The sequence below is a fragment of the Salinivibrio sp. ML323 genome (genome assembly GCF_001995745.1).
GTDB classification, from domain to species: Bacteria; Pseudomonadota; Gammaproteobacteria; order Enterobacterales; family Vibrionaceae; genus Salinivibrio; species Salinivibrio kushneri.
This window is the reverse complement of the sequence record NZ_MUES01000003.1, coordinates 57,672-115,342: the sequence shown is the minus strand read 5'-3', so window position 1 is coordinate 115,342 and position 57,671 is coordinate 57,672. Positions and strand designations below refer to the sequence as shown.

The 57,671-nt window shown below is 49.6% G+C and carries 46 protein-coding genes and 1 riboswitch (2 of these 47 cut by a window edge); of the genes, 19 read left to right on the top strand and 27 right to left on the bottom strand.

The window, feature by feature from the left end:
* Both BZG13_RS03520 and BZG13_RS03515 read right to left on the bottom strand, forming a co-directional pair.
* Window positions 1-317, bottom strand: partial view of a 6-phospho-alpha-glucosidase gene (locus tag BZG13_RS03520; RefSeq protein ID WP_206744307.1) — the start only. 1,024 nt of this gene lie to the left of the window's left edge; 317 of the gene's 1,341 nt are visible here — the first part of the coding sequence; its start codon is at window positions 315-317; its stop codon lies off the left edge, out of view.
* 70 nt (window positions 318-387) lie between these two features.
* Window positions 388-2,028, bottom strand: a complete 1,641-nt coding sequence (locus tag BZG13_RS03515; protein ID WP_077485073.1) for an alpha-glucoside-specific PTS transporter subunit IIBC — start codon at window positions 2,026-2,028, stop codon at window positions 388-390.
* A gap of 266 nt (window positions 2,029-2,294) precedes the next feature.
* Here BZG13_RS03515 and BZG13_RS03510 point away from each other — a divergent pair, with 266 nt between their 5' ends.
* The gene (locus BZG13_RS03510; RefSeq protein ID WP_077485071.1) at window positions 2,295-2,999 is read left to right on the top strand and encodes a GntR family transcriptional regulator; all 705 of its coding nucleotides are present in this window, start codon (window positions 2,295-2,297) and stop codon (window positions 2,997-2,999) included.
* 146 nt (window positions 3,000-3,145) lie between these two features.
* On the opposite strand, the gene BZG13_RS03505 is transcribed toward BZG13_RS03510, so the two are convergent.
* Complete coding sequence (locus tag BZG13_RS03505) at window positions 3,146-4,048, bottom strand: homocysteine S-methyltransferase family protein (protein WP_077485069.1); 903 nt, start codon at window positions 4,046-4,048, stop codon at window positions 3,146-3,148.
* Window positions 4,049-4,128: 80 nt separating this feature from the next.
* Window positions 4,129-5,229 (bottom strand): methyl-accepting chemotaxis protein, encoded by a 1,101-nt coding sequence (locus tag BZG13_RS15565; RefSeq protein WP_077485067.1) that lies wholly within the window; start codon window positions 5,227-5,229, stop codon window positions 4,129-4,131.
* 166 nt (window positions 5,230-5,395) lie between these two features.
* Here BZG13_RS15565 and BZG13_RS03495 point away from each other — a divergent pair, with 166 nt between their 5' ends.
* Window positions 5,396-6,421, top strand: a complete 1,026-nt coding sequence (locus tag BZG13_RS03495; protein ID WP_077485065.1) for a potassium channel family protein — start codon at window positions 5,396-5,398, stop codon at window positions 6,419-6,421.
* A gap of 114 nt (window positions 6,422-6,535) precedes the next feature.
* On the opposite strand, the gene thiD is transcribed toward BZG13_RS03495, so the two are convergent.
* The 5 genes from thiD to BZG13_RS03470 all read right to left on the bottom strand — a co-directional run bounded on the left by thiD (window position 6,536) and on the right by BZG13_RS03470 (window position 12,407).
* A complete protein-coding gene (gene thiD / locus BZG13_RS03490; RefSeq protein WP_077485063.1) occupies window positions 6,536-7,387 on the bottom strand; it encodes a bifunctional hydroxymethylpyrimidine kinase/phosphomethylpyrimidine kinase in 852 nt (283 codons plus the stop codon).
* Window positions 7,388-7,449: 62 nt separating this feature from the next.
* Window positions 7,450-7,550, bottom strand: a riboswitch (TPP riboswitch).
* 54 nt (window positions 7,551-7,604) lie between these two features.
* Window positions 7,605-9,398 carry a putative bifunctional diguanylate cyclase/phosphodiesterase gene (locus BZG13_RS03485; protein WP_077457040.1) on the bottom strand — a complete coding sequence of 598 codons (1,794 nt, stop codon included), beginning with the start codon at window positions 9,396-9,398 and terminating at the stop codon, window positions 7,605-7,607.
* Window positions 9,395-11,266, bottom strand: a complete 1,872-nt coding sequence (locus BZG13_RS03480; protein WP_158074862.1) for a sensor histidine kinase — start codon at window positions 11,264-11,266, stop codon at window positions 9,395-9,397. The genes BZG13_RS03485 and BZG13_RS03480 overlap by 4 nt, the downstream gene beginning before the upstream one ends.
* Window positions 11,267-11,342: 76 nt before the next feature.
* Complete coding sequence (locus tag BZG13_RS03475; RefSeq protein WP_077457036.1) at window positions 11,343-11,606, bottom strand: DUF3081 domain-containing protein; 264 nt, start codon at window positions 11,604-11,606, stop codon at window positions 11,343-11,345.
* Window positions 11,607-11,624: 18 nt separating this feature from the next.
* Entirely contained in the window at window positions 11,625-12,407 is a 783-nt protein-coding gene (locus BZG13_RS03470; protein ID WP_077485058.1) for an HAD-IA family hydrolase, read from the bottom strand.
* A gap of 457 nt (window positions 12,408-12,864) precedes the next feature.
* On the opposite strand from BZG13_RS03470, the gene BZG13_RS03465 reads away from it, so the two are divergent.
* Window positions 12,865-15,123: a bifunctional diguanylate cyclase/phosphodiesterase gene (locus BZG13_RS03465; protein WP_158074861.1), complete on the top strand. Its 2,259-nt coding sequence runs from the start codon at window positions 12,865-12,867 to the stop codon at window positions 15,121-15,123.
* Here BZG13_RS03465 and BZG13_RS03460 read toward each other — a convergent pair.
* From BZG13_RS03460 to BZG13_RS03450, 3 genes are all read right to left on the bottom strand, one after another.
* The gene (locus tag BZG13_RS03460) at window positions 15,091-15,720 is read right to left on the bottom strand and encodes a GNAT family N-acetyltransferase (protein WP_077485053.1); all 630 of its coding nucleotides are present in this window, start codon (window positions 15,718-15,720) and stop codon (window positions 15,091-15,093) included. The genes BZG13_RS03465 and BZG13_RS03460 overlap by 33 nt on opposite strands.
* A gap of 160 nt (window positions 15,721-15,880) precedes the next feature.
* Complete coding sequence (locus tag BZG13_RS03455) at window positions 15,881-16,753, bottom strand: DMT family transporter (protein WP_077485051.1); 873 nt, start codon at window positions 16,751-16,753, stop codon at window positions 15,881-15,883.
* A 280-nt stretch (window positions 16,754-17,033) separates the two neighbouring features.
* On the bottom strand, window positions 17,034-19,013 hold the full coding sequence (locus tag BZG13_RS03450) for a replication initiator protein RctB domain-containing protein (protein WP_077485049.1): 1,980 nt from the start codon (window positions 19,011-19,013) through the stop codon (window positions 17,034-17,036).
* 1,354 nt (window positions 19,014-20,367) lie between these two features.
* Between BZG13_RS03450 and BZG13_RS03445 the strand changes: the two genes are divergently transcribed.
* The 4 genes from BZG13_RS03445 (at window position 20,368) to BZG13_RS03430 (ending at window position 26,717) form a co-directional block, all read left to right on the top strand.
* Window positions 20,368-21,576 carry a ParA family protein gene (locus tag BZG13_RS03445; protein ID WP_046076018.1) on the top strand — a complete coding sequence of 403 codons (1,209 nt, stop codon included), beginning with the start codon at window positions 20,368-20,370 and terminating at the stop codon, window positions 21,574-21,576.
* A 9-nt stretch (window positions 21,577-21,585) separates the two neighbouring features.
* Window positions 21,586-22,557 (top strand): ParB/RepB/Spo0J family partition protein, encoded by a 972-nt coding sequence (locus BZG13_RS03440; RefSeq protein WP_077485047.1) that lies wholly within the window; start codon window positions 21,586-21,588, stop codon window positions 22,555-22,557.
* Between the two features lie 103 nt (window positions 22,558-22,660).
* On the top strand, window positions 22,661-24,688 hold the full coding sequence (locus tag BZG13_RS03435; protein WP_077485045.1) for a GNAT family N-acetyltransferase: 2,028 nt from the start codon (window positions 22,661-22,663) through the stop codon (window positions 24,686-24,688).
* A 364-nt stretch (window positions 24,689-25,052) separates the two neighbouring features.
* Window positions 25,053-26,717: a DUF342 domain-containing protein gene (locus BZG13_RS03430; RefSeq protein WP_069360880.1), complete on the top strand. Its 1,665-nt coding sequence runs from the start codon at window positions 25,053-25,055 to the stop codon at window positions 26,715-26,717.
* A 211-nt stretch (window positions 26,718-26,928) separates the two neighbouring features.
* Here BZG13_RS03430 and BZG13_RS03420 read toward each other — a convergent pair whose 3' ends face one another.
* Together BZG13_RS03420 and BZG13_RS03415 are read right to left on the bottom strand one after the other, a co-directional pair.
* A complete protein-coding gene (locus tag BZG13_RS03420) occupies window positions 26,929-28,863 on the bottom strand; it encodes a bifunctional diguanylate cyclase/phosphodiesterase (protein WP_077485039.1) in 1,935 nt (644 codons plus the stop codon).
* A gap of 6 nt (window positions 28,864-28,869) precedes the next feature.
* Window positions 28,870-29,535: a transglutaminase-like cysteine peptidase gene (locus BZG13_RS03415; protein WP_077485037.1), complete on the bottom strand. Its 666-nt coding sequence runs from the start codon at window positions 29,533-29,535 to the stop codon at window positions 28,870-28,872.
* A 459-nt stretch (window positions 29,536-29,994) separates the two neighbouring features.
* Here BZG13_RS03415 and pdxH point away from each other — a divergent pair, with 459 nt between their 5' ends.
* Window positions 29,995-30,633, top strand: a complete 639-nt coding sequence (gene pdxH / locus BZG13_RS03410) for a pyridoxamine 5'-phosphate oxidase (protein ID WP_069360872.1) — start codon at window positions 29,995-29,997, stop codon at window positions 30,631-30,633.
* Between the two features lie 99 nt (window positions 30,634-30,732).
* On the opposite strand, the gene BZG13_RS03405 is transcribed toward pdxH, so the two are convergent.
* On the bottom strand, window positions 30,733-31,431 hold the full coding sequence (locus BZG13_RS03405; protein ID WP_108743510.1) for a helix-turn-helix transcriptional regulator: 699 nt from the start codon (window positions 31,429-31,431) through the stop codon (window positions 30,733-30,735).
* 437 nt (window positions 31,432-31,868) lie between these two features.
* Window positions 31,869-33,722, bottom strand: coding sequence for an SUMF1/EgtB/PvdO family nonheme iron enzyme (locus tag BZG13_RS03400; protein ID WP_077485033.1), 1,854 nt, complete (start codon window positions 33,720-33,722; stop codon window positions 31,869-31,871).
* A gap of 584 nt (window positions 33,723-34,306) precedes the next feature.
* On the opposite strand from BZG13_RS03400, the gene BZG13_RS03395 reads away from it, so the two are divergent.
* From BZG13_RS03395 to putP, 4 genes are all read left to right on the top strand, one after another.
* Window positions 34,307-35,083: a helix-turn-helix transcriptional regulator gene (locus tag BZG13_RS03395; RefSeq protein ID WP_069360869.1), complete on the top strand. Its 777-nt coding sequence runs from the start codon at window positions 34,307-34,309 to the stop codon at window positions 35,081-35,083.
* Between the two features lie 231 nt (window positions 35,084-35,314).
* A complete protein-coding gene (gene putA / locus BZG13_RS03390) occupies window positions 35,315-38,428 on the top strand; it encodes a bifunctional proline dehydrogenase/L-glutamate gamma-semialdehyde dehydrogenase PutA (RefSeq protein ID WP_077485031.1) in 3,114 nt (1,037 codons plus the stop codon).
* A 30-nt stretch (window positions 38,429-38,458) separates the two neighbouring features.
* Entirely contained in the window at window positions 38,459-39,169 is a 711-nt protein-coding gene (locus tag BZG13_RS03385) for an aldehyde dehydrogenase family protein (protein WP_077485029.1), read from the top strand.
* 47 nt (window positions 39,170-39,216) lie between these two features.
* A complete protein-coding gene (gene putP / locus BZG13_RS03380; protein WP_069360866.1) occupies window positions 39,217-40,713 on the top strand; it encodes a sodium/proline symporter PutP in 1,497 nt (498 codons plus the stop codon).
* 75 nt (window positions 40,714-40,788) lie between these two features.
* Here putP and BZG13_RS03375 read toward each other — a convergent pair whose 3' ends face one another.
* Window positions 40,789-43,680 carry a ligand-binding sensor domain-containing protein gene (locus BZG13_RS03375; RefSeq protein WP_241824769.1) on the bottom strand — a complete coding sequence of 964 codons (2,892 nt, stop codon included), beginning with the start codon at window positions 43,678-43,680 and terminating at the stop codon, window positions 40,789-40,791.
* Between the two features lie 227 nt (window positions 43,681-43,907).
* On the opposite strand from BZG13_RS03375, the gene BZG13_RS03370 reads away from it, so the two are divergent.
* Window positions 43,908-44,627, top strand: coding sequence for a GntR family transcriptional regulator (locus BZG13_RS03370; RefSeq protein WP_077485025.1), 720 nt, complete (start codon window positions 43,908-43,910; stop codon window positions 44,625-44,627).
* Here BZG13_RS03370 and BZG13_RS03365 read toward each other — a convergent pair.
* The gene (locus tag BZG13_RS03365) at window positions 44,583-45,275 is read right to left on the bottom strand and encodes an HAD-IA family hydrolase (RefSeq protein ID WP_077485023.1); all 693 of its coding nucleotides are present in this window, start codon (window positions 45,273-45,275) and stop codon (window positions 44,583-44,585) included. The genes BZG13_RS03370 and BZG13_RS03365 overlap by 45 nt on opposite strands.
* A 154-nt stretch (window positions 45,276-45,429) precedes the next feature.
* Between BZG13_RS03365 and BZG13_RS03360 the strand changes: the two genes are divergently transcribed.
* Window positions 45,430-46,125, top strand: coding sequence for a fumarylacetoacetate hydrolase family protein (locus BZG13_RS03360; protein ID WP_077485021.1), 696 nt, complete (start codon window positions 45,430-45,432; stop codon window positions 46,123-46,125).
* Here BZG13_RS03360 and BZG13_RS03355 read toward each other — a convergent pair.
* The 4 genes from BZG13_RS03355 to BZG13_RS03340 all read right to left on the bottom strand — a co-directional run bounded on the left by BZG13_RS03355 (window position 46,086) and on the right by BZG13_RS03340 (window position 48,390).
* On the bottom strand, window positions 46,086-46,640 hold the full coding sequence (locus BZG13_RS03355) for a DUF1415 domain-containing protein (protein ID WP_077485019.1): 555 nt from the start codon (window positions 46,638-46,640) through the stop codon (window positions 46,086-46,088). The genes BZG13_RS03360 and BZG13_RS03355 overlap by 40 nt on opposite strands.
* A gap of 40 nt (window positions 46,641-46,680) precedes the next feature.
* Window positions 46,681-47,145: a CreA family protein gene (locus BZG13_RS03350; RefSeq protein ID WP_077485017.1), complete on the bottom strand. Its 465-nt coding sequence runs from the start codon at window positions 47,143-47,145 to the stop codon at window positions 46,681-46,683.
* A 134-nt stretch (window positions 47,146-47,279) separates the two neighbouring features.
* The gene (locus BZG13_RS03345) at window positions 47,280-47,612 is read right to left on the bottom strand and encodes a hypothetical protein (protein ID WP_077485015.1); all 333 of its coding nucleotides are present in this window, start codon (window positions 47,610-47,612) and stop codon (window positions 47,280-47,282) included.
* Window positions 47,613-47,712: 100 nt separating this feature from the next.
* Window positions 47,713-48,390, bottom strand: coding sequence for a hypothetical protein (locus BZG13_RS03340; RefSeq protein ID WP_077485013.1), 678 nt, complete (start codon window positions 48,388-48,390; stop codon window positions 47,713-47,715).
* A 370-nt stretch (window positions 48,391-48,760) separates the two neighbouring features.
* Between BZG13_RS03340 and BZG13_RS03335 the strand changes: the two genes are divergently transcribed.
* The 4 genes from BZG13_RS03335 (at window position 48,761) to BZG13_RS03320 (ending at window position 50,499) form a co-directional block, all read left to right on the top strand.
* Window positions 48,761-49,162: a GFA family protein gene (locus BZG13_RS03335; RefSeq protein ID WP_077485011.1), complete on the top strand. Its 402-nt coding sequence runs from the start codon at window positions 48,761-48,763 to the stop codon at window positions 49,160-49,162.
* A gap of 12 nt (window positions 49,163-49,174) precedes the next feature.
* The gene (locus tag BZG13_RS03330; RefSeq protein ID WP_077485009.1) at window positions 49,175-49,693 is read left to right on the top strand and encodes a GNAT family N-acetyltransferase; all 519 of its coding nucleotides are present in this window, start codon (window positions 49,175-49,177) and stop codon (window positions 49,691-49,693) included.
* Window positions 49,694-49,878: 185 nt separating this feature from the next.
* Window positions 49,879-50,136 carry a glutathione S-transferase N-terminal domain-containing protein gene (locus BZG13_RS03325; RefSeq protein ID WP_077485007.1) on the top strand — a complete coding sequence of 86 codons (258 nt, stop codon included), beginning with the start codon at window positions 49,879-49,881 and terminating at the stop codon, window positions 50,134-50,136.
* 18 nt (window positions 50,137-50,154) lie between these two features.
* On the top strand, window positions 50,155-50,499 hold the full coding sequence (locus tag BZG13_RS03320) for a hypothetical protein (RefSeq protein WP_198532053.1): 345 nt from the start codon (window positions 50,155-50,157) through the stop codon (window positions 50,497-50,499).
* Window position 50,500: 1 nt separating this feature from the next.
* On the opposite strand, the gene BZG13_RS03315 is transcribed toward BZG13_RS03320, so the two are convergent.
* A complete protein-coding gene (locus tag BZG13_RS03315) occupies window positions 50,501-51,895 on the bottom strand; it encodes a sensor domain-containing diguanylate cyclase (protein ID WP_077485005.1) in 1,395 nt (464 codons plus the stop codon).
* 92 nt (window positions 51,896-51,987) lie between these two features.
* Complete coding sequence (locus tag BZG13_RS03310; protein WP_077485003.1) at window positions 51,988-52,872, bottom strand: aspartoacylase; 885 nt, start codon at window positions 52,870-52,872, stop codon at window positions 51,988-51,990.
* Window positions 52,873-53,095: 223 nt separating this feature from the next.
* Between BZG13_RS03310 and BZG13_RS03305 the strand changes: the two genes are divergently transcribed.
* Window positions 53,096-54,526, top strand: coding sequence for a 6-phospho-beta-glucosidase (locus BZG13_RS03305; RefSeq protein ID WP_077485001.1), 1,431 nt, complete (start codon window positions 53,096-53,098; stop codon window positions 54,524-54,526).
* A gap of 139 nt (window positions 54,527-54,665) precedes the next feature.
* On the opposite strand, the gene BZG13_RS03300 is transcribed toward BZG13_RS03305, so the two are convergent.
* The 3 genes from BZG13_RS03300 to BZG13_RS03290 all read right to left on the bottom strand — a co-directional run.
* The gene (locus BZG13_RS03300; protein ID WP_069360852.1) at window positions 54,666-55,205 is read right to left on the bottom strand and encodes a histidine phosphatase family protein; all 540 of its coding nucleotides are present in this window, start codon (window positions 55,203-55,205) and stop codon (window positions 54,666-54,668) included.
* Window positions 55,206-55,396: 191 nt separating this feature from the next.
* Window positions 55,397-57,232: a GGDEF domain-containing protein gene (locus BZG13_RS03295; RefSeq protein ID WP_077484999.1), complete on the bottom strand. Its 1,836-nt coding sequence runs from the start codon at window positions 57,230-57,232 to the stop codon at window positions 55,397-55,399.
* On the bottom strand, window positions 57,233-57,671 hold the 3' portion of the coding sequence (locus BZG13_RS03290; RefSeq protein ID WP_158074860.1) for an ABC transporter substrate-binding protein. Its footprint extends 584 nt past the window's final position; only the last 439 of its 1,023 coding nucleotides appear in the window; the start codon falls outside the window, past its right edge; it ends in the stop codon at window positions 57,233-57,235.

The following is a 57,671-nucleotide window of genomic DNA, read 5'->3' as shown; positions in this document are numbered from 1 at the left end:
CCATGACGAAGCGGGATTTTTTCATCTTGCTCTCGCATGGCGTAAAGACCAGCGCGAATATGCGCCATGCAAAAATCAACATCCGTAAAGGCTTCTTCTGGGTCGGTGGTATAAGAGAACTCGATTTGAGGCGCTCGCTCTTGTAGTAAGATCTTGCATGCTTCAGCCACGGTTTCCTGCCGAGATGCAAAGTTGTCGTAGAATTTCAGTTTACGGATCGGAAAACGATCTTGGTTTTCCAGTAGCATCATGACAATACCCGGGGTGAAGGTTGAGCCGCCGCCTGCGATAACAACTGAGAATTCTTTTTTCATCATTTCCTCTCTTATTTGGCTTGAATCATTTGCCAATAAATAGCTTGTTTATAAGTATTTGATAGATATATTTTTAAATGGCTGGGTTTGGCGCAACCTCTGCGTCCTCTTCCCTTTTTGCTTGTTTTTCACCTCGGTACACAGCGACGATTTTTTCGCATTCCTCCCGAAGCTGGGGAACGTTGAGACCAATAATGACCTGTACAGCTTGGCCATTCGTCACCACATTGACCGCACCGGTATTCATAAAGAACTCGGGAGAGGCAACCTTACTTGGGTCGGCAACCGTTACGCGTAAACGTGTTGCACAGTTACTCAGCTCAACAATGTTTTCTGTTCCACCTAGACCATCCAAGGTTTCAGCCGCTTGTACTTGCAGTGGGCTGACCGCATGACCACCTTTGCCAGTAATTCCGTGTTTTTTATTGAAGTCATCTTTAGTGTGAAGTTTGAGATCGGCATCGCCTCGCCCCGCAATTTGCACATCAAATTTCTCAATCAAGAACTTAAAGGTGACGAAGTAGATAAGCGTGAATGCCAGACCAATCAGAATTTGGGTCACGACCATACTGGTGTGATTGCCAAGTAGCGGTATCCAGTTCCCTGTAACAAACTCGATTAACCCTCCTCCCATGTTTCCAACCACGCCGAAGCTATACATCATCATCGCCATGGTGCCAGCAAGGAGCGCATGAATGGCGAACAGCCAAGGTGCAATGAAAAGGAACGTAAATTCGAGTGGTTCAGTGATACCCACCAGCATCGCCGTGAGCGTCGCGGGAATGAGAAGCGCAGCAACCTTTTTACGATTCTCGGTTTTGGCAGTGGCATACATCGCCATCGCAATCCCAACACAACCAAAGACTTTCGAGTTGCCGTGTAAGGCAAAGCCTCCCGCGGGAAAGAGATCTTTCATCGCAGTTGACGATTGAGTGAAACTCTCGAGATTCATAAACCAATCAGCGGTGATGCCATTTGGTGTCGCGATGTTACCGAAGACAAACGGCGTATAGATGAAGTGATGCAGACCAGTTGGGATTAAAATGCGTTCGAGAAAGGTGTATAACCATACGCCAAACGACCCTGACTCCAACATGAATGTTTGCAGACTAAGGATGCCCTGCTGAATGGAAGGCCAAATATAAAGAGTGAGCCAAGCTGCTGGGATCATCGCGAAGAATGACAACATGGCGACAAAAGACGCACCTTGAAAGATACCTAAATAGGCCGGCAATGTTTTTTCAAACGTGCGATTGTGGATCCAGGTGATCAGAGACGAGATAATGATGGCGCCAAAAATCCCGGTATCGAGCGTTTTGATACCAGCCACTTCTGTAAGTCCTGATGTGCCGCCGATAGCCTGTGAGAAATCAACACCAAAAAACTCGCCCCAAAAGCCTCCCATTGCATTAACGAAGTAGTTAAACGTCAGGTAGGACACAAGCACAACCATCACTGCTCGAGCATGTGCTGTTTTGGCAAGACCTATGGGTAAACCGATAGCAAAAAGCAGCGCCATGTTACGGAAGATGGTCCATCCTCCTTCTTCGATGACTTTTAGTATTTGGTAATAAAGGCCCTCTTTATCTGCAAGATCGCCGACAAACACTGGGTTTTTCAGAACAATACTTAACCCAATCAGTATCCCAACAAACGGGAATAGCAGTACAGGGGTGAACATTGCTCCGCCTAATCGTTGTATTGCACTTAACATAAGCAGCTTCCTTGGTAATGTTTTTTTAGGCTTTGTTGTCTTCTGACAACTACAACCTATACTCGCCCCAAAAACAATACAAATAAAATATAAGAAAATCGTGATAAGATACAAATAAATACAAAAAAGCTAAAAACAGGGCAAAAAACGTACTAAACATTGATCTCGTTGCTTGATAAACAGACAAGCCAGTGTTTTAGGGTCGGAGGGTCGCTTAATTTGTCTTTTTTTTGTATTATCTGGCAGGTGTACTAGAGAGGTGAAAGATGCTGTATAAAAAAGTGATGCAAGATTTACGCTCACGCATCAATTCAGACGAGTTCGAGGTTGGTGATACCCTCCCCACAGAAAAAGCACTCAGCGAACATTATGGCGTTAGCCGAGTGACTATACGTAATGCTATCGATGAGTTGGTTGAACTAGGCTTAGTTGCAAAGCGTCAAGGCGCTGGCACAAGCATCATCGGTAAAACGGTCGTTGGCTCGTTGCTGACACTGAAAAGCACCAATGAGTACTTCTCAAGTACCAACACGACGCTTGAATACAAGATTGATGAGTTCTCTCTCATTGATCCAGACGAAGAGCTGGTGCGGCTTTTAAAGGTCGAGAAAACCGAAAAAGTCTATTTTATTCGAAGATTCAAGCTATTAAACGGAAAGCCATCCGTATACGAAGAGTCTTACATGCCTGCCTCACTCTATCCACGAATGAATGTGATGTCTTTAGAAGGCTCAAAATATCGCTACCTGGAAGAGGAACTAGGTCTTGATATCGACGGCGCGTCTCAAGATTTCGAAGCCATCCTTCCGAGCGAGTCAATGTGTCGGATCCTCGATATCGATCCATCAACGCCATTACTTCAAGTACTGTCCATCGGTTTGCTAAAAGACGGCCGTGTCTTTGAATACACAAAGCTGGTATCACTACCTGGCACTATGTCTTACAAGCATTACCTTAAACGGGGTGAGTAGTTAGTTTAGCTCTTTTTGGCCAATAGTAGAGGATAAGTCTTATCTTAATGCGCATAAAAATGTAAATGATGACACTTTTATGCGCGTAAACTGTTTGCGGATTCGCTTTCACGGATGAGCTGTTCTAATTGCTTCGACTCATGCCCCTAACGCCCCAGTTCCGAAAACTTGATGATCTCGTGGGACTGCTCAAGGGTTTGTGCGAGGTGTTGGATATGGGCGGGGGTGATTTCGCAGCAGCCGCCGACGACGAAGGCGCCGTCGGCAATCCATTGTTGTACGCGTTCGGTGTGGACTAAGGGTGAGAGATCTTCCCGCGCTTGCAGGGCATCGGCTTTGCTGCCTTTGGCCATGTCTTCTACCGATTTAAACGCATTGGCATAGCCACCGACAATGTCGGCCTGGGTCGTCATTTTTGGCATCGCCGTAGTAAGCACTTCTGGGTCGCAGCAATTGAGCATCACTGCTGTCGGCGCGTAGTCAGTGACCGCGTGCATGGCTTGTTCTAGCGACTCGCCAGAGCGGAGTGCGCCATTAGGCTCTAGCCGAAACGCCACCCCAAACGGTTTGCCTTGCTCACGGGCGGCAGCGCACGCTGCACGCGCTTCTAGGGTGTTGGTCATGGTTTCGATTAAAAACACATCCACATGAGGCTGTAGGCGGGCGACATGAGAAAACTCGGCTTTCATATCGTCAAAGCTGCGCTGCGGCTGGCCGAGATAGCTGCCCACCAGCGGCGGCAAACAGCCGGCAATATCGACATCGGCGCCTGTCTCATCCACCGCTTGCTGCAGCGCTTCGAAGGCTTTTTGATAAATGGTGTCTATTTTATCGCTCAGGCCGGCTTTGGCGAGGCGCGTGGGCGTCGCTGGGTAGGTATTCAGGGTATGCGTTTTTGCGCCGGCGCGAATAAAATCTTTATGCACGTCTTTGACAATGTTGGCATGTTTTAACATCACCGCGACCGACCAAAGCTTCGAGCTCACATCCGGACCACGTTGATAAATTTCCTGTCCTAGGCCGCCATCGAGTAATGCAATCGACGTCATGGTTACTTCAGCCTCCTTCGGCCATCTTTCCTTAGTTTGACTTGAGATTACCATGCGCTCGTCGATTTAACACCCCGTTGTTATGCCACCTCTTCACTGCCTTCTATTGCGAGATGTTCAAGCTTATCGATGACCGTCATGCTGGCGTTTTCCATCTCTTTTAATGCGGTGACCATTTGCTCGGGTTGTTGAGCATGAAACGCTGCCACCGCAGCCTTGGCGTGGGTGTGCACTTGCTCGTGAGGCCCGGAAATGGCTTTAAACGTTTGCAACTGCCCAAAATATTGCTGCCCTTCACCATGGTTATACCACTGGCCGAGTCGGCATTGGGTGTGATCGGTGACATCGTCCGCCATCATGCTGTCTTCGCCTAATACCACGCGGTATATCGCAAATTTAAAGCTGATGTGATCAAGTTTTGCCAGTTCACAAAAGGCGCGCAGTGCAGAGGCTTTAATGGTGGTGCGGCTGTGCTGTGCTTGCTCACTTTGGGTGGCCATGGCATCGGCAACCTGTTGGCCTTGTTCGCTGTATTGAATGGCTTCAGTGGCAAGGGTATCGGTGAGCGTGCACGCATGGCTGCTGCCCGCACGAATTTTTTCCACCAGCTGGGTAATATCTTGCGTGGCGGTGGACGTGCGCTCGGCAAGGTTGCGTACTTCATCAGCGACCACCGCAAACCCTCGGCCCTGCTCGCCGGCGCGTGCCGCTTCAATGGCTGCGTTTAACGCCAGCAGGTTGGTTTGATCGGCGACATCACGAATCAAATTGACAATGCCACTCACCTCTTGGGCATGTTGATCGAGCGAGCGAATCGCTTCCGACGATTGCTGACATTGCGAAGATAACGACTGCACATGGCGCGCAAGGTCATTGACTTGCTCGGCACATGATGCCGCTTGGTGGCTCACTTCGGTCACACGCTCTTTTTCACCGTTAATGGTGTCCGCCAAGGTGGCCAGAGAGGATTGGGTGGCGTTAATCGAATCACCAAAGTGGCATAAGTTGGCGTCGATCGCTTTGCCGGTTTGGCGTTTTTTCTCTGCGGTGTCTAGCTCTTCCTGCAATTCAGCTTTCTCTGCATTCAGCGCGTCGATGGTATGATTAATCTGTTCAATTTTTTGCTGTTGAGCGACTTGTTTTTGCTGTTCTTGTTCAAGTTGACGACGGGATATAAACACGCTGACTCCTAATTAAGCTTTTTATAATATTTTAACGCTTAATATTGGTTTTGTATGATAAACGGAGCGAAATGTGATCCATTTTACGCCAATCATTTGATTTACACTGTAAACCGATAAAAAATCCCGCCATACTGACGTCTCTGCGGCGAATGAGCGAAACATTATGACCTTTTGGTTGCTTTTTAAACGTTGGATTATCAGTCACTTCGCCCATTTAAATGGGCGTATTTTGGGCTTGGTGGTCCTTGCTTACGGCATCATCGGCTGGCTGCTTTTGTACTGGGCGGGCGAAACCGAGATGACCCAGTCACTCGGTCGCTATATTTATTACTTAATGGTCACCGCGTCCACCGTTGGCTATGGCGACTATTCGCCAGCGACAGAAGCAGGACAGTGGATTACCGCCTTTTGGATTATTCCCGGCGGGCTGGGGTTATTTGCCGTTGTAATTGGCCATGTAACCAGTGCGTTGGTCGATTATTGGCGACGTGGATTACAAGGAAAACGGAGTCTTACAGTGAAAAATCATATTCTGGTGTTAGGGTGGAATGGTCAACGCACTATCCAGCTTATTCGCCTACTACAAAGCGGTGTGCATGGCGATCGTCCTATTGTGCTTTGTGTGCGTCCCGAAATGGAAAACCCGCTCCCTGGCGAGGTGGAATTTGTGCGCGTCACCAGCTTTACCGACGCCGAGGGCATTGCCCGTGCGGGTATTGATAGTGCCGCGAGCATTATTATCGATAACCCCGAAGACGATATTACCCTGTCAGCGGCCCTGTTCTGCGCGCATAAAAACCCCTCAGCGCATCTGCTCGCCTACTTTCAAGATGATGCACTCAGCCAAATACTCAAACAACACTATCCACACGCCGAGTGTGTACCGTCTGTTTCCGTGGAAATGCTGGCGAAAGCCGCTGTTGATCCGGGTTCCAGCCAATTACATCACGAGCTGTTAAGCACGGCACAGGGGATGACGCAGTATTGCGCACGCTATCCTACCAATGCGAGTGCCACGGATGTGGGCACCCTGTTCAAACAATTAAAGCACGAATACGATGCGACATTAATTGGTCTCGATAAAGGTGAAGGCATTACCCTTAACCCCAACCTTGCAACAGACGTCGCCCCTGGCGATCGCGTATTCTATATTGCAGCCGAGCGTTTACCGCATTGGTCAGCGGCGTGATTCGGGTACCATTCATCACACGCGACACCTGCTGTTAGCCTTTCCCGAGCAGTCCGCCGCTTCACCTTAGAAGCGGCGGACTCGCTTTAGATGCCCTATTGGTGAAAAACCGACCTATTCAACCGAGGCTTCTTGTACATAGTGATGACGCGCTTCGACTGGGTAAGCGTAAAAATGATGTACAGGCCCCGCGCCTCTTCCCACCTTTAACTGCTGGCTATGCGCTAACGCGTCGGTGAGATAACGCTTAGCCGCTCGCCCGGCCTCGATAGGTGTCAGTCCCTGCGCATAAAAAGAGGCAATCGCCGCGGACAGTGAACAGCCTGTGCCGTGCGTATTTGCAGTCTCAACCCGACGGGCGCTCAAGGTTTGGCACGTATCTCGGCTAATCCATACATCCACACTTTCAGTGGCGTGATGTAAATGGCCACCTTTGAGCATCACGTACGGACATCCGAGCTTGCGCAGTGCCGGCACTAAGGCGTACATCTCCTCGGTGGTTGTCGGAACAGGACACCCAGTTAAACGTGCGGCTTCTGGCAAGTTGGGGGTTAAAATGGTCGCGCGCGGGATCAATGTATTGATCAGTGCATCCATGGCGTCATCATCTAATAACGGATCGCCGCTGGTGGCGATCATGACCGGATCGAGCACGACTGGTAAGTGCGGGGAGCGCGCGAGCACAGCGGCTACTTCGCGAATAATCGCTTGGTTGGCGAGCATGCCGATTTTCACGGCACGTACTGGCATATCGTACAACACCGCATCCAATTGGGCGCGGACAAAACCAGGATCAACCGCCGAGACGGCCTCAACGCCACAGGTGTTTTGCGCGGTTAATGCGGTGATCACCGAGCACGCATAACCGCCGGTAGCTGAAATCGCTTTAATATCGGCTTGAATGCCGGCACCGCCACCGCTGTCTGAGCCGGCGATGGTAAGAATTACAGGTGGAGATAGGTTCATATTGGCCCCTTAATCATCAGGGGCGGAAGGAGACAAAACCACGCACGATGGCGCGACCTTGTGTGCTGAGCACGTCAGTTCCCTCCGCCAGTGCTAACTGGATCAGGTTCTACGGGTCCTGCTTTCACAGTCTCAGCAATTGCTTGCTCCCCGACTAACACGATCAGAATATAAACCTTAGTGATAAAGCGCAAGGTTGAGGGTGCTAATTGCGCGTTTAGGCCATCTCATTATTATTGCTGGTTGCGTTGCTATTGATCGTCGCGTTGCTATTAATGGTCGCGTTGCCTTGGTTGGCGGTTTTAAGCAGTTGTTCAAATCCTTCTTGAATTAGCGGCCGTGCGTATAAAAAGCCCTGTACTTGGTCGCAGCCAATGGTTTGTAGCACATACTGCTGGTCCTCTTTTTCGACGCCCTCGGCGACCACACCATGACCAAAACCATGGGCTAAATCAATCACGCTACCCACCAAGTGCTTATCACTGGCGTTGGTAGCCAAGTCGTGGATAAAGCTGCGATCAAGTTTGACCCAATCGACCGGTAACTGTTTAAGGTAACTGAGTGAGCTATAGCCGGTGCCAAAGTCATCGAGGGCAATATGCATGCCTGCATCTCGCAATTGTTGTAGCTCTTTCAGTGCCACCGACATGTGCTGGATCAGTGCTGATTCTGTGACCTCTAATTGAATCAGATGCAAAGGGACATCAACTGCCTGGCACCGAGCTAAGACGCTGTCAGCAAAGCCGGGGCGAAACTGCTGGGCAGAAACATTGACTGACAGGTGGAAGCTATCGTTGATCAGTTTATTTTTTCGCCAACATTCAACCGCGGCTAAGGCCATCACCAGTACGTGGTCGCCCAGTTGGATCATATCTGCGCTGCGTTCGGCGATGGGGATAAATTCCGCCGGACTGATGGCCCCAAGGGTCGGATGCTGCCAACGCAACAGCGCTTCCGCGCCTATCATCAAACCGCCGTCTAATCGCCATTTGGGTTGATACACCAGTGATAATTGTCCGCTTTGCAGTGCTGGCCCTAATTCGGTGCGAATCAAATGCGCGCGCTGAGCTTGGCTATCAAGCTCAGGCTGATATTCGCCGATAAGTTGGTCATCCGTCGGAATCGCTAAAATGGCTTGACGAAACAGTTGCGCCACATCTTGTGTCTCATGCTCCGTGCGGCTGATACCAATGTGGCAACGTAAAAACATTAAACGCCCATCGAGCGTGTGGTGTCCGCTGATCAACCGATTGATGCGCGCGGCTTTTTCTACGGCATGGTTATCGTGTTCTTCAATCAGCATCACCAGTCGTGTGCTATCCCAAACGCCAATGCGATGTGGGCGCGCCACTGTACTATTGGCTAGCAGATTGGCCACTTGTTTGTATAGTGCCTCTGTCATTAAATGGCCTTGGTGTTTGGTCACCGCTTCCATGCCATCTAAGGCAATCATCATCACAGTCACCGGCCCTTTGCTCAGCTGGCGCTCAGCGGCATCTAATAATGCGCGACGATTTGGTAGCCCGGTTAACGGATGGGTCAAAGACAGCGCGCGTAAAGCCGCCGTTTGTTTGTTAACCAGCATTTGCAGCCGTGCCGCTTGATCGCGCTCTTTACGGGTTTTCAATTGCAGATGCAAAAGGTTTTGAATCCGTTGCAACACCTCATCGTGATCAAAGGGTTTGCTGATGTAATCAATCGCGCCACGGCATAACGCTTGGTTACGCAAATTCAGGTCATTATCTGCGGTGAGTACCATCACGGGCGGGCAATGCTCATCTAAAGCGTCATTAAGATCATCCAGCACCAGTAAGCCAGAGCGCTGCGGCATCCGCATATCGAGTAAAATCAGGTCGGGAACGGGGGAGAGAGCATCGGTGACAAGGCGAGGATCGGTGAGCCCATTCAGCTGTTGATAACCGGCTTGCTTGAGCATGGTAGACAGTAAGTGAATGTTTTCCGGTCGATCATCAATGATCAGTATATGTGCTTGTGACGGATCCTTTATCATAGCCTCTCCTCTAATAATAATTGTATGGCCTCAGCCAAGTCCGCTGACGAGAGCGGCAACGATAAACGTTGTAATGTCGGTTTGTTATGTGGTTCGTCGCATGGGTTGTCAGTCAGAACAATGAGTGGTTTGTCGCCAAATTGTGCTTGTATTTGTTCGGACGTTGCCGCAACGCTATCAGCCGCTATAATGACTAACGATGGCGGAGACGCGAGCGCAACAGCCTCAGCCAGTGACAGCTCATGCGCATGATAGAGTGTCAACATTGGCCAATCTTCAAAGCAATCGGTCATCAGGCGCTGGCGGGCACTGTTATTATCAATATAGAGCACGCGATGCGGCTGGCTCACGCGGAGACACGTACAACCTTGATCGTCAGGTCGCGTCGACGCCCGGTAAGGGAAAGTCACTGAAAAACAACTGCCCTTGCCTGGCTGGCTTTTTACTGACATCTCGCCTTGCATTTGCACAACCAATTGGTGGCTCACCGCTAACCCCACACCTGCCCCTTCAATCTGTGATTGTTCGGCGGCCAAGCGGTTAAATGGCTCAAAAAGATGGTTTAACCGATTTTCAGCGATGCCGATCCCGGTATCTGATACAGAGATCGTCAAGGTTGACGATGGTTGACTGGCTTCAACCCATACTCGCCCCTGAGGATGGTTATATTTAATCGCGTTGCTGAGTAAATTGATCAACACTTGTTTGAAACGGGTTGGATCCACATATAGGTCGCCACTCAGATCCGCGGGTAGGCAATCATCTAACTCAACGTGCTGCTGCTTTGCGAGCGGGAGTAGTGTTCGAACGGCATCACTGACAAGGGCGCGAACCGGATACCAAGTGACATTGACCACCGTTTTTCCTGCCTCAAGTTTGGCAAGATCCAGCACATCATTAATTAAGGTGAGTAAGTGGCGACCACTTTGGTGAATTTGATCGACATATTGCCGTTGCGTCTCCGTCAAGCGAGGAGAAGAGGATCGTTGTAGTAGTTGCGCATAACCGAGCACACTGTTTAAAGGCGTGCGCAGCTCATGACTCATGGCAGAGAGAAAATCACTTTTGGCTTGATTGGCGCGTTCTGCCTCGTGCTTCGCTTGCAGTAATGGTGTGGCATCATACCCAACAGTCACAATGGCGTAAGGCTCTCCCTCTACGTGGCGAATAAGCGTTTTAGCGAGCTTAAAAGTCCGACCATCTCTTAATGTCACATCGACATGAACGGGTTCACCATCGAGCGTCAGTTGGTGATCAAGCGCATTGAGGGTTTCGCGCATTCCCTCAGGCAAGGCACCATGAATTGCCTCAGCAAGCTGTTCAACATGCTCGACATTTAATGCTTGCAGGCAGGCATAATTTGCAAGCGAATAGTGTCCGCCCAGCTCTCGGACAAAAACAGGATTGGCGATCGCATTAATAATGGTTTTGAGTTGATTGCGTTCGTGTTTATTACGCGTCTGAGCCTGAGTCAGCGCGCGCATATCAGACATAATGCCAATAAACTCTCGCCGGTCTTCAACCCACACTTCACTGACCGCAAGATGAATCGGTACCACATGCCCCGCTTGATGCCGTGCCTCAACCCGCCGGCCGGTACCGATAATGTTTGCCTGGCCTGTTGTTATATATTGCCGTAAATAATGGTCATGCTTCCCTTGGTGCTCCGGCGGCATTAAACAATCAACATTCTTTCCGATTAGCTGTTGCGGGTGATAACCCAATAATCGGTGGGTGAACGGGTTCGCATCTAAAATAATGCCGCGTTCATCAATCACCAAGATCGCGGCTGCCGCGCTGTCGACTAACGCTTGATAATGGGCTTGGGTCCCGCGTGTTCGGTTTGTGGTGATTGGTTCGCTGTCCATGCTCCCTGCCTTTGACCTATAAAAAACGCCCCATTGTGGGGCGTTTGACGGTCCGGCATGCATTGCCTATCCGTCGCTATCTTTTATAGTTTTTGACTAGCGCATCGACCTTTTTCAGGAACTGCTCTTTTAGGTTTTCGTGCTCATAGTCAAGATCATAGGTATTGTGAAACCCCACACGTAACTGTACCCCATTTCCTGCTAAATAAATGGTATAGCCGTCATAATCTGAGAAAGCGTCAATGCCATCTAGGCGGTGCCCATCTTCTATTTTCTCACCATACTCTGTCACTATCTCAAACGCGCGCAGTAGATGGGTAGGATTGAGTTCGTTTTTCACGCTTCCCTCCTGGCAGTGTTAGCGAAACTGTGCCCCACCTCCCGGCCGTGATCCACGACCATAAAGTGGGCCGGCCAATACCGGTGGTGTGGTCAACACATGCCCTGACACCTCAATCCGGCTTGGCTTAGAAATAATATTGGGCAAGGCGGCCAATGTATCAAGGGTGGTATCTGGCCCCGTTTTTTGGATTGCTGTACCGTAATTATAGCCGTAATCGACACACACGACAGGCGAGCCCGCCGCTCTTGCCGCATGAACATCATTCACGGCATCACCAACCACCAGCAATTCTGATGGTGGCACTGCTAAAATCGCCGCCGATTCAAAAATGCTATCGGGATCCGGCTTTCCGGCTGCGATTGCATCGGTTCCTAAGATACGGGTAAAAAAGTGGCTGACCCCAAGTGCTTTGAGTAGGCTATTGGCATGCGCCGTTTGCATGTCCGTGGTACATATCATCGGGAACTGACGTTGAGAGAGACCTTCAAGACAAGCAAGCACCCCTGGATAGAGTCGAGTTTTTGGCGGTTTTTTGCCTAGGTATGAGGACAGGAACAACGCGCGGGCTTGGTTCAGTACGGTGGTAGAAACCCGCCCATCAATGTGTCGCGTAAGCACCCGATGGATCAATAAATCCGCGCCATCACCAATCCAGTCTCGAATCGCACTGGGCTCTTCCTCCGGCAAATCAAACCCTCTCAACATGCCGAGGACAGCGTCGTATAGATCATCAAAAGGGTCTGCGATCGTGCCGTCTAAGTCAAAGCATATCGCAGAGATATTCTCCAGTTTTTTCATGGAACGCCTCCACAATCAATGTGTTATCGCCAGGAAGGAAAGGGAACGGTGGATCAGGTTGTCTCTCCATCGACTCATTGAAAGTTAGCAGAGAACCAGAAAGCATCCTACCAAAACAGCAGGCACAATGTATCGAATCACCGGAACAAAATTGCATAACTCACCACTTGCCCACAAACTTCAGAGGCGAATCAAGCCCCTAAACATAACGTGATCATTTTCACATTTATATATCTTTGCACTCATCGATACCGACCTTAACCCTGTATAAAAAATCCGTCATTTTTCTGACGCGCCAGGGCAGGCGAAGTCACGACCTGTCATAAAAATGAAAAGCAAATAGGCATAGATTGTCATCGAACCGCTCTACCCTGTCTCTCTCGATAGTGAGATTCGATGTATTCTTTATATGCGGTATTTTTCTTCACAGCCTCTATGGCGTTACCTGGCGGTTGTAATGATTGCGCTGATCGCCGGTTGGTCTGTCTATACCTTGGAAAACCAGCGTCAGCAAAGCCGATTTTCGACCGACGTGGAAAAGCAACGTCACACTCTCAGTAAAGCCTTTTCCCAACTCTATGAGCTTCAATTATCGGCACAGTTGTATCTGCAACAAGAAGGCGGCCTGACACGTGATAAATTCCATGCCTTTATCGATAACCATACCCAAAAGCGCTCTGGGCTTGATAGCGTTATGTGGCTACCTCGAGTCAATCGCGCTGAGTTAAAACAATTTGCCGCGCAACACGGGCATTATCATCCCTTTCCACCGCTCAATAACCATGCCTGCCAGTGGGTGATGCGGGGTGATACCTTTCCCGCGCTTTACTTGTCCCCCAAAGCTGCGGCAGAGGGGTATTCAGGTTGGCGCGCGGATGCGCAATGCGAGAATACCGTCACCATGGAACGGGCTTATTTTAAGCGCCAACCGGTGGCAAGACTGATTCACGACGAGCAAGGACATGGGGTGCGTTGGTTTGCAGCCATTACCGCACGAGACGGCCAATTAGCCGGTTTTCTCGCCACCACACTTTATTTTGATACCTTTCTACCCACGATCTGGCAAGATGACACTCCCGCGCCCGATATGGGGCTAATCGCCCGTGAAGCCTTTGGCCACCAGCAAATGTTTGCCACGCACTCAACGCAAGCATTGCAAACATGGCGAAATACTCACTCGCCCGACATCACTATTCCGATTGCCGGCAGCGAAGAAGGGCTGGTAGTGAGATTCACCCATCTGCGCGGCTTGCACACAGGGCTACTCTACGGAGTGCTAGTCGGGCTATTGGTATTGTCACTCGGCTTATCGGTTCTGGCCAGTTTTTGGTCTTACGCTAACCGACTGTCATTGGCACAACACTTAGTCAACAAGCAGACCCGCCAGCTTACCCATCAAGCACATCACGACACTCTAACGGGGCTGGCAAACCGTGCGGCGCTCGATAATGCCTTGGAGGGAGCACTCCAGCAAGTGAGCGCCCAGTACAGCGAGCACTTTACCTTGCTGTTTATCGATCTCGATCGGTTTAAAGTGGTTAACGACTCTCTCGGTCATGTGACGGGAGACAAGCTTCTAAAACAGGTTGCTAAACGTTTGACACAATCGGTCAGTGGCGAGCGCGTGTTTCGCTTTGGTGGCGACGAGTTCATCATTTTGCTTAAAGCCGACAGCTCACTGGCATTGGCACAAACCAAAGCCAAGCACCTGCTCCAGGCGCTCAGCGCACCTTACAAGGTGGACGAGCATATGATTAACTTGTCCGCCAGCATTGGCATTGCCTCGGTGAACAAGGCCAATGCCTCGGTGACGGATATCATTCAGCAGGCGGATATTGCCATGTATCACGCCAAGCAAACCCGTGATCGCCTGGCCATTTTCCAACCGGCCATGCTTGCCAAAGTCCAGCAACGCTTTATTGTTGAACAAGACTTAAAGAAAGGGTTGGCACAGCAGCAGTTTCACCTGATGTTTCAACCTATTTTTGATGGTGAACATGAAACACTCAGCCATGCAGAAGCGCTGCTCCGGTGGCAACACCCGACGCTGGGGGCGATCTCACCGGCAGAGTTCATCCCAATCGCAGAAGAAACCGGTTATATCATTGAGCTTGGCGACTGGGTGCTCGAGCAAGTCGCTAATGTGCTTGATAGCTGGCATATCCGATTTCCCACTAACCAATGTCCATCTATCACGGTGAATGTGTCGGCCAAGCAGTGTCAGTCAGCCACTTTTGCCGATGACGTCGCCTCACTGATCGCCAGGCACCAGTTTGCGCCCCAGTGTCTGGGGTTAGAAATGACAGAAACAGCCCTACTTGAGCATTCAGAAACGGTGGGGAAGAACTTACATCAGCTTCACGCGCTGGGAATAAAACTGTACCTCGATGACTTTGGCACCGGGTATTCATCCCTCTCTTTACTGCGCCAATATCCGTTTAGCGTGATTAAGATGGATCGCAGTTTTATCATGGATATCGATCAGCCCAACGGCAAAGCGGCGCCCCTTTGTCGAGGAATGATTGCCATGGCACATGCCGTCGATTTAACCGTCGTAGCAGAAGGCATCGAGACCAAACAGCAGCTAGGCTGGCTGCGCCAACACCAATGTGACTACTTGCAAGGATATGTGCTCTCTCGCCCGATTGCGCGGACAGCACTGGAAGATTGGTTGCTGCCGAAATCACACCAGCGAATGGTCTTGGTGCATGGTTGAGGCGACGGTTGTCATGGCTTCGGCGGATGAAGTATCCATTCGACATAATGGCGCCGCTTGCTGCAACCACTCGTCGCGCAACACGCCGTAGCGGAGTGAGTCATAATACTCACCTTGATAGTAACGGACGGCGCGTAAGCGCCCCTCCTCAGACATTCCTAGCGCTTTGGCACAGCGCATCATCCCTGGATTACCTGACCAGGTCGTTAAGCCGATTCGGTTTACTTGGTGACGAATAAACAATTGGTCAATCCACTGCGTCAGTGCACGTCGGCCGATACCTTTGCCCCAGTCTGTGGGATCGAAAATGGTGATCCCCACTTCTAACCAACGCGTGCGTTTGTCTTCCCAGTAAAGGGTGACATAACCGACTGGCTCGTTATCCACACAAATCACCTGGGCCGTGTCACCCACGATGAACCGGCGAAAAAGACCAAAACGAAACGACCAAAACGACACCGGTTCAATGGGTGTGTAAGGCGCATCATACTGTTTCCAGGCACGAGAGTAATAAATATTGCGCCAAAAATAACGGGCTTCGTTTCGCCGTGCGGCTCTCAAGGTAACGACTAAGCGGTTAGTTACATCCACGTCCATGTCGGGTTACTGTTCTCTCTTTACCAGATAATCGGTGACGACCCTGCCCCGTCACAGCGACCGTTTGTCGGTGTGACCCACAAAGGTACCCAATTTAACTCAATTAACCACCACATTGGCGACCTCCGTCAAACAACCCACTTTTATTGAGTGTAGACGGTTACGCGCAAGACCGGCGTCTTGATTGCTGTGAGATGGCCACACCCAGCATCACCAATCCACCGCCCAACAAGTGGTACTGAGTGAGTGTTTCCCCTAGCACAACAACGGCGATAGCCGCTGTCATCACGGGGAGAAGGTTCATGTACATCGCCGTTCGACTCGCCCCATTGAGCGCGATAGCGTGTAGCCAAACCGCTGGAGCAATCACCGAAGCGCCCAAGGCGGCAAATCCCACCAATGGGTAAGCGTCCGCGGGGATCGTAGGACTAGGCGCCATCCACAAGACCGGCAGCAATATGATCACCGCAAACAAGGCTTGTACATACACTGAGACCCAGTTTGACAGTGCCATCGTCCATCGCTTAAGAAGCACGCAATACAGTGCATATGAGGACGCACATACCAGCATCAGCCCATCCCCCACCGACGCACCAGCGTGAAAAAGAGAAAGCGGTTTGCCCAGCGTCAACATATAGACCAATCCACCGAAGGATAACATGGCCCCGATCCCTGCCCGCGTCGTTAACGGTTGCCCGAGGGTGGGCACACTGATCAATAAACTTAACATTGGTACCAACGACATAATCAGCGCCATATTGGTTGCCGTCGTGGTTTGCGCAGCAAAATAGGCAACGGATTGGTTAGTGACCATGCCTAACAGCGCTAGAATGGCAAGACGTGGTGCATAGCAACGCACCGCACGTCGTTGTCGCCATACAGTGGGCAGACAAAAGGGCGTTAACACTAACATGGCAAAAAACCACCGATAGAACGCCATCGCACCAGGTGCAATCACAGTCACCGACATCTTGTTTACAATCGTATTAATCGCCCAGATGAGCACCGCGGCCAACGGCAATAAAAATGGCATGACTGCCTCACAAACTCACACAAAGGATGGATAAAGCAGGTAGTTTACACTGTAAAGTGGCAAATAAAATCCAAACGAATTACCAACGGTGCCCAACAGATGGATACTCGCTTAGCGGATGAGGAAGGCAAGGAGAAAAAAGCGGGCAAAGCCCGCTCGGCAAGTGATTCGCCAAATGGTGCCATCAGAGCACCCAATAGGACAAAGGTATCGAGAGATAGTTTACGTCGATCATCTAAGCTTGTGTCATTACCCTGTCAACAACCTGCAAAATCGATCACTACCCACCCATTGCAATATCATCCAGAGCCTTAAGCACTTGCCCATCGAGATGGCCCTCAAACACGCGCTGACAGACTTTACGTCGCACGGCTAGGCCAGATATCAACTTTTCAATAGAAAGGTGTCTATCATGCTGTTGTTGATTATAAAACTCGATGGTGTGGCTGAGTGTTTCGTAAGAGACCACTTGCTCACCCACGCGCAACCAATCAAGCTTTTCTAAATACCCATGACATTCTTCGGTGATCACGGATGAAGGATGCCCTGTCATCGCCGACAACGCGGTAATACTGCGTTGCAACGCTTCCTCAGACGTATACTTTGAGAGCACAATGGTCAGTTCATCTGCATTAATCTCAACCAAGTGCTTACGTTGTTTAACACGACGTCCCAAGCGGCCACTACTCTTCTCTTTGCGCTGGATCGGTTCAAACTCACCATCAATGATCCCGGAAAGCTGATCAAGGTCTTGGCTGGGTAAGATCTCGTTTCGCAATGGGTTGGGCATGGTGGGGGCCAACGAACGTTTGCCCTCGTTATACATCTTGGCACGCGAATAGCGGATCACCTCGTCCACGTTGCATTTTATGTCTATGCGGTAGTCAGGATATTTTTTCTCTTCGTCTTCGCGCGTTAACGTTAAGTGATACCCCCACAAGTTCACCGCAAAGACAGATTCGGTCACCTTCCCTTCCGCCAGCTTTCGTAGCTCTCGGATTAAATCACTGGAAAAACGGCGCCATTCGATATTCCGCGCCATTTTCTGGTTCAGCTCGCTAAGCAACATGGAATCTTCGAGTCGACGCGACATACGGCTTCTGAACAACGAGTAGAGCTGAAACACCAAGGTGTGCTGACGCAATATCTCCGGTGGGAACAAAAAGAAATAATCGCGTGTCATCAACTCTTCAAAGAACGAAGGCTCCCACACTAAGATGTAAAGGTTGGGCTTGATCCTAACCTCACCATCTTCCCCTTCTTGAGGCGCTTCCTCTGAGGCGGTAATGGTTCTGGCTAAGAACCGGAATCGGTCACTTTTGAACCCTTCTGGCATGTTTTCACTGAGCCAACGTCCTGTCAGCTCATGAAGCTGAAAGTCAGTAAATTCAATCCTATCGATGCTTTCGCGGATGGCGTCACGTGCAGGACCACTGTCTTTTTTACCCCGTAATTGCAGAATATCAGTGATATAGATGGGGGTTTTATTGCCTATAGATTGGGTTTGTAGCTCGTAATTAGGCAAATGGTGATCATGGTACTGCACCGTGAGGGTGAACAGGGCGAACAGTGTCATCAGATCATCCACTGTCATGATCGACTTAGCCGAGCGGGTTTCAATGATCGCTTTGGTCCCGCTGATCGCCACCATCGATTTTTGATAACCTTTTTTGGTGCGCGGAGGGGCAAGCGCTTGATCAATGATCCCAGCCCAGCTGGTCGGTGAGACCAAAATCTGATCTTTCTCACCAGGCATCATGGGGGGCGTGCCCAGTCCATGCTCATTGAGAAGTTGTCGATTAACTTGTGTTTGCGCTAACGCTTTTGAACGTTTTTGTTTGACTGCATCGCGACTTTTTTCTGTCATTAGGCCTGCACTGCCGAGCGATGAAATCAATCGGCTAGGATTAACAAACTGATGCAGCATGGTTTTGCCCGCGAGTCCTTCTTCAAACCGCACAGGTTGCTGAATGAACAATCCTAACTGGACAGCGGCACGAAGCCTTTGCTGAATCGCTGCGCGTGTGAGCTGGCCATCTGTCGCGTCAACCAATTCTGTGGTGGAGACATACCCGTCTTGAGAGGCAAAGCCCCGCACTGAAATTAAGTTCAGCAGCTCTAGAATGCTTTTGGTTACCCCTTTAAAGTGTTCATACTGTGCAAGCCAATCAATCAACTGATCATGAACGGCAAACAAATGCCCGTCTTTGTGGGAGCGAGGGGCTTTTATCAAGATTTTTTCGGGTTTACTGGCATTCATGTCAGCTTAAATCCTTTGTCACGAGCATACTCAACGCGCATTTTTAATTGAATTGACGGAAACCGTAAATCGATCACTCTTCCAGGGAAAGACTAATAAAAAAAGAACCAAAAAGAAAGATCTTTTTTATTGTGCTTTTTAACTGATCTTTATGATTATTCTGATCTAATTTGATGATCTGATCTTATGATCCAAACAATTGGATTTATATAACATTCTGATTTTTATGAAGTATAATTTTACCTTCCTCGAAAGCATGATCATCAAAGTTTCGGAGACATGATCATCAACACGCACCAACGATGATCAAGTAAGGCCCGCATCAATGATCAACATCTTACCGCATTGATGATCAGATAATAACGGCAACGATGATCAAGCGTGATACACATCTTATCCACAGTGATAGGCTATCGCTGACGATGATGTTATTCGATTTAGTGACTAAACGGGCGAATGGGACTTAGGAACAATGATCAAGACAGCGCTTTTTTAGTCGATCCGATGAAAAAGCGTCCATGTTGTTGGTTAGGCTAGCGGCTATTTCACGCTTATCCATCAAATCGAAATGACATTGACAGTATAACCGTCACTGGGATGTATGTGTCCGGTTATTGGAACAATGATCATGAAGGGGATCGTGCTGTTCGATCATCTTGACCTAACCCCCTGTTTCGTCCACTGGAGACGGAGAGGAGGATAAGATCCTTCTCGATCCCTTGTTACACCTGACGTTATCCGTAATTTGGCGGTTTGATTATATCGTTCCGAACAATGGGACATTGTATAAGCGTTTACAGCAAGTCTTGATCATTGTTCCGTTGAGTAGCGATATACGCCGCGTGGATTTGCAGAGGATTTAACCCATAATACCGCTTGATCATGTTTCCTAAATGATGCGTTTACGCTCGAAAGCATGATCAAGTGATGGCGTCCATGAAGGCCGTACACCTTGATCATCGTTTCGGGAAAAATGATCAAAACCGTAGTAAGCGATCGGATGAGCGACAAATGGGGATGTTTTTCAAACCAACTTCCCTGCTTCAGGGTTAAGCCACGATAAACTCAGTTCAATGATCGGATACCGTAAATTAGCCATTCAAAGATAAGCTTCCGGTTATTCGACTTGTTTACATTGTAAATAAGTGACGCTGTGACATTTAAAATGTGCGGAACTTATCGTAGGTTTGTCGAGGTGAGGATAAGCGGATATTTGTCGCTATTTTCATCAATCATCCAAGATAACAATTGTGAGCAGGATCTTTATTTGATCGGCTTTTGTTCACCTTTTTATTGTTTTAACTGGAATTTGCTGTACAATCGGCAATTATTTCTCGTTAAGGCGAAAAAGAATATGGATAGGGAAAAGACGATTGAAAACCTTCGCAACATCGCCGCGCAGACGAAACAGGTTCAGTCTGATCGGGTCGAGATTGTGATGGAAGAGCGCCACGACCAACTGTTTCCACCGATGTCAAAAGCATTAATGGAAACGCGTTCTGGTTTAACGCGGCGAAAGCTTGATGAAGCGATCTCTCGCATGGAGCAAGAGGGGCATCAGTTTACCAAAAACAACGCTAACCATTATTCGATTACACTCGATGAGGCGCACCAAATCATGGATGCGGCGAATGTGCCGACCTTTCATGAGCGTAAAGGAAAAACCCATAAGCCTTGGGTGGTGAACATCCAAAACCAGAAAGGCGGAACCGGTAAATCCATGAGTGCGGTGCACTTAGCGGCGTGTATGGCCCTCAATTTGGAAAAGCGTTATCGCATTTGCTTAATCGATTTGGATCCACAAGGCTCATTGCGACTGTTCCTCAACCCACAAATTAGTTTGACCGAGCAAGAGGGGATTTACTCCGCCGTTGACGTCATGTTGGATAATACGCCCCAGCCTGCAGACAAAGACTTCATGATGCGTAATGTCCTATTGCCGACACAGTACCCAAACTTAAAAACCATGGCGGCCTTCCCAGAGGATGCGATGTTTAATGCTGAGGCGTGGCAAGCGTTAGCAACGAGCCAGTCTCTGAATGTGGTTGAGTTGCTGCAAGAAAAAGTCATCGACCCAATCAGTGATGAGTTTGACATTATCATGATAGATACAGGCCCGCATATCGATCCGCTGGTATGGAATGCGATGTATGCTTCAAACTCATTAGTGATCCCTTGTGCGGCAAAGCGCCTTGACTGGGCGTCGACGGTGAACTTTTTCCAGCATCTGCCACAAGTCTATGAGATGTTCCCTGAAGACTGGCATGGCCTCGAGTTTGTGCGGTTGATGCCGACTATGTTTGAAGATGACAACAAAAAACAGATTTCGGTCTTAACGGAAATGAATTATCTTTTAGGTGAACAAGTCATGATGGCGACCATTCCAAGAAGTCGCGCCTTTGAGACCTGCGCCGATACCTACAGCACAGTGTTTGATCTTACCTCACAAGACTTTGAGGGCGGTAAAAAGACGTTATCGACAGCCCAAGATGCCGTCCATCGTGTCGGTTTAGAACTTGAGCGTGTGCTGCACAGCCACTGGTCTCAGCTCAATCAGGAGTAATTACGAAAAATGGCCATTAAGACCTCTGATTTAAATGCGCGTTTGTTTGCCAAAGCAGACAAGCGACGAGCGACGACAACGCAAGAAGCTCAGAGTGCAGCGAGTGAAAAAGCGGCAGTCATTGAGCTTGCGGTCGCCGGTGAACACACGGTTGAATTTGAGCTGGTAAAAGTCCCTGCCAGTGAGATCCGAGATAAAACGACCGTCTTTGATAAGAATGCGCGAGAGCAGTCATTTCTGAATGAACTTGCGTTATCCGATATTTTGGTAACGCTAAAAGCACATGGCCAGCAGTACCCTGCAGTGGGTCGTTGGCTTGACGATGGTCGTATCGAAGTCCTCGACGGTAGCCGACGCCGCATGTCGTGTCTGATTGCAGACCAAGATTTCTTAGTGTACGTGGCCAAAGGCATTAGTACGCGCCATGCTAAATTCTTGTCAGATGTCGCCAATGCGCACAAACCCTTATCGCTTTATGAACGCGGTAAAGAGATGCAGGCAATGTTAGACAGTGGTGAAGTGAGTGACCAAAAAGCATTGGCGAATGCGTGTCAGTGTAGCGAAGCCTTGGTCAGCGGCGCCCTAAAAGCCGCGGCCCTGCCCTTACCGCTACTCCAGGCCTACCCGAGTGTATCGGAGTTGGGACGGCCGACGATTGTGAAGTTGCACCGCTTGTATTTTGGCCTTGATGCGTCTTTGCAACAACAGCTGGTTGCTAAGCTTGGTGACACGCCTTTATGGCAACAGGTTGATGCGCAAGGCGTGACGCGTATTACGCGAGAAGTCACCCAGTTGATTGAGCAGTTTAAGGATGAACTGGTTGCGCCGACATCTACTGAAAAAGAGCAAGCGCAAACATTGCTTGAAGGGCGAGCGTCATACCGACGCAAAGGCAACAATTTGAATATTAGCCTCAAGAAAGTCAGTGACGAAGACGCAGAGCGTATTTTAGCGCTGATTAAGCAAACACTCGATAGCTAATCTTTTTGCCGAAAATGACAAAGTAAAAACGACATGCCTGGCGTGTCGTTTTTTTTTGCGTGTTATCATCCCCTATCCGCTTGGTAAAAAGCCTTATGGAAACATGATGACATCACCCACATTGGAAGACTTTTTTGCGCCGCTGATCTTACGTGCAGCCCATCACTCCCACCGTCAACTGGTTTGTGTCGATAAGGATTTGGCGACTGTGCTAGCCGGCTTTGATGAGACACAAGCCCCGTTAATTGTGGGAAGCGCTGAACATGGTTTGAGTTGGCGCCAGGCTCAGCAAAAGTTAGGACAAGAGTGTGGTCATATCGTGGTGGAGGTGAACGCGCAATTTAACGCGGAAGCTTTTTGCGCCATCGTCGGTTGTTGTCGCGCGGGGGCGCTCATTGTGCTCCGAATTGCCGACGGCGTTGAAGATATGCCGCCATCCGTGCAACGTCTTCTTCGGTGTTTGAGTGAAGATGATAGCGTCGCATTTCATTGTCATTGGCAACACCGGTTACCGCGAGAACGTTCGGTGCGACCCCAAACGCATTCAGTCACCCAGAAAGATGCGATTGCTGCGGTGGAGAAAGTCGTGACCGGACATCGGCGCCGTCCCCTGCTGCTTAGCGCTGATCGAGGTCGGGGTAAATCGGCCGCATTAGGGATGGCCGCGGCTAACTTGATGATGAAAAAGCCAAGGCGCATCATTGTGTCATCGCCTTCCCCTGCCCATGCATCAACGCTTTTTCATCATCTGAAAGCCACCCTTCAGGTTGATGACGCCGGTCAAAAAATCGATTATCAAGGAAGCCAGATACGCTTTATCGCGCCTGATGTGCTGTTGCAAGACGCGCCAGCGGCAGACTTGTTACTGGTTGATGAGGCAGCGGCGATCCCGCTTCCGATTATAAGCCAATGGTTGAATCAATACAGTCGCGTCGCGATTGCTACGACAGAGCATGGCTATGAAGGGACAGGACGGGCTTTTACGCTCCGACTCAAGCAAATGTTGGATGCAGAGCAGCCACAATGGCGTACCTTAAAGCTCACCGCCCCCATGCGATGGGCTGATGATGATCCGGTTGAGCGTACCTTGAATGCTCTCTTTTTACTCAATGGCGACGACGACTTAGCGACGGAACGGGCCGATATGCTTGAGACCGAGTGGGTTAAAAATGTGGTGATTGAACCGATTAGCCGTCACCAGTTGTATCAAGACGAGGCGTGTTTACGGCAGTTATTCACATTACTGATCGCGGCCCATTATCAAACATCGCCTAACGATTTAGCCCGTCTTCTGGACGATGACGCTCTCTTAATCTTTGCCGGCTGGCGCAACGATAAGTTGGTTGCCGCGTGTGTCGTGAGTCAAGAGGGTGGGGTTGATTGGCAAACGTGCCAGGCGGTCGTTGCGGGGCAACGCCGGATAAAAGGGCATCTGTTTAGCCAATCTGTCGCCGCGCATTTGGGGGAGGCTGAGGTTTTGCGCGACAGGCTTTGGCGCGTGCAACGTATTGCCGTGTCCGAGCCCTATCGACACCAAGGCGTCGGTCGACGGTTGCTCGCCGTCGTGAATCAACACGCGGCTGAAGCCTCGGTAGTTGGGGTAGGGGTTAGCTTCGGTGCAACCGCATCGTTGACGCCGTTTTGGTTTAAGCAAGGGTTTAAGCCGGTTAAACTGGGATTGAAACGCGATCAAGCCAGTGGCTGCTACTCACTGCAAATGATTAAACCTATCCAGCCATTGAGATGGTGTGATCTGGCGTTGCGCTTGTTTAGGCAAAGTCTTCCCATTCAGATGCTCACTAGCCATCAACGGATGGAAACGGATATTGCTATGTCTATCATTGCAGGGTTACCAACCACACCGCTACCGGAGGAAGTAAGACAACAACTCGATGGGTTTGTAGCCGGTGGTGTAGGAGTCGATGCTGCCCTCTCGAGTCTACAGGCTTGGTTATATCATCATATTCGTTGTGACGGGAAAAAGGGCGAGAACGCCACACTCCCCATTCTGGTTAGCCGTATTTTGTTAGGGTTGCCTTGGTCTGTGGTTTGCACCCGATATCAGCTTGCGGGAAAGAAGGACGCGGAATCTCGAATACGGGACTATGTTCACATGCACCTGACGACATGAGCGATTTACACTGTAAACGAAACACGCGGCATTGGCTTGATTTACAGTGTAAACGCTGTCACGCTTGACACGTATTTACACTGTAAATCGTTCTAATGTCGATCATTGTGGGGAGCATGCAGAGGGTCAATGAATTAATCCTACCCTGGTCACGTTTTTATCAGTGATCCTGCTCCCATAAACGATAAACCTGTATAGTTTATTATAAATGAGACAATTGCGCACACTGGCATTGGATTTGGACTAATCTAATCAGTGACGACAGTCGAGCGTAACGTTCCACAAGATGATGGAGCAAGCGCGTTGCCAAGTGGTTTACTGGGCTAATAAAGCCGCCACAAGGATCAGATGGGCAGGAAGCGAGATGCTAGACGATATCCTCCGCGTCTCTCAGGATGGTCAGCGTGTATATTTATCGGCAGGGAACGTCGAGCATACAAATGGCCAACCCATAGAGAAAAAACAGATTAAGGACTGGTTGGTGAGCAACCAAGTCGATGGCTTTTTTTGTTTTGATGATACGATAGAGTCAGCCCTCACCAAGTTAAATGCCTCGCCGGATGATGCTGAGTCGGAAGATTTCATTATAGCAGAACGCCGTGATGCAACTATCGAGGCGCGTATCGCCGATGATAAAATGACGGCCTATTTGATCGTTAACGGCGCTTGTGGCGGGCGTGGACTGAAAGCCGATGACATTCTTTCGACACTGCGTGATGCTAATATTGTTCGAGGGATAAAAAAACCAACCCTGCAAAAACTTCTCTCCGCATCAGGAAAGCTCAAACCTGGTGAATATCTCGATGTGCCCGTTGCATTCGGCCGACAGCCTATCGCCGGCGAAGATGCACACCTTGTCTATCTCATTGAAGATCCTACCGAGCGTGTTCGTCGTCCCAAACAGCGTGAAGATGGAACCGTTGATATGCGTGATTTAGGGGAAATGGTGATGGTGAAGCAAGGACAGCCTTTAGCAAAACTGATCCCAGAAACGTCGGGTTATGAGGGCTTCACGGTCACTGGCTCAGTGTTGTCGACCTCGTCCGGTCAGCCAATGACACTCACCGCTCACCCAGGTAGTGAGTTCAGTAACAAAGATCCCAATATTTTGGTGGCGACCATGGCCGGGATCCCTCGGTTACAAAAAGACGGTGTGGCTGTCGATGATGCCTTGAGCTTAGATGCGGTTGATGTCGGTACTGGGCATGTCAACTTTGAAGGCAGTGTGGTGATTAAAGGGGATGTCGAAGTGGGTATGAAGGTCACGGCATCGGGAACCGTCACGGTAGGAGGAGTGGTAGAATCGGCGACCATCACCGCCGGTGCCGACATTATTGTCCAGAATGGGATTATCGGCCGACAAGTTGCAGCCGATTCTGATATTAATTGTACCCTGATTGCGGAGGGCAATATCGTTGCCAAATTCGCGCAGTATGCCACGCTCTGTGCCAATCAAAACCTAGAACTTACCTTGCATGCCATGCACTGCAAAACACATGTGGGGCAGTCAATCATCATTACTGATGCCACTAAGCGCAAAGGGACATTAGCGGGCGGTCAACATGAAGTCGGTGAGAAAGTACAGGCGGTGATTATCGGCGCCAGCGCAGGGGCGCATACGTATATCCATTGTTTCCCGCGTCTGCCGATACTTAAACGGGAACTCGTCAATCTAAACAAAAGCTGGGAAGAGAAAAGTGCCCAACTGGACAAGATCCAGGCGGCAGAGAAAAAACTTGACGCTGTTCCAGAAGAGAAGCGCGACGCCGCGATGGTGGAAAGAATAAGTTCGACACGCGAGCACCTTTCTACCGAGCTAAGTGAAATAGAAGCCACGGTGGAAGAAACAGATGCGGCGATAGAAAGCGGATACAAAGCCGCCAGTATCATTGCGACTAAGTCATTACTGAATCGTGTCCATTGTACTATCGGCGAAGACAAGCACGTGATTCACTCAGAGCATGGTCCATCACATTTGTTTTATGATAATGCGGCGATTGAATTAAAGCCGTATCAAGCCAATGGTTAACGCTGATTTACAGTGTAAACTGTTAGCCAACCTTACGGATTTTCCCTCTTTTAAGGCTTGAATTACCATCCCCGCTCGCTCAGCCGCGCGGGGAAGTAAAAAAGGTGAGAGGTAGCCGTCGGAGATAGGGAGTCCAGACACAAGGGCATCGGGGGAGTTCGCGTTACCGAAGTAACGCGATACATAAATCAATGATTGCAGGAGCGGATCTTTAACCATGGCTGTCCTGAGTGTTATTGAAGATATAGCCTTGGAAACCATTGACGAAAAGCTCGGAAAGGTGAGCAAGTTGTGCGTCTGTTTCCACGCGTGTCGCGATAGTGGTGATATTTAAGTTATGCGCGGTGCGACAAATTGATGCCAAGACATGCCCTTGGGCATCGTCTTCTATATGGCTGGTATAGGCAAAGTCTATTTTTACGTAATCGGGCTTAAAGCGTTGTAAGTAATCCAAAGACTGGAAGTTGCGACCATAATTATCGACGCCAAATTGGAAGCCTGCTTGACGGATTTGATCGATCAACAAGCCAGTGTGATCAGCATGACGAACAAAAGCGACCTCTGGGATCTCAAATAACAGTTGGCCGGCCTGTTTGCGGTGCTGATACAAGGTTGTTCCCAACCAACGAATAAACGACGCATTGGTCACACTACTCAAGGTGAGATTCACCGCCAATGGCCCGACACTGGCGTCTTGAGATAATGTCTTAAGCACGTGAGTAATGACATACTTATCGAGGGTCTCACCCAGCTGGAGCTGTTCCACGGCCCCTAAAAAGTGCCCAGCCCCATAATACTGGTCGTCTTTTTCTATCGCAGAAAAGACCTCTTGATGCAGTCGGTTTGATTCGCTGTCTGTGGCGGGTTGGTATTTGAACACAAACAGCTCTTGTGCGACGGCTTCATGCAGCAGTGCTTTCCATTGCTGTTTACCCATTGCAGCGTCACCGATGGATTGGTCAATCAGTACGACAGGGTGCTCTGGCGTATTGCGTGCTTGTGATAAGGCATTATCTGCTTGTGACAGTAGCACGCTGGCATCCTGGTTCCCGCCGCCATTGATAGCTAACCCAACCGCTACCTTAGGTGGCGTGAGGCCGGTCGGATCCGCTTGCATGTCCACGACCATGGCGAGCACACTCTCGCCGAGCAAGCGTAAGTCATCAGGGTCTGAATTCGGGGCTAGGATCACAAATTCATCTTTGCTCAAACGCGCTGCGGTCATGTTGTCGTCGCTGATAATCGTGGTAGTGAGGTTATTCGCAAATTGCTCAACCACACGGTCCCCCGCTTCGAAGCCATGGTTTTTATAGGCCTCCCCAATGAGATCCACTTTAATTAACGCCATACCGCCAACACCAGACTCGGTTAACCAAGATTTAAGCTGGCCAACATAGAAGCTGCGGTTACCGAGGCCAGATACCGCATCTCGATAGGCGGTTTTACGTAACCGGTCGGCTTCTTTTGCTTGTTGTTCAAAGTAGTTTTTGAGCTGATCGGTCATGACATTAATGGCATTGACCACGGTTTTAAGCTCTGTCGTGGGAGGAAGCGGAATGGGATCACCAAATTTGTTTTTGGCGATTTCGCCCGCTTTGGCCGTAATGCGCGCAAGCGGTCTCAGAGAGCGCTGTAATTGCCAGCCGATGATCACGGACGCGACCAAAAAGATAATCGCCAGAATTGTCCCTAGCTGGACAAATGATTTCCATAGTTGCTTATATGCATACCCTGGATGCGCGACCACTTCGACTTCGGCAAGTTGCATCCAACCACTGGTGATGGTTTGCTTTTCTGTGATCACAGGAAAAATATCGAGATCGATAAACCACTGGGGAACGCCCTGAATTTCTACCGGGTACTCGCGAACAATCTCGCTGTTATCTGACAGCAAGGTCAAATTAACCTCGCGGTAAAAGCCGCCATCAAAAAACGCATTGATCACTGACTCGGCGGCGACTTTATCATCCGATTCTAAATAGGGTGCCAAGGCTAACCCCATCGAATTGACCGTGTTGTTGACATCAGAGGTTTGCTGATTGAGTAAAAAGTTGCGTGTGGTGTTCAGCTCGATACCGAAGACGGCCAGCACTATGCAGAAGAAAATCACTAGCATCCATGAGAATATTTGGTTGAATAACGTCATCGGTGTTTACCTATCAAATTGTCTAATCGGTTTTTTCATCTTTAAGGTGTCGATACGGCTACGTAAATCATTCCAAAGGCCAAGTCGGGAGGCGTTGCCAGCAAGCTCGCCTTGGCCGCGTTCTTTCATTAACCATAGTCGGCTACCATTAAAGCTATATATAGGAAGCAGGTCGCGTCTTAACGACGCACGTTTAATTGCTGGATCTAAGTTATCGAGTAGCACCGGCTCGGAGGACGGTGTTGGGTAATACGCAACGACCATATGAAATTGGTCGAGACGGATTGCTTTTACGTACACCAGGCGCAGCTTTTTATCATCAATGCCTAACTCGCGAAGCGAAAAGTATTTTGCGATACTAAAATCTTCACAATCACCGGCGGCGGCACCAAGAAACTCTAAAGGCGTTGCCCAGTAGTCTTTTTTTCCCCATAGGTCGATATCATCGACAAAGTACATCTGATTAAAAAAATCATTCACCTTGCGCAGCTTTTCTTGCTCTGATAAGCCTTGGGTCTTTTCCACCATGTTGCGCCATGCCGTGACACGCTTACCCGCGCGTTCACCATAAAAGCTCGATACTTGTCCCACCCAGCGTGACTCTTTGGTGGTCAGACTCATCGCGCTGAGAGAGAGCAACAAACATAACCCGGCAATATGCCATTGCTTCATAAATGGTTTCGCTTTAAGACTGAGGTTGACGAGTAAAAATAGTTCATGCTCCCTCGAGCTTCCCTCTTTAAGTCCAATGTTTGACGACTGGAGATATATCGTTTCGGGCTCCTAACTCATCGTAAAATGGTCCTGAGCGTCGAGGTCGTATGACAAGAAGTTTGCCATAGCGGTGACCTAGGTTACAGCTTTGATCGTCGCTTTTGCGTGGTCACCGATGTTCATGAGTGGACTTGACCCGCTTCCTATGTTGTTAGCTTCTAGTTTAGACTTTTAGCGCGCTTTTGTGCTGGTGCGCGAGTTAAAGAGAAAAGTGACGTGAAGGCGTAAGTGTTAATGTCAATATCTCTAAGAGAGAACAGACTGATCTTTGTATTGGCAGCCACGTAATCGGTTTGTGCTTGTTTATTGACAAAGACCTGCGCAAAATAGTTGAAAATAAACGAATTGGAGAAAGCAATGGAGTTGTCAGACATTCGAAGAGAGTACACCCAAGGGGGATTACGTCGTGATGATTTACCCGATGCGCCCATGGATTTATTTGGCCAGTGGTTGCAACAAGCCATTGATACCCAAGTGCCAGATCCAACCGCAATGACTGTCGCCACGGTTGATGAAGATGGACAACCTTTTCAGCGCATCGTTTTGCTTAAAGACTTTAATCAAGAGGGGTTTGTGTTTTACACCAACTTGGGAAGTCGCAAAGCGCTGCATTTGAAAAAAAACAGCAAGATTAGCTTGCACTTTCCTTGGCATTTTATCGAGCGACAAGTCCATATTATGGGGGAAGCGGAGCCTCTGAGTAAAAAGGAGGTGTTTAAGTATTTCACTTCTCGCCCCAAAGAAAGCCAGATCGCGGCATGGGCGAGCAAACAAAGCGAACGTTTATCAGCACGCTCGGCGTTAGAAGGCAAGTTTTTGGAGCTGAAAAAACAGTTCGAGAAAGGGGAAGTGCCTGTCCCTACATTCTGGGGCGGTTATCGCATCAAGCCTAAAAGCATTGAGTTTTGGCAAGGTGGCGAGCACCGCTTACACGATCGTTTCTTATATCAACGGCAAGAGGATGACAACTGGGCGATTGAGCGCTTAGCGCCATAGCCGCCGCCCCTTTGATGATAGCGACGAGGGACATCTTAGCGCCCTCATCGCGCAGAACTGGCGGCAAGAGGGCGCACTGTTGAACTGGGCGCTGTCTGATTAACCTCGTAGCACCACAGACAATTGCTGGGTTAACAAGCTTTCTGGAATCGCGGAGCCAAATCCCTGCGCGAGCGCATGCTCGAGTAAGCCTGCTTTGGAGTCGACATCGAACTTTTCGCGTAAATGCGCAAAGTGATTTTCGATGGTTTTGACGGATACCGACAATGTCTGCGCGATCAATTGCGGTTTCTTGCCATGCAGATGAAGGAACAGTACCTCCCGCTCTCGCGATGTCAGGTGTACCTGAGCTTCACCATGATGATGATCGGATAACGCCTGTTCAGGGTGAGTGACTGCACGGCACACCCAATGTCCCACTTCTAAAATGGCGGTGTCGCTCAGCTCCTGGCCACAGAACATGACCCCACAAATATACCCCTGTTCATTAAACCAAGGCGTTTTGGTAAACAGGTGCGCATGCCAACGGCCATTGGCATAGGGATGAATATCGAGCACACGGAGTCGCTTGCCTGTTTTCATCACGTATTGGTCTTGCGCTTGAAATTGATCGGCACAACGCGTGGTGGGGCAGGGCATATCATGATCTGTCTTGCCTATGCAGTCTTGCGGTTGTTTGAGGCCCACAAGACGGCAGTATTCACTATTGGCGTAAACAAATACCGATTGTGTATCTTTGCAGCCCCAGCAGCCGGGTAATTGCTCGAGCATAGACAGAGCAGGAGGAACGTGATTCATATCGCTTACCCATTCATTGTTATTATTATTGGACGTCATCGCCCATCAAAATATAGAAAAACGGACACGTTATTGGAGCATAAAAAAAAGCCGGCATAAAGCCGGCAAAGACAAGATTTCCCCAAAGGGAGTTATCCTGTACGACGTGTAGAAGAGGTTGTTTAGATAATTCACTGGTATCATGAGGGTTGTTGATACAAGATCGTTATCTAACTGCACCTAACAGTGTTAGGAACTGCAAACGCGTCTATCGGGACAAATTGCGTTTACGAGGTCTACTATATCCAGAAGACTAGACGTTGGGTAGGGGGGATTTGACCTATTGACATTGAGTAAAGCAACTTAATATCAAGATTGTTGATCTTATCTTACTCGAAAAAAACGCCGCTAACGAGTAGCGGCGTGTGTTTTCTACTATTTTGATGAGGCGAGTGAGATCAAGGTGTTTTGATATCTCGCACCACGCGGAACCCAAGGTAATTGGCGCTGGTGTTCTCTCCTAACTCCAAACGCTCGGAAACGCGAGAGCGTTGAGGTGAAAAGTTCCACGCACCGCCGCGAGCAATAGGGGTATCATTGCTTACCCACTCCCAAACATTGCCTGCGGTGTCATAAACACCGAACGGGTTAGGTGGAAAGCTTTTAACCGGCGAAGTGCGGTCGTTTGACCATACCGTGCCGCTCCAGCCGGTGTTGGCGTTGCCAACACCGATTTCATTGCCCCACCAGTAATCGCTTTCCGTGCCACCACGGGCAGCGACTTCCCACTCAACGTCGTTTGGAAGCGCGTAGCGCTGACCCGTTTGCTGGCTTAGCCACTCGGTGTAAGCCTCGGCATCATCTTTATTGACACAAACGACTGGGGAGTCGGCCGCTTGATCAAAGCCGGGTTGACGCCAGTCTGTATCCAAGCTTTGGTTGATCTCGCCATTTACCAGCTTATCGCAGCCATTACCTTGTTCGGCTGCGGTGACATAACCGGAGGCGGTGACAAAGGCGTCAAACTGCTCTACCGTGACGGGTGTGGCGCCCATCGCAAATGATTGCTGAATAGCCACATTTTCACCTGCATCTGGCCCGACTTTGTATTCGCCAGCGCCGATCACCACCATTTGCGGTGCTTCGAGATTATTGGCAACCGGGTCGGTAAACTTCTTCCCAGGACTTGGTGGCTGGTTAGGTTGCTCTTTCAGTTTGGCCCACACTACCTGATCTTTACCTAAATACACTTCTCGATCGTAGGGGACAAAACCCGGTTTGGTGACCGTTAAGTCATGGTTACCGACGGGTAGCATGAGTTCTACCGGTGTGCTGCCGTATGACACATCATTAATGGTCACACTGTCATCGTAACGATTGGAGCGTATCGTCACGTTAACCCAGCGTTTCGCTTGCTGTTTACGATTGGCCTGCTGCTGTGCTTGAGTGGTTTCAACACAGTATCTGTCTTCTAGATCAAGCAGTCGACATGCCGCCGTTTTATCGGGACGGCTTACCAGCTCGGCGTTAACACGCGTTGTGTAGTCCATACCACCGGTAAAGCCCGCGTCAACGACTTCACTGTTAGTGACGTGGATATTAAACGCCACTTTATCGATATTTTCCTTCACCGCATTGGATTCGGTCACAAAGTCCGTTACCTGGCCTCGGAAGTCACGAATCGCTTTTTGCATGGTCAGCGTCTTAGCTTGGTTCGCGCACGCCGACAATGTCATGTTGGGTGAACAGGTCAAGCTATGGACAACTTCAATCGTGTCTTTTTGGGTGAGTTCTTTACGTAGACGCTCTGCACGTGCTTCGCGCATGGCCTCATGTAAATTCTCAAGGGTGGTTGCCAATAAGGCTTGTTCTCGTTCAAGTTTCGCCAGTCGTTTCTTCTGCTCAATAATGGCGGACTCGTTGGCAGCTTGTTTTTGCTGGTGATTGTTCACCTGCTGCCATGCTTGTTGGTAGGCCTGCTGATACGGACTGATATCTGTGCTCGGGTCAGCGATTAAATCCTGAAATTTCGCATCCAGCTCTGCTTTAGCATTACTGCGTTTACGCTTCAGGTTACTCAGTTCATCTTCTAACGTCGCGCGCTTGACCAAAAGGTCATCCAATTTCGCCTGCTGCAGAGCCAGTTCATCGTTTCGAGTCTCCAACGTTTCTTCTTTATCGCGGAGCTTCTCAACCAACTCACTGACCGGATCGAGATTATCAGCGGAAGACGCGTTTTCAGCGAACGCCAACTCGGTTAGCAGTAGGGGAGGGAGCGCTAAGCATAACGCTTTTATATATTTCGTTGTCATAGTTCCCTTGCTTACGCATGTCGCAATAATAATACCTATGTCCAAAAAGTAGACTATCACGGAAACCCGCGTTGCCACGCAAACCGTGCTAATTATTTGACGGCAGTCAGCATTCTGCGACGTGATCGGTGCAACTGTGCTCATGGTTTTTATGTTTATGCGAGATTACCTTAAGCGGTGGCTTGCTTCAAATAAGATTGCATGACGGCACAATAAAACGGAAGAATGATCAAGGTGTTGATCCCCTTTGATCGCCTCGAAACAATGATCAAGTAAGTGATATTTCCATCGAATAAAAATTAAGTCGTTGAATTTTATGTTATTTACATATATCAGAGGTGGTTTTTTTATCGCATTGTTCTCGATATTACCCCGATCAATGTGCAATACATGAGGGATCCTTCGCATTTTTAGCGTCAAAATGACATAGGCCGTAAAAAATACACTACTTGATCATTGTTCCGCAACGTTGAGAATAAGCACAGAGAATCCAGTCGCACACGGGTGACAAGCGTGCCAGAATAATGAAAGAGGAAGTTGAATGGTTGACGGCAAAGCCGTAATCCGCACCGAGAGGGAGAGCCATGGTGACAAAAACACCCAAAGTCTCTGAAGTGATCGCCTTACCTCGACAACAGCTTCACCATAGCCATGAGTACAAGCAGGTCGTGATTGGTCTGCAAGGGCAAACGGAATTCGATGTTGATGGGCGAGGTAGTCTGGTGGGCCCAGGCCAAGGCTGTTTGGTGGGAGAATCACAAGAGCATGCTTTTACCGGGGTGGGACGTAATGAAATTCTGGTGATTAACCTTCCATACCAAGAATGGGTGGGGCATGCATCCATGCATGACAACATTGCGCGTTTATTTAGTCGCGAGCCTTACTTCCAGCTCGACACCCATGCACAAACGCTGATCAAGGCGCTGACAGCCGAGATGATCGCCAACCCATCTGATTTACTGCTGAGCCGCGCATGTGCTGATACGCTGATGTGTGTATTACATCGCCATTTCCGTGATCATGTTTCGCCGCGACGAGATGGCCATCGCTTAAACATGGATATCATTGACCGTTATATTCACCAGCACATCAGCCGCAAGATCACGGTAGCGCAGCTAGCAGGCAGTGTGTTTCTGGCTGAAAGCCAATTCCACCAGTTATTTAAAGAGCAGGTGGGCACCACGCCGCATCAATATGTGCTTGAAAAACGCTTTGCTTTAGCGAAACAACTGATTAAAGAAAGTGAGTTGACCATGGCACAAATTGCCGATAGTTGCGGTTTCTCTAGCCAGAGTGGTTTCACCAATGCGTTTTCTCGCTATTTTGGGCTCTCTCCTGCCAGGTTTAAGGGCTCGGTTTAAGCTTGGCCCAATATGCTTTCGCCCTCTCAGGCATCAATAATATGCACTTCATTTGTTATGCCATTATGGCGATCGACCGCTTTATTTGTTAATCATCGGAGGATTTTGCAATAATGCCGGTGTATTTTGTAAGACCCTACTGATAGACCACGCATAGAATCGATCGCAAAGTAACAATGACGTAACATTTTTCCTGCCCGAGTTTGGGAGGACGTGAGTGAGGATACCACTATGTTTAAAGCCATCGATGCTATGCAGCCCTCGTTTATCGAGCGCCCACTAGCGCAGATCTGGTCTGAAATCTCGCCGCTGTATTGCGTTGACGAAAGCCTATGGCTTCAACAGTTAATTCCCTTAGCGGAAGCCACTGACAGTGAGCGTGAGCAAACACGTCGTCAAGCCACGCAGTTGATTGAGCAGGTACGGGCGGATAAAAAAGCCGTTCAAATGATTGATGCGCTCTTGCTTGAGTACAGCCTGGATACCCGTGAAGGGATTTTGTTGATGTGTCTGGCTGAAGCGCTGATGCGGATCCCTGATTCGCACACCGCCGATGCACTTATCCGCGATAAACTGAGTGTTGCTGACTGGAAAGCCCATTTGCGCCACTCCGACTCCCTGTTTGTTAATGCCTCAACGTGGGGACTGATGCTCACCGGAAAAGTGGTGACCTTGGATGAAAGCACCGAAGGGAAACCAGCCTCTGTTATAAACCGTCTTGTTAACAAAATGTCCGAGCCAGTGATTCGCCAAGCCATGCATCAGGCGATGAAAATCATGGGCCACCAGTTCGTGCTTGGCCGTGATATTGATGAAGCACAGAAGAACGGTGAGGGCCCACGCAATAACGGCTTTACCTACTCATTCGATATGTTAGGGGAAGCGGCACTGACGCAAGAAGATGCCAAAGCCTACTTAGAGGATTACTTACAAGCGATTGAGTCGGTGGGCGATGCCAAAGCAAGCTATCAAGGCCCATCGCCATCGGTCTCTATCAAGCTGTCGGCTTTGCATCCGCGCTATGAAGCGGCTAACTACGATCGCATGATGGACGAAATGTTCGATACTGTGCTGGTGCTGCTTGAGCGCGCCCGTGAAAAAGATGTCGCGATCACCATTGATGCTGAAGAAGCGGATCGTCTAGAACTCTCGCTAGCCCTATTTGAAAAGCTATACCGCGATCCTGTGGTTAAAGGCTGGGGGAAATTTGGTTTGGTGGTGCAAGCCTATTCAAAACGTGCGCTCCCTGTGATTACTTGGCTAGCGGCTTTAGCGAAAGAGCAAGGCGATGTGATCCCAATGCGCTTGGTAAAAGGGGCGTACTGGGATAGCGAGATTAAACTGTGCCAGCAAGGTGGGCACCATGGTTATCCGGTATTCACCCGTAAAGAGGCGACTGATGTCTCTTATCTCGCCTGTGCCCGTTTTCTGTTGAGCGAGCATGTCCGTGGGCTTGTTTATCCGCAATTTGCCAGTCACAACGCCCATACCATTGCCGCGATAGCCTCGATGGCAACTCATCAAGATTTTGAGTTTCAGCGCCTTCATGGCATGGGTGACGCGCTGTATAACCATGCGAAAGCCTTGTTTAACACTGAGGTGCGCATTTATGCCCCAGTGGGCAGCCACAAAGACTTGCTCCCTTATTTGGTGCGCCGCTTACTGGAAAATGGCGCAAACAGCTCTTTTGTTCACCGCTTGGTTGATGCACGTTGCCCGATTGACGATCTGATTGCGGATCCTGTCGATACACTGCGCGCTAACCCAACACTGCATAACGATCGTATCCCCTTGCCGTTAGATATCTTTGGCGCGTCGCGTAAGAACTCTCAAGGCGTAGCCACTGATATCGACTCAGAATGGCAGCCTTTCACCGCAAGCGTTGCGCCTTTTATGGGCGCGCACCAATGGCAGGCCGGCCCCATTGTCAATGGCCAGCGTCTGGCTGGCGATACGCATCCTATCGCTGCGCCTTATGATCGCGAAGAGCCAGTCGGTCACGTTGACTGGGCGACGTCTGACCAAGTCAACAATGCACTCGATATTGCCGCGAATGCTTACCCAGAGTGGTCGAAAACAGCGGTCAGTGAGCGTGGTAAGTACTTACTTGACTTGGCTGATAAACTTGAAGCGAATTTAGGTGAGCTGGTGGCGATTTGTCATCGCGAAGCCGGTAAAACGATTCACGACAGCATTGATGAAGTGCGTGAAGCGGTAGACTTTTTGCGTTACTACCCCGAGCAGGCCAAAGCATTGCAGGGCGAGCCGCTTTCATACACAGGGTTTGACGGCCAGATGCAGTCCGTGACCTATCAAGGTCGTGGTGTCTTTACCTGTATTAGCCCGTGGAACTTCCCATTAGCTATCTTTTTGGGGCAAGTCAGCGCGGCGCTGGTAGCTGGTAATACCGTGGTGGCAAAACCGGCAGAGCAAACATCCATTATCGCTTATCGCGCGATTGAGTTGCTACTTGAAACCGGGATCCCAACTGGCGTTATCCAACTGCTTCCAGGCAGTGGGCCTGTGGTAGGGGCGCCATTAACCGAAGATAGCCGCATTGCCGGTGTGGCGTTTACAGGGTCTACTCCGACTGCACAACGTATTACACGCACGTTAGCCGATCGCGATGCTGATCCTGTGCCAGTGGTGGCAGAAACTGGCGGACAAAACGCCATGCTGGTAGACAGTACCGCCTTACCTGAGCAAGTGGTGCGTGATGTATTGCGTTCCGCGTTTGCCTCTGCGGGGCAGCGTTGTTCAGCTCTGCGTGTTTTATACATTCAAGAAGATATCGCAGACCGTGTGATTAGCCTGATTAAAGGCGCAATGGCGGAGCTGTCAGTGGGCCGTCCAGAGCGGCTGTCTACCGATGTGGGGCCGGTGATTGATCAAACCGCGAAAGATAAATTGCTTGCTCACATAGAACAAATGAAGCGCAACGGCAAATTAGTCACCCAGGTACCGCTTTCGGCTGAGTGCGACAAAGGCACCTTTGTCCCGCCAACAGCCTTTGAAATTCGCAGCATAGACCAGCTGAGTGAAGAGCACTTTGGTCCGATTTTGCACATTGTTCGCTATCGCGCCAACGAACTCGACAAAGTGATTGATGATATCAACCGAACGGGTTTCGGCCTGACAATGGGTGTGCATAGCCGTAATGAAACCACGTGTGCCCACATCGAGCACCGCGCGCGCGTCGGTAACTGCTATGTGAACCGTGATCAAGTCGGTGCGGTGGTTGGGGTTCAGCCTTTTGGTGGCCGTGGCCTGTCAGGCACTGGGCCGAAAGCAGGTGGTCCCCATTATCTCTACCGCTTTACACAAGCGTCAGTAAAGGTTCAATAAATCGGTTGGTATCAGATCAGGAGAAGCGTGATGGAGCAATTAAATAACGTTTTAGAGCAGTGTGACGCGGTATGGGAAGACTGGAACGATCAAACCGTTGCTGGCCGCATCATTTTATTACAGCGGTGGTCTGAAACCGTTGCCGCACGGGGCGATGACTTTGCCCAAGCGGCGAGCATGATCCGTTTTCAGTGCGACAGCGCAGACCGACTGCTCAACAAAGTACATGAATTACCAGGGCCAACAGGAGAAACTAACGAGCTCTATACGGCAGGACGTGGCACCGTCGTGGTGACAGGCGATGCCTCGCTGACGTCCGTTGCCTTATGTGGCCAGTTAGCCGCTGCGTTGGTAGCCGGTAATTGTGTGGTAGTGAGTGTTGAGGGCACTCACACTGATATGGTCGACGCTGTACTGGCCGACCTCGTGAAAGCTGGATGCCCAGACCGTGTGGCCGTGCGCGTTGGTATTGACGCGCTTAGCGATCTGCTGGTTCATCCGCATATCGTCGGGTTGGCAACGACAGGGGAAGACGCACATGTGCGGCATGTCAATCGCCAACTTGCACAACGACAGGGTGTGATTGCCACACTGGTTGCGGAAACTGACACGGCGCATTATCCCGTGATTGGTTCGCCCGACTATGTGTTGCGTTTTGTGACCGAATGCACCCGAACCATAAATATCACTGCTGTAGGTGGTAATGCCACGCTTCTGGAACTCGGCAGTGGTGAACATTAACTTTCCAGAGATGGCCCCGACTGGGGCCATGTAATTGAGGGACAGATATGATAGACAATAGCTATGCCATCAGTGCAACCTTTCTGGCATATCTCATCATGATGCTTGCCATTGGTGTATATGCCTACAAACGCACATCCAACTCCGAAGACTACTTCCTCGGGGGGCGTTCATTAGGCCCATGGCCCGCCGCCTTGTCAGCGGGTGCATCAGACATGAGTGGTTGGTTGCTGCTTGGCCTGCCTGGCTATGCCTACGCTGCGGGAATGGAATCACTTTGGTTAGCAGGCGGTTTGCTGCTAGGGACTTACCTGAACTGGTTAATTTGTGCCAAGCGCCTGCGTACTTACAGTATTGAAGCAGATAACGCATTGACGTTACCGGAGTTTTTTGCCCGTCGTTTTGAAGACAAATCAAAACTGCTGCAAACCATCTCTGCTTTCTTCATTTTGCTTTTCTTCCTTTTCTATACCAGTTCAGGTTTGGTTGCAGGGGGCAAACTCTTCACCACGGTGTTTGGGTTTGATTACACCACTGCGGTGGTCATTGGCACCATTTGTGTTGTGTCTTATACCTTGTTCGGTGGTTTCTTAGCGGTATCTTGGACTGACTTGGTACAAGGTTTGTTGATGGCGGCAGCCCTGTTGGTCGTGCCCTTCGTTATCATGGACGGTAGCATCTTCAAATTAGGTGGCGACGTAGCGGCGATTAACCCTGAATTGATGACGATCTGGCGTGATGTTGAGGGCGAGCCTCTGTCTTGGATCGGCATTGCATCGCTGGCCGCATGGGGACTGGGTTACTTTGGACAGCCACACATTTTGGCACGTTTCCAAGCGACCCGTTCAAACAAAGACATTACCACCGCGCGTCGTATTGCGGTTGGTTGGTCTGCGCTTTCAATGTTTGGTGCGGTGCTTATCGGGCTGGTGGGTATTTTGTACGTGCAAAACGACATGACCGGTGACCTGAAGGATGGCGAGAAAATCTTCATGCTTCTCGTTAACGCGGCCTTCCACCCTGTCATCGCCGGTATCCTGCTCGCCGCGATTTTGGCCGCGATCATGAGTACCGCGGATTCACAGCTACTGGTGTCGTCGTCTGCGTTAGCAGAAGATTTCTATAAGCAAGTGTTCCGTCCCGATGCCTCCACGCAAGAAGTGGTCATGGTCGGTCGTGGTGCAGTTATCTTGCTCTCGGCGATTGCGCTTGGCTTAGCGATGGATCCAGAAAGCTCAGTCCTTGGCCTGGTGTCGTATGCATGGGCAGGCTTTGGTGCAGCCTTTGGTCCAGCACTACTGTTAAGCCTGTTCTGGCGTGACATGAACCGAAATGGTGCACTGACTGCGATTCTCGTCGGCGGCGTGACAGTTGTGGTATGGAAACAGCTTTCAGGCGGCATTTTCGATCTGTATGAAATTGTTCCTGGCTTTATCTTCGCGGGATTGGGCGCGATTGTGGTAAGTAAAGCAACCGGTGGCCCAAGCGAGTCGGTAGCCAAGCAATATGAGTCTTATGAAAAGAGTTTAGAAACCATGGCGTAAGCGTTGGTGACAAATGTTCTTTTTCATCAGAACTAACAAAAAAGGAGCGCGCTGGCGCTCCTTTTTTTACCTTTTTTACGCATCCGCGTATGACGATTGACCACTACGTTGACGAACACAATTGCGCCCATCGCGCTTGGCACGGTACAAGGCTTGATCGGCTTGCTTGAGGCCATCAACATAATCCGTGGCCTGATGGTTGCCAGCCACACCAATGCTCACCGTCACTTTTAAGGACGGCGCAATGTCGTCGAGGGTCAGTGCCGCGATACGGCGACGTAAGCCGTCAAAGTAGGTGTAGCCATCCGCCGGGGTACCTGCAAACAGTAACGTAAACTCCTCGCCACCCCAGCGGGCAACATGGCTTAACTGTTGGCGTTCGTTATGCAAAAAGCGCCCAATACGCTGGATAATTTGATCGCCCACCAGATGCGAATGCTGATCGTTAATGCGCTTAAAATGATCAATATCTAAAATGGCCACTTGTAAGGGCTGGCCCAACTGGTTGGCGTCATCAAAGGCGAGGTGCCAGTACTCGTCAAACGCACGCCGGTTAGCCAGACCCGTTAATGCATCCTCTTTCGACATACGTTCAAAGTCGTCAGCTTGCGCTTGCAGCGCTTGTGTTTTCTCTTTCACTAGCGCTTTGAGCTGCGCTTCTTTTTGTTGCATCCGGCGGATCCGCCACATAAAGGCGCCGTAGGCGAGGGCGACTAAGGCCAAAAAACCTAGCGCACGTACATCTGACCGTTGCCAAAGCGAGGGGGTTACACTGAAGCGATAGCTAAGCACATCATCACTCCAATCGCTATAGGGGTAGCGCGCACTCACTTTAAAGGTGTAGTCACCCGGTGGTAAATTCGTATATTCGGCAATATGGTTTTCGTGGCGGTATGCCCAATCAGATTCGAACCCTTCTAACTGCGTTCGATATTGGATTTGCTCTGGCATCGTATAGCCGAGCGCCGCATAGGAGAAAGATACGCGATTGGTGCCCGCTGGTGCGGTGTTACTTGCCTCAGGATTAATCGCTTGGCCATCAAATCGCACTTGTTGCATCACAATCGGTAACGGCTGGCTAAGTAATTGCGCTAGCCGGGTCGGCTTTACGCTAGTCACCCCTTTGGCGGTGGCGAAGACAATATCGCCCTTTTCGGTTTTGGTCGCCGCAGGATTAGAGCCGCCGTTGGCCTGACTATTTCTCATGCCATCACTTTGATCATAGTGCTCAAAGTCAATACGCGTGCGGGTGTTATCCGCTACTTGATGGGCATGATAATAGTTGACTCGCCAGATCCCTCGGTTGCTGGACAACCAAAAACTTTGGTCATCGCCTTTAACGATTTGAAAGAATTTATCAATCGGTAGGCCATGGGGTCGGCCGACCAAGGCGAGTTGGCCATCCGCCTGCCGATAACGGATAATTCCTCGATCAGTGGCCATCCATACGTAACCCGGTTCGTGGAAAAAGCCAAATACATACTGCGCTTGCTCTTGCTCGCTGAAATCGAGGGGAATGATGGTCTGTTTGTGCAGATACCCGGCGCCGCTGCCCGTTCCTATCCATAGCTTGCCTGTATCGTCGAACGTTAACGACATAATATAGTTGCCGGGGAGGGCACTATTCTGGCTGGTGTAGCGTGCACGCTTTTGATAAACGGCTGACGCGCGCGCGGGTTGGTTGCTTGGCGGGGACGAAAACTTGATCAAGCCACGTGGTGTGCCCACCCATAATGTGCCCTTACGTTCGACAATCGCCCTGACTTCATGGTCAGGTAATTGATCGTTCAGTGTTGTGGCGGGGGTGAGCGAGCCTTGCTCCCAATAATAGAGGCCTTGCTGATAGGTACCCACCCAGACGCCACCTTGTGCTCGAGGCGCGAGACTGAGCACCGATATGTCGTCGGCTAATATTTTGGCATTACCTTGTACGATATCAATTTGGCTTAACCCTTCACTGGCCCCTGCCCACACCGTATTTTTATCGCCCGCAAGTACGGTGCGCACATAGTCACCGGCTAGCCCATTATCTTTAGTCAGCGTTACAAACGGCGCGTATCTAAGCCGCATTGCTCCGCCATTGGTGCCTATCCAAATACTGCCTTCATTGTCTTCAAACCAGGATAATATCCGGTTGTTAGACAGTCCGCGGTGATCGTCAAGAAAATCGATATGTTGGCCTCTCATGTGGGCAATCCCGTTGTTGAGCGTGCCGAACCAATAGGCACCACGACTGTCTTGTTCAACCATGGTAATCGCTTGGTGGAGTAGCTCACTCGCCAGTGGTGTCCAGCGACTGTTTTTATAGCGCCAAGCGCCATTTTCGGAGCCGACGAGGAGGCTCCCATCCTGACCACTCGAAACATAAAAGGCTTTACGAAACAGATTATGAAAAGAGAGAGGCGTCGCGCCATGTTGTAACGACAGTTGATAGACCCCTTTTTCGGTGGCTGCATAGACTTGACCATCGGCGGTTTGGGTCAGGTGATAGCTGCTCACAGTATCGATAAATGTCTGTGGGGTGGGGTCGGGTTGCGAGAGCTGCTCGGGGGCGTAGTAAGCAATCCCCTTTCCCTCAACCGCGAGCCATAAGCCGCCTGTTTGGTCATGGAGCGCATCATTAATGAGGCTGGGAGCGGTGGGAAGGCCCTGCCACGAAAAGCCTTGGCGCATCACTAAGCTGCCTCGCGCCCCGCCGGCATAAAGTTGATTGTTCGGTCCGGTCGCTAGGGCGCGCGTGCCTGAGTCTTGCATTTGTGTGTCAGGGCCGCGGTCAAAGCGCACAAACTCTAAACCGTTATAACGTGCCACGCCCTCCCAAGTGGCAAACCACAAATAGCCATCCGAAGTTTGGGCGATGGCATTGATGCTGTTATGGGGCAATCCGTTGGCAGAGGTCCAGGTTTCAATAAAATAATCAGATAATTGATTATCTTTGGCATAACTGGGCGTGATATGTCCTGACAAACCTAACCAACATAAAAGCGTGAGACACACAAGACGTCGGCTTAGTTGTAATGGGAAATGTCTCAGTGTGTTCTTTAGGTGCATCTTTTGTTCTTTGCTCCGATTCCGCGTAGACTGGCGATTCTATCTTAATCACTGTTTATTTCTTGGACATAATGGTCAGGTTTTGACAGCAAATTGAGAAAGATCACACTAGCGATACAAAGATCACGCAGGCCTGACAGCTCATGATGCAATTTATGGCGATTCGCCAGCAATTATTAGCGCAAATTGATCGCGGTTTACTGGCGCCGGACAAAAAACTCCCGGGTGAGCGTCAGCTTGCAGACACCTTTTCCACTACCCGTGTCACCTTGCGTGAAGCACTTGCGGTGCTTGAGGCAGAGGGACGCATATATCGGCGGGAGCGACGTGGCTGGTTTGTGGCGCCTACCCCTTGTGCGTATGATCCCAGCCAACTCGTCGATTGGCAGCATGATTTCTCTCAACACGGTGGTCAATTTGCTTGGTTGGCGCAAAAGACGCCCATGGCGTCAGCGGCGGTGAGTGATCAAATGCAACTGCCTCCCTTTGCGCAGGTGTTTGAGGGTGAGGGACTGATTCAGATCGCGCAGTTACCTGTTGGCTTTGTGCGTACGTTTCTCCATCCTGATTATTTCCCCAGTGTCTGGCAAACCGGTGACCAGGCAACGTTGTTAAATACGCCAGCGAACGCGGATGTGTCTTGGTCGAGCGCGTGGGAAGCGTTAGACAGTGAGCGTGCCAGTGTATTGGCCGTGCCTGCGGGTACGCCCGTGTTAACGGTGACGCGAGCGTGGCGCATCCAGCCCGCCCAAGGGAGTCAGACGATCCGCATTGATACAGAGTGGTGGCGGCAACATGCGGTGACACTCTGTGGTGGCTCAGCGCGTGATACTCAGGCTGGCTCTGTGAAAAAACGAGAGTAAGTCTTCACTTTTAAATAACCGAGTCACCAAAGGGTGCGTCGTTGTGGGTACATTGGGGTTGGGGTTAAAGTGGATAGTACGCATCTCGGCATTGATCCCCGCTTGGATACCTTTGTTGGTGTCATCGATGAACACACATTGGCCGGTAGGACAGGCCATATTCATCGCGGCGTAGTGAAGCAGATCAGGAGCCGGCTTCCAGCTGTTCGTATCAAAGGCACTGAATAGGCGATGCTCAAAGTAGGGCAACAGCTTGGTGAGTCGCAGAGCATGCGCCATTTTTTCTACGGGGCTATTTGATGCCACACAAACATCAATGCCTTGCTGTTCAAGCGCCTGTAAGACGGTTTCAATGCCCTTTACCGGTGCTAACTCAGCCTCGAAATACTGGCGACACAAGTGCCGAAAACGTGGCTCGAGTTGATCAATAGGAATATGTGCCCCGTTTCGTTCGCAGGTTTGCTGGAGGACATCGGTCAGTTTTCCGCCCTCAAAATGATCGAGCGAGTCTTGCAGATCAATACGCACACCAAATGTAGAGAAGGTTTCTACCAAGGCTTGGTGAGATAGCTTCTCGGAGTCAACCAAGGTCCCTTCGCAGTCAAAGATGACACAATGGATGGGGGAATCAAGTGGATGTTGCAGCATAGGTGCTCCCTTCAATCTCTCTTTGTATCCTTGGACGAGATAGAAAAATCAACAAGTCAGTGACACGGGAAATGCTAACTGTGTCTTGCATTCTTGCCTTTTTCGTTATCAAAATTAGTCAGGGATCGACTTTTCATTAGCAAGGAAGAAAACGATGCGTTATCAACATCAATGGTTAGAGGGTGGAGCGATCGATTTGCCCGTTGGACAGGTGGTGTGTGTAGGGCGTAATTATGCTGCCCATGCGCAGGAGCTTAACAATCCTATTCCGGACGAACCTGTGCTGTTTATGAAACCGACGAGTGCCATTCAACCGTTAGATGACAAGCTAGCGATAGTGGCGTCATTCGCTCCCGTTCATTACGAAACCGAGCTGGCGGTGCTGATCACCAAACCTTTATTTCATGCCACTAAGCAAGCCGTTGAAGACGCCTTGGGCGGAATGACACTGGCACTGGACTTAACCCGTCGTGAAACGCAAAGCCGCTTAAAACAAAAAGGACTGCCTTGGGAGCGGGCAAAAGCATTTGCGGGGAGCGCAGCGATTGGACGTTTTGTCGCGGTGCCTGATGATTGGCGTGAGGTCGTCTTTACATTGTCCATCAATGGCGAGAGGCGGCAGCAGGGAAATAGCGCGAGTATGTTAATGCCTGTGATCGCGCTTATTCAGCATATAAGCCAGACATTCTGGTTGAACCCAGGCGACATTGTGCTAACGGGCACCCCCGAAGGGGTTGGTGTGCTGGAAAACGGCGATCTTTTATCCTTGTCGCTTGAGGAGCAGCACCTTGCCCAACCCCAAGTAGTGATTCAGTCTGATGAGGCTTTTATCCAAGGAAAGAGTGCTTGACGCTCTTCATGGGTGAGTGCTGAAACACGCGCAATATTGCGTGCGGGGATCTGTTCTGGATCTTGGCCATAATGCGCCAGCGCGCGTGACATGCTGGCTTCACGAATCAAGTGAAAGCATGGATAGGGGGAGCGATTGGTCAAGTTCTCGCTATCTTCTGGCGTGCACCCTTCAAAACAATAGTCGGGATGAAAACTGGCGACTTGGAAAACTCCCCGCCACTGGTAGTGGTCAATCATCGCCTCGGTAGCATCGACCACGTCGAGGTAGTGATCAAAGTCAGCGAGCGCGTTGGGCACCACGACCACCGTGGTATCTGTGATGGCAGGATCGGTGTGATCAAGATGGACTAAAGCCTGATAAATCGCAGTTAAAATCTCGGTATCATCCTGAGCGTCGCACACAGTGAGCTGAATTTGTTGTTTGCGACGGGGCTTAACGGCGAAAGGGCAAAGATTTAGTCCAATCACCACCTCATCTAGCCACGTATTCATCTGTGTTTCGACTTTGTTCATCGAGTTCTCGTTTAAATGTCGCCTGCAGGCGGGGCGGTGATTATTGTTGTGGTTGTGACTGGTACGCCTTGGTGCCCCAAAGAGGAACGGTAGACAAGCTATGCTTAAAGCTGCCGGATGTTTCTTTGGTTGAGTAAGAGAGGTACATCAAGGTCTGATTTTTCACATCGAAGATCCGACGAATCTTCATCGACTTGAAGAAAATACTTTTCGATTTTCTAAATACCACTTCGCCCGATGCGCTTTTATCAATATTGGCAATCATCTCGGGCGTAATCTCCCCAGTTTGACGACAAGAGATAGCGCTATCACTGGGATCAGAAAAGCTTAAGTTCGCTTCGACAGACGCAACATGGCACGTCACCCCGCTTATCACAGGATCGACGAGATGGTTAAGCTTGATGTCTTTCATGGTAAACATCCCTAGGCTTACGTCGCCAACTTCATCGTTATCACAGCCACTGAGTGTCGCGGCAAGCGCAACAACGAATAGTATTTTCTTCATTATTCGAGCCCTTATTGATCAGTGGCAGGAGTGTATCACAGCCCAGGCGGGAGGAGGAAAAGTGTGCGTCGATCACGGCCGCTTAGTATCGTTAATGTCCGGTAAAAGTATTTAAGCCAATGGCCGACTGTCCATTATTGCTCTTTAAATTGCGCATCGCCATCTTGGCCTGAGAGGGACTTAGGCTCAAAATTCATCAGTACTTGGGCAGCATCACAATAGCTGCCTGTATCGGCAAACGTTTTTCGGGCTGCCGCAATTTTGCGCTCGGCAATGCGTCTAACGTCTTGCGCGTTAGCTTGATTGCTAAATGTCATTTGTTGGCTGATCATTTCTTGTCCAAACGTCGATTTGCAAATAGCCTCGTTCTTTCCCGTCACCAGCTGCTCGGCGTTTGATGTATCTTCCGTGTTAGCGTGAGCGAAAATACTCATAAAGAGCGTAAAGACCAAAAATGTTCTCGTCATGCTTCTGACTTCCTATGCTATTTGTTTCAATCTTAGCATTAAGCCGCGACGTCGCCCACTGGCGACGTCAAAACAAGATAAGTGTTTGGGGAAGAGGGGATTAGGCAGAGATGTCACTTTCGATTGTCGTTGGGCTTGGCTGAGCTTTTGTTACGAAACGCCATTTCTTTGCCTCAGCAAGATACCCCAGCGCCGACAGCCAAATGAGTGAGTAAGCGACTAATTCGGTACTTTCTTCCGCAATATTTTTCACATCTCGTACGTAGTTGGCGCCCATCGCTTGTTCCCATAACTCGCCCATACCAAACAAACGCGAATACACGAGTAACAGCGCTAATGCGATCATTAAAACCGTGCTGTGCCTTGAATGAACTGCTTGCGCAAGGCTAGTGAGGGTCTCTCGCCAGTGTTTTAAAGCGGGCCAAATGGCGAGCCCCGTTACAATGAGTGCCGGTACTTTCCAAAAACCATGCATTACCACATCAAGTGTGGCATCCAGTTCTCGGATCATTAATACCAAGAAAAAGGCACTCATAAGCCCGGCAGCGTGGTGAAGGGACTGACTGAACTTAGCCACACGACGAAACGCAAATACCGTCGCGGCGAGCAGCCCCAGTTGGGAAAGCTCAATCAATGATGATTCGGAAGCAACGTTGTGCGACGCGACACTGTAATGAACAATGCCTGCAATACCTGCGAAGTAAAGGGCGATTGCAAAAAATTGTCCGGCGCCTTTAAGTACCGTACGTGCAGCACATGAAGATCGTGGTAATGTCATATTATCCTCAATTCGATAAAACGATCTGCCCGTCCGTAGCAGGTGTCATCACCCTATGTGTGACCCTTGTCCCAAAAATGTCATTTGGGTCGATAGTACGGCGGGCTTCATCAAACTGCAATAATTTATGTGATCAATGTCACTATATTTTCAGGAGTGCGTCAGGATTGTGAGCATTTGTTCGTCAGGCGTCTCGTTAGGTCGACGCGTTGTCAATAAATTTACACTGTAAATAGAAAATGGGCGAAAGTGGCAAACATCAATGGCGAAAATGAACAGATAGCTATGCCTATGAAATGCAACATTTTAATTGTGTTTTGCTAGACAGGCGTAGACAATAAAGTCTGATATTTTAGATAGAGGTATGCTCATGTCCACACTCTCTGCTCGTTGCCTATGCGGTGGTGTCCGTCTTACATTACCTGACAATTTCCTTTATATGGGAAACTGCCATTGCTCTGAATGTCGAAAGTTTACTGGTTCAGACTATTCATCAGTCGGCGGCATAGAGGCAGACAAAGTCTCGGTCACGGCTGGCCAAACGCATATTCGTTATTATGAGAAGAGCGCAGAAACGGTGCTTGCTTTTTGTGGGCAATGTGGGTCGAGCCTTTTCTCTCATAAAATCAATAAGGGGGTGTTCAATATTCGTCTGGGAATTTTGGATACCGCTCCACAATCGGCGCCAAATTTTCATATTCACACGGCGTCGAAGGCACCATGGCATACGCCTAATGAGGCATTAAAACAGTTTGAACATGGGCCGGATTAATGTGGTCGTGTTATGCAGCTGCTGATCCGCCCCCTTACCCTCGCTGATACGGACTTGGTGTTCCAGTTTGAACAACAAAATCGTGCTTATTTTGAAACCTATATTGAATCGCGCGGTGAGGCGTTTTACCGCCGAGCAGGCGTGTATGATCACATCTGCGAATTACTTGCCTTACATCAGAAAGGACAACACGTACCTATGTTGATCACGGATGCCGGGGGCCAGCTTTTGGGACGGGTTAATATCAGCCAAATTGATACAGTATCTGCATCAGGTTCGTTAGGGTATCGCATTGCAGAGCAACACACCGGGAAAGGAGTTGCCTCTCGAGCGGTAAAGTATGCGTTAGAGATCGCGCGCGAATACGGACTTGTGACACTTAACGCCATGGCGTCTACGACCAACATGGCATCGCAAACAGTATTGGAGCGGAACGGGTTTAACCTATACGATAAAAAATTCAACATGGCACACGTGGCTGGTGAAGCGATTGACTGTCTTTGTTATCGCAACACATTATCCAGCGTTTGAGTGATGAGCAATATACCTTGAGGTGATAGATTAATTGTCATTTAGCTCTTAGTTGCTCATGTAGTGCCAATAAAACAGGCTAACGACTAGCGTTGGGACCAAGTTTAATGCCATCATTACGTAGAGTGAATTCACACAGTTGGTGGTATTTGAAGAGCCGCCCTGATGACCTAAAAGGAAACATAATGGCTGATTTGAACGGACTAAGCTTGTATCACAAAGAGCACTGCCCATTTTGCCATAAAGTGCGTGCAGTCATGACAGAGCTTAAGTTAGATATTCCGCTGGTGGATATGAACGCTAACGCCGAAGAGTGGCAACGCCTACAGGCCGAAGGCGGCAAAGGCATGGTGCCTTGTCTGCGTATTGATCAAGGCGGCGAAACTCAGTGGATGTACGAATCGGACGACATTATTGAATACTTGCGTGACAACTTCGCGTAATTGAACCAGATACTGGTTATGAGGGTCGCAGTTATCGGTGCGACCTTCTTTTTACGTATTATTACCTGTATGCCTGCCTCTCCGCCTTCTTCAACGCCCTGTGCACTGTGTCAGCATCTAAGGCCGCTGACCTTCCATCACTTGATCCCCAAAACTTGTCACAACAACAAATGGTTCACTAAACGTTTTTCCCGACCTTACATGCGTGAGCACGGTATTTGGGTATGCCGGCCTTGCCATGCTTTTATTCATCGCCAATTCAGTGAAAAACACCTGGGTCGCGCATTACACACTCTCGACCTTTTACTTGCTGAGCCTGTGATCCAAGACTACATCCACTGGGCACGCAAACAGCGAGGATGAATCATTGCTTCTCGATTCGGTTGCGGCCGTTTTCTTTGGCGAGATAGAGCGCGGTATCGGCACGTTGAATGATGCTGTCTTGTGTATCACCTGCCGAGAAGCCCGTATAACCGATACTGATGGTACAGCGTATGGTTTGTCCGTCGACGTGAATTTCTTCACCATGTACGCGCTCCACCAAACGTTTTAGTACAACTTCCGCACCACTTAAATCTGTTTCAGGAAGCAAGCAGAGAAACTCTTCTCCGCCCCAGCGGCCGTATATGTCATTGGTCCGTGATTCTTCCCGTACAATATTGCCAAAGCGTTGTAAGGCGATATCGCCTGCTCGATGACCATAGGTGTCATTTAAGCGTTTGAAATTATCGAAGTCGACGATCGCCAGCGTCAAGGGGTTGTTGTACCGTTTGCAGCGTGCCAATTCCTGAACGAGTGCGTTGTTGAGATAGTGGCGGTTATAAAGTTGCGTCAACGAGTCAGTATTTGCTTGTATCTCGAGCAATTGTTGCGCTTGTTCGAGTGCTTCCCAATCTCGCAGACGCGCCAGCTCGTGGCCGACCCATTCAGCAAAGAGTCGTACCAGTTCGTAGTCTTGTGAGACAAAGGGGCGAGTGGGCTCTGGGCTTGAAAAATTTAACGTGCCATAGCGCTCGCCATCAATAAAAATGGGCGCACCGATATACGCTTCGAGGCCAAAGTGTTCGTAGCAGGGGTGGGCTTTGAGATCGCTTTGCGAAACATGGTGGAAACCTTGCGCCTCATTGGCCTCATAGACGTGACAACAGTAGGTTTCTTTCAAGTCAAATGATTGCCCAGGCTGCAGGGCGTCATCAGGATGCTGCGCGTATTGAACGGTATAACGCTGGCCATGAATTTGGCTGAGTATACCGATAGGCAAATTAAAGTGTTTACAACCGAGTGAGAGAATGCGCTCTACGCGCCGGCAAAAATCCAAATTGCGTGCTGACGTGATTGAGTGTAGCTGGTTGAGCGCGGATTCTACTTCGACGCGGGTGCTAATGTCTTGAATAAAAGCCACATACATGGCGACAACTTGTTGCTCATCGCACACTGGCCCACCATGTGTTTCGCCCAAAAACACATGGCCATCGGCGGTTTTATATCTCACCACATAAGCATCGTAGTATGCGTGAACTGAGTGGGTGTTAAAACGATCTTTGCCCGTCGCAGTAAAGTCTTCTTGTTCGGCGTATAGGATGCGCGTGCTAGCGCCTTTTACATCCGCTAGGCTGCAACCAAATAGGGCTTCTGCTTCGGGGTTTAATAGTTGTATACGGCGATTTGTGTCAGCAATAACAACCGCCGTATCGAGATGGCGAAAAAGCGAGGGCAGTAATGTGACAATATGCTTGTACTGGTCAATGGGCTGATTCACTGCTGGGCTCTGTACGTCTATTTGGCTTAGACTAAGCGTAGTACAAATCCCAGCAGCTCGCGCTCGCTGAGGAGATTAGGCGGAGAAACAGGTTATACTGTGAAGGTAAATACGTTAGCCATCGACATCGCAATATTGTTGTCGTAATACGCTGCTTCATTAATGAAGTGCGGATAGGCCGTGTAGTCGCCTTGCCATGTTAATTCTTTGCCATCAAAACACATAAACAGTGGGTCACCGGGCTTTATCGGCTGAAAGTCTTTGTCTTGAACGTGTTGGTGCACCATACCAATACGTTCCCCATGCTCATTTTGTGGTAAATGCAGTGTCTCTTTGTAACGGTAGGCGGTGACGTTTTTAGGCAGTGCTGGCACCTTATCAATATTAAACAGATGCACGAAGTCCAAAATGTGTGTTGTCATTTCTTGCATCGATTCCATTACATCATGACGCAGTACCGATTGGGGCTGTGGGCCTACCTCAACGATCACCCCTTGTTTACCGATCGAGCATAAAAATGCATGCTGAATAGGTTCAATATGATCTTCGACTAAGATGATGGCATCGGGCATACGCTCACTAATATAAGCGGCGAGCTGCTTATTGAACGTATCAAGTGTCAAGAGTATCAGTGTGGGTCCCATGTTGCTGGTGGTGTTATGCAGGTCGATAATAAAATCGACGCGCGGATCCCCTTTAGGGCCTAATTGTTGGTTGAGGGCTTTAGCGCGACTTTGCTCGTAGTTTGCCAAGCTGTAGTCAGCCAGCAGTTTAGGATCGAATTGACGGTTAAGATCGCAGTCTAGATAGCGTTTGTTGGCGCTATAAGCAGAGGGATTCGCAAACACATGTTCGGTGGAAAAACTATCGCGGGCTGTGATTGCTGGGTTGGATTGCCACTGTTTCAGTGCGTAAACACCGCTAAATTCGTTACCATGGGTGCCACCAACAATAGCAACGTTACTAAACCGACTCATGAAAGCTCCTGATAAGTGAAGAATAATCGCATGGACTTGCCTATTGAGACAGCTTAGCACTAACTACTCGATAGGTTAATAGCATAATTTTTCGTTATATCTGTTTTTCTATTCATGTGGTTGCTGATTTGACCGTGGTGTTCCTATGCTTTTTCGAGTCAGTTCACACTTCAGCTGAGTGGAAATCATTAGCCTAGCGGAAGACGATACAAAGAGGTGAACAATGAAAACGGTATTTCCTGAGCATTTTTTATGGGGTGGCGCGGTGGCGGCTCACCAAGTTGAGGGAGGATGGGATTGCGACGGTAAAGGCGTCAGCATTGTGGATGTGCTGACCAAAGGTGCCCATGGTATCCCGCGCAAAATGACCCAGCGTGTGGAAGAACATCAAGCCTATCCAAACCATAATGCTGTGGATTTTTATCACCGCTACCGTGACGATATTGATCTCTTTGCGGAAATGGGCTTTAAGTGCTTTCGCACGTCTATTGCGTGGTCGAGAATATTTCCTCATGGTGATGAGCTTACGCCAAATGAAGCGGGCCTTGCCTTTTATGATGACCTTATTGACTACCTATTAGAGAAGGGGATTGAACCTGTCATTACGCTTTCTCATTTTGAGATGCCCCAGCATTTGGTGACGCAATACGGAGGCTGGGCGCATCGAGATGTGATTGAGTTTTTCGTGCGTTTTTGCGAAACAGTAATGACGCGCTATCGCGACAAAGTGACTTATTGGATTACCTTTAACGAGATCAACAACCAGCTCAACTGGGATTATCCGCTATTTGGCTATTGTAATTCAGGTGTGGTATTTACCGAGCACGATCATCCCGAGCAGGTGCTTTATCAGGTGCTACATCACCAATTCGTCGCCAGTGCCAAAGTGGTGTCTCTGGGGCATGTGATTAATTCTGATTTCAAAGTGGGTAGTATGATCCACATGATGCCGTTGTATCCGGCAAGTTGTCACCCTGATGATATGCTGGCGTCACAGCAAGCGATGCGTGACAAATATTTATGCAGCGATGTGCAATTGCGAGGCCACTACCCCCACTATATTTGGCCGCAATGGGCCAGCAAAGGGATTGAGGTCAACATGCATCAAGAGGATGCGACGATTCTTAAAAACGGCTGTGCGGACTTTTTGGCGATTAGCTACTACATGACCAATATCGTCGATGCCAACCCGCCAGAAGAAGATGAAAATGCTTTGTTTAGCGCAAGCCGATTGAATCCGTATCTACCCGCTTCTGACTGGGGGTGGCAAATTGATCCCAAAGGTCTACGTTTTGCGCTTTCTGAACTGTATGAGCGTTACGAAAAACCGATTTTTGTGGTGGAGAATGGGCTGGGCGCGACAGATAAGCGTGAAACCTCAGGGGAAATCAATGATGATTATCGCATTAGCTATTTGTCACAACATATCGAGGCACTCGGAGAGGCCATTTGGCAAGATGGCGTTGAGGTGATTGGTTACACGCCATGGGGTTGTCTCGATTGCGTGTCCTTTACCACGGGCGAATACCGCAAGCGCTATGGTTTCATCTACGTTGACCGTCACGATGACGGCAGTGGTGACTTTTCTCGTCATCGTAAAAAGAGCTTTTACTGGTATAAAAATGTGATTAATAACAATGGCTTGACAGAGTAATGGCTTTGGTCGAGTCGTAGTAAGACGAGAAGGGACGCCTATTGCGTCCCTTTTATAATTATCGGTAAAGTCATTGCATCGAGGTACGCGATTTTTACCTTTTTAGCGCGTCAAGCCTCGCCCAAGAAGGGGGGAGACGTTAGAGGTTGGGTTGGTAGTCGACCTCAATCACTTCTCCATACTCAATCCCCTGCTCACGATAACCTACTAAGCTCTCAATCACGTTAAAATGCGCGATAACCGCAATCGTATTGTAGTCTTGATAGGTGTCGAGCACAGATGTCACCCGGCGATATAACGCGGTCGCGGACTCATAACCTGCATTGGTCACTTCATTTCCATTGGCAAACAGCTCGCGATACTCAAGCCAGCGTCTATCACGTTCTGAAAGGGGGATATAGCTCCCTTTGACATCCGCTTGCCACTCGCGGAGATCATGCTCGACAAACAGTTCTTTTTGCAATTGACGGTTGAGGATTTCTGCTGTTTGTAAGGCGCGTGTGTAGGGCGAGGAGAGGATGATATCCGCTTGTTGTATACTCGGGTGATGGGCTAGCGATTGAATGGCCGGAATACACGCACGTTGGAGTGGCGCATAGTCTTTTTCCAGTTGGCTCATTTGGCGAGCGTCGGCCAATGAGTAATCGGTTTTTCCGTGACGGACAAAGACGACTTTCATAGGGCTTCCTTTTCTGCGTCTACAGCGTGTGAAGCGCTGCTGCTTGGGTCAGTGACATTTTATTATCCGGATAATGAGGCGGCACCCGCTTAGGCAGGTGGCCGACATATCGCTGACGAGGGTTGTAGCATACCGTCATCGGACTGTCATGACTCACGTGTGGCATTGACAGTAGGGCGTGAGCAAGCTCGCTATTTTTCCGCTGTTTGGTCAAGGATCCTAGTTTGGTCGCGACCTTCCTCTTTGGCTTGGTAGAGACGTTGGTCAGCCATCTCAAGCAGGTAAGAGTCAGTGGTCTCACGAGTCGGTAGGGTGATAATGCCACCGATGCTGACAGTGATTCTGTCACCATCTGGGTTTTTCTTATGCTCGATATCAAGCTTGGCAATTTCAGCGCGAATGGTCTCGGCCAGTTGAGTTAACTTGGCGGCATAGCGTGTGGACAGCGTAATCGCAAATTCTTCGCCTCCAAACCGGGCAACCGATCCTTGATAGCGCTCGGTTTGTGTGAGTAGCACGCGCGCGATTCGGGTGAGAACGTCATCGCCTTTTAGGTGACCATATTCATCGTTATATGCTTTAAAGTGATCGACGTCGATCATCATGACGGCGACAGGTAATCGGCTGGCGATGCCATGTTGGATATGATTTTTTAGCTCACGCTTGAACGGTCTTCGATTACTTAATCGAGTTAGATCATCGGTTTCTGCTTGGACTTTCAACTTTTCATTGGCGACAATCAGCTCTTCTTGCAGCTCTTCCATGGCGTAATGGTTCCGCTCGCGGATCATGACTTCACTAATGGCAGTAGCGAAACGTTTTAAAAGCAACGTTTTATTATTATCCCAGATGAAGGGTAAACGGCGATTCGCCACTGTAATCATCCCAAAGCTTTTTCTACCGTCGGTTAGCGGAAAAGCGGCAAACGATAAAATATGCCGTTGGCGCAACCAAGAGCGCTCGTTAGTTGCATCATCGCCGAGTTGGCCGACATGGGGCACGACCAGTGCGTCGGTATCAGCCAGCCACCGTTTTATCATATGCATATCGCTTAAATCGACGGTCTGGGGCGCAAAATCAATCTCTTGTGGCCAATAACAACGGCGTTCAGCGCGGAATGCGTCAAAGGCATACCAACCAATGGCCTCAACGCCGAGTAATGACACCATATCTGGAAAAATTTTCTCTACGTCTTCGGTAATATATTGCGAGTCTGCGCGTAAGAATTGAATTGAAATATCAGCGAGTAACGAGCTAGCGTTTGATTGCCAATTGAGTGCCTTGGTGCGTTGCTCAACTTGCTCTTTCAATAAAGTTTGATGTTGGCGAAGTTCACGCTCTGTCACGCGTTTTTGTAGAAAGTCGTCTCTGATACGCGATTGCATCGCATTGATTGAGCGAGACACTTTGCCTATTTCGTCATTACGTTGAATCAACGAGAGTGGCACACTCGTTTGGTTGGTCTTGTCAGTTTGGTAGTAATCTAGCGTATTTGATAGTTGTTGGAGGGGGCGCGAGCACATCCGGTGGATGACCCACAGAATGAGCAGAGTAATGAGCAAGGTTTCAGTAAAATGGACGATAGCGACAGGCACGGTGCCCGTGAAGGCATCGCGTTTAATCGCACTGCGATCGAGCACAATGTTCAGGGTGCCAATATTGCTCCCTTGAACGCTCAACAACGACTGATGATTGGCGTCACAATCCTCACTGCTACGATTGACTTCAGTGATATGTGTGCCATCAAAACCTTTTACCTCAACGCGACAAATGGTGGGGAGCATCGATAACCCCTTTACACTGCGGCGTACAAGCTCTAAATCAACGACCCACAATGCGTGGCTAATCACGCGAGCCGAGTTATGGCTCCGGCTCTCTACCAGCTGCGTGGTAGCAGCAAGTGTGCGTTGGTAGTTGATGTACATCTGCGTTAGTGTACTCCCTACCGCAAAAAGTAAGCTGATCGCGAGCACAACGAAGGCGACGCGCGCTTGAAGACCGCGTAAGTTTACATCGCGTTTTATCACTTAGTTATCCATTTTCGTTGTGGTTGAATGACAATGGCTTTCAATCCCTTTCGCCATGTTCAAAAACGAGATTTGATCCCACGCCTGCTCGCGCAACTGTAGGAAAAAAGCGGAGCCAGGTTCAATTAAGTGAAATAACTGTCCAGTGCATTGCTGTGGTAACGACCAACCTTTATCGTGAGCGTAAATACGGCTCAATGCAAGGCCAGCGGCTTTAAAGTGCCCGCCCCCAAGAGCGGAAATGTCGCCTTTTTCTCGCAAAGAAAGCACCCGCTCGGAGGTATTGACCGTGGCAAAATAGATGTCATCGCCAGGCGTTTTTCCCGCTTGTCGTGCGGCTTTCATCGCACCAAAAGCCATATGGTCGTTAGCCGTCCACACGTAGCGTATATTGGGATAGCGTTGCAATAAGGTATGCATTTGCTCTTGGCTGATGGAC

Coding starts and splice junctions, on each gene's coding strand:
- BZG13_RS03515 (WP_077485073.1), bottom strand. CDS start 2,028: ATGTTAAGTGCAATACAACGATTAGGCGGAGCAATGTTCACCCCTGTA.
- BZG13_RS03510 (WP_077485071.1), top strand. CDS start 2,295: ATGCTGTATAAAAAAGTGATGCAAGATTTACGCTCACGCATCAATTCA.
- BZG13_RS03505 (WP_077485069.1), bottom strand. CDS start 4,048: ATGACGTCGATTGCATTACTCGATGGCGGCCTAGGACAGGAAATTTAT.
- BZG13_RS03495 (WP_077485065.1), top strand. CDS start 5,396: ATGACCTTTTGGTTGCTTTTTAAACGTTGGATTATCAGTCACTTCGCC.
- thiD (WP_077485063.1), bottom strand. CDS start 7,387: ATGAACCTATCTCCACCTGTAATTCTTACCATCGCCGGCTCAGACAGC.
- BZG13_RS03485 (WP_077457040.1), bottom strand. CDS start 9,398: ATGATAAAGGATCCGTCACAAGCACATATACTGATCATTGATGATCGA.
- BZG13_RS03480 (WP_158074862.1), bottom strand. CDS start 11,266: ATGGACAGCGAACCAATCACCACAAACCGAACACGCGGGACCCAAGCC.
- BZG13_RS03470 (WP_077485058.1), bottom strand. CDS start 12,407: ATGAAAAAACTGGAGAATATCTCTGCGATATGCTTTGACTTAGACGGC.
- BZG13_RS03465 (WP_158074861.1), top strand. CDS start 12,865: ATGATTGCGCTGATCGCCGGTTGGTCTGTCTATACCTTGGAAAACCAG.
- BZG13_RS03460 (WP_077485053.1), bottom strand. CDS start 15,720: ATGGACGTGGATGTAACTAACCGCTTAGTCGTTACCTTGAGAGCCGCA.
- BZG13_RS03455 (WP_077485051.1), bottom strand. CDS start 16,753: ATGCCATTTTTATTGCCGTTGGCCGCGGTGCTCATCTGGGCGATTAAT.
- BZG13_RS03450 (WP_077485049.1), bottom strand. CDS start 19,013: ATGAATGCCAGTAAACCCGAAAAAATCTTGATAAAAGCCCCTCGCTCC.
- BZG13_RS03445 (WP_046076018.1), top strand. CDS start 20,368: ATGGATAGGGAAAAGACGATTGAAAACCTTCGCAACATCGCCGCGCAG.
- BZG13_RS03440 (WP_077485047.1), top strand. CDS start 21,586: ATGGCCATTAAGACCTCTGATTTAAATGCGCGTTTGTTTGCCAAAGCA.
- BZG13_RS03435 (WP_077485045.1), top strand. CDS start 22,661: ATGATGACATCACCCACATTGGAAGACTTTTTTGCGCCGCTGATCTTA.
- BZG13_RS03430 (WP_069360880.1), top strand. CDS start 25,053: ATGCTAGACGATATCCTCCGCGTCTCTCAGGATGGTCAGCGTGTATAT.
- BZG13_RS03420 (WP_077485039.1), bottom strand. CDS start 28,863: ATGACGTTATTCAACCAAATATTCTCATGGATGCTAGTGATTTTCTTC.
- BZG13_RS03415 (WP_077485037.1), bottom strand. CDS start 29,535: ATGAAGCAATGGCATATTGCCGGGTTATGTTTGTTGCTCTCTCTCAGC.
- pdxH (WP_069360872.1), top strand. CDS start 29,995: ATGGAGTTGTCAGACATTCGAAGAGAGTACACCCAAGGGGGATTACGT.
- BZG13_RS03405 (WP_108743510.1), bottom strand. CDS start 31,431: ATGAATCACGTTCCTCCTGCTCTGTCTATGCTCGAGCAATTACCCGGC.
- BZG13_RS03400 (WP_077485033.1), bottom strand. CDS start 33,722: ATGACAACGAAATATATAAAAGCGTTATGCTTAGCGCTCCCTCCCCTA.
- BZG13_RS03395 (WP_069360869.1), top strand. CDS start 34,307: ATGGTGACAAAAACACCCAAAGTCTCTGAAGTGATCGCCTTACCTCGA.
- putA (WP_077485031.1), top strand. CDS start 35,315: ATGTTTAAAGCCATCGATGCTATGCAGCCCTCGTTTATCGAGCGCCCA.
- BZG13_RS03385 (WP_077485029.1), top strand. CDS start 38,459: ATGGAGCAATTAAATAACGTTTTAGAGCAGTGTGACGCGGTATGGGAA.
- putP (WP_069360866.1), top strand. CDS start 39,217: ATGATAGACAATAGCTATGCCATCAGTGCAACCTTTCTGGCATATCTC.
- BZG13_RS03370 (WP_077485025.1), top strand. CDS start 43,908: ATGATGCAATTTATGGCGATTCGCCAGCAATTATTAGCGCAAATTGAT.
- BZG13_RS03365 (WP_077485023.1), bottom strand. CDS start 45,275: ATGCTGCAACATCCACTTGATTCCCCCATCCATTGTGTCATCTTTGAC.
- BZG13_RS03360 (WP_077485021.1), top strand. CDS start 45,430: ATGCGTTATCAACATCAATGGTTAGAGGGTGGAGCGATCGATTTGCCC.
- BZG13_RS03355 (WP_077485019.1), bottom strand. CDS start 46,640: ATGAACAAAGTCGAAACACAGATGAATACGTGGCTAGATGAGGTGGTG.
- BZG13_RS03350 (WP_077485017.1), bottom strand. CDS start 47,145: ATGAAGAAAATACTATTCGTTGTTGCGCTTGCCGCGACACTCAGTGGC.
- BZG13_RS03345 (WP_077485015.1), bottom strand. CDS start 47,612: ATGACGAGAACATTTTTGGTCTTTACGCTCTTTATGAGTATTTTCGCT.
- BZG13_RS03340 (WP_077485013.1), bottom strand. CDS start 48,390: ATGACATTACCACGATCTTCATGTGCTGCACGTACGGTACTTAAAGGC.
- BZG13_RS03335 (WP_077485011.1), top strand. CDS start 48,761: ATGTCCACACTCTCTGCTCGTTGCCTATGCGGTGGTGTCCGTCTTACA.
- BZG13_RS03330 (WP_077485009.1), top strand. CDS start 49,175: ATGCAGCTGCTGATCCGCCCCCTTACCCTCGCTGATACGGACTTGGTG.
- BZG13_RS03325 (WP_077485007.1), top strand. CDS start 49,879: ATGGCTGATTTGAACGGACTAAGCTTGTATCACAAAGAGCACTGCCCA.
- BZG13_RS03320 (WP_198532053.1), top strand. CDS start 50,155: ATGAGGGTCGCAGTTATCGGTGCGACCTTCTTTTTACGTATTATTACC.
- BZG13_RS03310 (WP_077485003.1), bottom strand. CDS start 52,872: ATGAGTCGGTTTAGTAACGTTGCTATTGTTGGTGGCACCCATGGTAAC.
- BZG13_RS03305 (WP_077485001.1), top strand. CDS start 53,096: ATGAAAACGGTATTTCCTGAGCATTTTTTATGGGGTGGCGCGGTGGCG.
- BZG13_RS03300 (WP_069360852.1), bottom strand. CDS start 55,205: ATGAAAGTCGTCTTTGTCCGTCACGGAAAAACCGATTACTCATTGGCC.